This is a genomic window from Janthinobacterium kumbetense (assembly GCF_023703445.1).
GTDB lineage: Bacteria > Pseudomonadota > Gammaproteobacteria > Burkholderiales > Burkholderiaceae_D > Janthinobacterium > Janthinobacterium kumbetense.
The window spans coordinates 1-56,708 of sequence record NZ_JAMQGR010000017.1; the positions used below are offsets into that span (position 1 = coordinate 1).

At 63.2% G+C, this 56,708-nt stretch carries 50 protein-coding genes (1 of these 50 running past the window's edge); 19 read left to right on the forward strand and 31 right to left on the reverse strand.

All coding sequences use genetic code 11. From position 1 onward, the window contains the following. Positions 1-172: 172 nt before the first annotated feature. The 3 genes from serS to NCG91_RS26280 form a co-directional block, all read right to left on the reverse strand. On the reverse strand, positions 173-1,462 hold the full coding sequence (gene serS / locus NCG91_RS26270) for a serine--tRNA ligase (protein ID WP_251351832.1): 1,290 nt from the start codon (positions 1,460-1,462) through the stop codon (positions 173-175). Between the two features lie 146 nt (positions 1,463-1,608). Continuing rightward, positions 1,609-1,806: a hypothetical protein gene (locus NCG91_RS26275; RefSeq protein WP_099664811.1), complete on the reverse strand. Its 198-nt coding sequence runs from the start codon at positions 1,804-1,806 to the stop codon at positions 1,609-1,611. Between the two features lie 276 nt (positions 1,807-2,082). Next, entirely contained in the window at positions 2,083-3,504 is a 1,422-nt protein-coding gene (locus tag NCG91_RS26280; RefSeq protein ID WP_251351833.1) for an aminotransferase-like domain-containing protein, read from the reverse strand. A 180-nt stretch (positions 3,505-3,684) separates the two neighbouring features. Between NCG91_RS26280 and NCG91_RS26285 the strand changes: the two genes are divergently transcribed. Next, on the forward strand, positions 3,685-3,975 hold the full coding sequence (locus NCG91_RS26285) for a DUF2917 domain-containing protein (protein ID WP_251351834.1): 291 nt from the start codon (positions 3,685-3,687) through the stop codon (positions 3,973-3,975). Then, positions 3,972-4,712 (forward strand): NAD-dependent epimerase/dehydratase family protein, encoded by a 741-nt coding sequence (locus tag NCG91_RS26290; protein WP_251351835.1) that lies wholly within the window; start codon positions 3,972-3,974, stop codon positions 4,710-4,712. Before NCG91_RS26285 ends, NCG91_RS26290 begins: the two co-directional genes overlap by 4 nt. A gap of 3 nt (positions 4,713-4,715) precedes the next feature. On the opposite strand, the gene NCG91_RS26295 is transcribed toward NCG91_RS26290, so the two are convergent. From NCG91_RS26295 to NCG91_RS26305, 3 genes are all read right to left on the reverse strand, one after another. Then, the gene (locus NCG91_RS26295; RefSeq protein WP_251351836.1) at positions 4,716-6,035 is read right to left on the reverse strand and encodes a replication-associated recombination protein A; all 1,320 of its coding nucleotides are present in this window, start codon (positions 6,033-6,035) and stop codon (positions 4,716-4,718) included. A gap of 73 nt (positions 6,036-6,108) precedes the next feature. Next, positions 6,109-6,765, reverse strand: coding sequence for an outer membrane lipoprotein chaperone LolA (gene lolA, locus NCG91_RS26300; protein ID WP_133992709.1), 657 nt, complete (start codon positions 6,763-6,765; stop codon positions 6,109-6,111). A gap of 3 nt (positions 6,766-6,768) precedes the next feature. Continuing rightward, the gene (locus NCG91_RS26305; RefSeq protein ID WP_251351837.1) at positions 6,769-9,129 is read right to left on the reverse strand and encodes a DNA translocase FtsK; all 2,361 of its coding nucleotides are present in this window, start codon (positions 9,127-9,129) and stop codon (positions 6,769-6,771) included. 215 nt (positions 9,130-9,344) lie between these two features. Here NCG91_RS26305 and trxB point away from each other — a divergent pair, with 215 nt between their 5' ends. The 3 genes from trxB (at position 9,345) to NCG91_RS26320 (ending at position 11,733) form a co-directional block, all read left to right on the forward strand. Next, positions 9,345-10,298 (forward strand): thioredoxin-disulfide reductase, encoded by a 954-nt coding sequence (gene trxB / locus NCG91_RS26310; RefSeq protein WP_034786153.1) that lies wholly within the window; start codon positions 9,345-9,347, stop codon positions 10,296-10,298. A gap of 7 nt (positions 10,299-10,305) precedes the next feature. Further along, positions 10,306-10,980, forward strand: coding sequence for a Smr/MutS family protein (locus NCG91_RS26315; RefSeq protein ID WP_099664817.1), 675 nt, complete (start codon positions 10,306-10,308; stop codon positions 10,978-10,980). Positions 10,981-11,103: 123 nt separating this feature from the next. Then, positions 11,104-11,733 (forward strand): trimeric intracellular cation channel family protein, encoded by a 630-nt coding sequence (locus tag NCG91_RS26320; RefSeq protein ID WP_034786156.1) that lies wholly within the window; start codon positions 11,104-11,106, stop codon positions 11,731-11,733. Positions 11,734-11,948: 215 nt separating this feature from the next. On the opposite strand, the gene NCG91_RS26325 is transcribed toward NCG91_RS26320, so the two are convergent. Next, positions 11,949-12,287, reverse strand: a complete 339-nt coding sequence (locus NCG91_RS26325; RefSeq protein ID WP_034758685.1) for a P-II family nitrogen regulator — start codon at positions 12,285-12,287, stop codon at positions 11,949-11,951. Positions 12,288-12,328: 41 nt separating this feature from the next. Further along, complete coding sequence (locus NCG91_RS26330; protein ID WP_251351838.1) at positions 12,329-13,945, reverse strand: NAD+ synthase; 1,617 nt, start codon at positions 13,943-13,945, stop codon at positions 12,329-12,331. 90 nt (positions 13,946-14,035) lie between these two features. Between NCG91_RS26330 and NCG91_RS26335 the strand changes: the two genes are divergently transcribed. Continuing rightward, positions 14,036-15,169, forward strand: coding sequence for a GNAT family N-acetyltransferase (locus tag NCG91_RS26335; RefSeq protein WP_251351866.1), 1,134 nt, complete (start codon positions 14,036-14,038; stop codon positions 15,167-15,169). A 52-nt stretch (positions 15,170-15,221) separates the two neighbouring features. Here the strand turns inward: NCG91_RS26335 and ppa are convergent, their stop codons facing one another. Next, entirely contained in the window at positions 15,222-15,764 is a 543-nt protein-coding gene (gene ppa / locus NCG91_RS26340; RefSeq protein ID WP_034786159.1) for an inorganic diphosphatase, read from the reverse strand. 624 nt (positions 15,765-16,388) lie between these two features. Between ppa and NCG91_RS26345 the strand changes: the two genes are divergently transcribed. Then, on the forward strand, positions 16,389-18,818 hold the full coding sequence (locus NCG91_RS26345; RefSeq protein ID WP_251351839.1) for a membrane-bound PQQ-dependent dehydrogenase, glucose/quinate/shikimate family: 2,430 nt from the start codon (positions 16,389-16,391) through the stop codon (positions 18,816-18,818). 108 nt (positions 18,819-18,926) lie between these two features. On the opposite strand, the gene NCG91_RS26350 is transcribed toward NCG91_RS26345, so the two are convergent. Genes NCG91_RS26350 through hemC form a run of 4 tightly spaced genes read right to left on the reverse strand, consistent with a single transcriptional unit; the run spans position 18,927 to position 23,052 of the window. After that, the gene (locus tag NCG91_RS26350; protein ID WP_071653290.1) at positions 18,927-20,123 is read right to left on the reverse strand and encodes a heme biosynthesis protein HemY; all 1,197 of its coding nucleotides are present in this window, start codon (positions 20,121-20,123) and stop codon (positions 18,927-18,929) included. Positions 20,124-20,127: 4 nt separating this feature from the next. Next, positions 20,128-21,276, reverse strand: a complete 1,149-nt coding sequence (locus NCG91_RS26355) for a uroporphyrinogen-III C-methyltransferase (protein ID WP_077401782.1) — start codon at positions 21,274-21,276, stop codon at positions 20,128-20,130. Further along, positions 21,273-22,055, reverse strand: a complete 783-nt coding sequence (locus NCG91_RS26360; RefSeq protein WP_251351840.1) for a uroporphyrinogen-III synthase — start codon at positions 22,053-22,055, stop codon at positions 21,273-21,275. The genes NCG91_RS26355 and NCG91_RS26360 overlap by 4 nt, the downstream gene beginning before the upstream one ends. Continuing rightward, positions 22,048-23,052: a hydroxymethylbilane synthase gene (gene hemC, locus NCG91_RS26365; protein WP_285817243.1), complete on the reverse strand. Its 1,005-nt coding sequence runs from the start codon at positions 23,050-23,052 to the stop codon at positions 22,048-22,050. Before hemC ends, NCG91_RS26360 begins: the two co-directional genes overlap by 8 nt. A 243-nt stretch (positions 23,053-23,295) precedes the next feature. Between hemC and ppc the strand changes: the two genes are divergently transcribed. After that, complete coding sequence (gene ppc / locus NCG91_RS26370; RefSeq protein WP_251351841.1) at positions 23,296-26,136, forward strand: phosphoenolpyruvate carboxylase; 2,841 nt, start codon at positions 23,296-23,298, stop codon at positions 26,134-26,136. A gap of 176 nt (positions 26,137-26,312) precedes the next feature. After that, entirely contained in the window at positions 26,313-28,070 is a 1,758-nt protein-coding gene (locus tag NCG91_RS26375; RefSeq protein ID WP_251351842.1) for a PAS domain-containing sensor histidine kinase, read from the forward strand. Between the two features lie 59 nt (positions 28,071-28,129). Here the strand turns inward: NCG91_RS26375 and rpoD are convergent, their stop codons facing one another. Beyond that, complete coding sequence (gene rpoD, locus NCG91_RS26380; RefSeq protein WP_251351843.1) at positions 28,130-30,676, reverse strand: RNA polymerase sigma factor RpoD; 2,547 nt, start codon at positions 30,674-30,676, stop codon at positions 28,130-28,132. 566 nt (positions 30,677-31,242) lie between these two features. On the opposite strand from rpoD, the gene NCG91_RS26385 reads away from it, so the two are divergent. Genes NCG91_RS26385 through NCG91_RS26395 form a run of 3 tightly spaced genes read left to right on the forward strand, consistent with a single transcriptional unit; the run spans position 31,243 to position 32,856 of the window. Then, positions 31,243-31,752 carry a ProQ/FINO family protein gene (locus NCG91_RS26385; protein WP_034758713.1) on the forward strand — a complete coding sequence of 170 codons (510 nt, stop codon included), beginning with the start codon at positions 31,243-31,245 and terminating at the stop codon, positions 31,750-31,752. 9 nt (positions 31,753-31,761) lie between these two features. Next, positions 31,762-32,409 carry a 3'-5' exonuclease gene (locus NCG91_RS26390; RefSeq protein ID WP_077401767.1) on the forward strand — a complete coding sequence of 216 codons (648 nt, stop codon included), beginning with the start codon at positions 31,762-31,764 and terminating at the stop codon, positions 32,407-32,409. 21 nt (positions 32,410-32,430) lie between these two features. After that, entirely contained in the window at positions 32,431-32,856 is a 426-nt protein-coding gene (locus tag NCG91_RS26395) for an SMI1/KNR4 family protein (protein WP_099664824.1), read from the forward strand. 21 nt (positions 32,857-32,877) lie between these two features. Here NCG91_RS26395 and NCG91_RS26400 read toward each other — a convergent pair whose 3' ends face one another. Next, positions 32,878-33,225, reverse strand: a complete 348-nt coding sequence (locus NCG91_RS26400) for a DUF4870 domain-containing protein (RefSeq protein ID WP_034786172.1) — start codon at positions 33,223-33,225, stop codon at positions 32,878-32,880. Between the two features lie 96 nt (positions 33,226-33,321). Continuing rightward, positions 33,322-34,734 carry an aminotransferase-like domain-containing protein gene (locus NCG91_RS26405; protein ID WP_251351844.1) on the reverse strand — a complete coding sequence of 471 codons (1,413 nt, stop codon included), beginning with the start codon at positions 34,732-34,734 and terminating at the stop codon, positions 33,322-33,324. A gap of 153 nt (positions 34,735-34,887) precedes the next feature. Between NCG91_RS26405 and NCG91_RS26410 the strand changes: the two genes are divergently transcribed. Both NCG91_RS26410 and NCG91_RS26415 read left to right on the forward strand, forming a co-directional pair. Beyond that, entirely contained in the window at positions 34,888-35,610 is a 723-nt protein-coding gene (locus NCG91_RS26410) for a c-type cytochrome (RefSeq protein WP_251351845.1), read from the forward strand. Then, positions 35,607-36,881, forward strand: a complete 1,275-nt coding sequence (locus NCG91_RS26415; RefSeq protein ID WP_251351846.1) for a cytochrome c — start codon at positions 35,607-35,609, stop codon at positions 36,879-36,881. Before NCG91_RS26410 ends, NCG91_RS26415 begins: the two co-directional genes overlap by 4 nt. 121 nt (positions 36,882-37,002) lie before the next feature. On the opposite strand, the gene NCG91_RS26420 is transcribed toward NCG91_RS26415, so the two are convergent. Next, the gene (locus NCG91_RS26420) at positions 37,003-37,638 is read right to left on the reverse strand and encodes a class I SAM-dependent rRNA methyltransferase (RefSeq protein ID WP_152253319.1); all 636 of its coding nucleotides are present in this window, start codon (positions 37,636-37,638) and stop codon (positions 37,003-37,005) included. A gap of 188 nt (positions 37,639-37,826) precedes the next feature. On the opposite strand from NCG91_RS26420, the gene NCG91_RS26425 reads away from it, so the two are divergent. Beyond that, a complete protein-coding gene (locus NCG91_RS26425) occupies positions 37,827-38,612 on the forward strand; it encodes a head GIN domain-containing protein (protein WP_251351847.1) in 786 nt (261 codons plus the stop codon). Between the two features lie 60 nt (positions 38,613-38,672). On the opposite strand, the gene NCG91_RS26430 is transcribed toward NCG91_RS26425, so the two are convergent. Next, the gene (locus NCG91_RS26430) at positions 38,673-39,215 is read right to left on the reverse strand and encodes a YaeQ family protein (protein ID WP_070291303.1); all 543 of its coding nucleotides are present in this window, start codon (positions 39,213-39,215) and stop codon (positions 38,673-38,675) included. Between the two features lie 39 nt (positions 39,216-39,254). Next, positions 39,255-40,136 carry a formyltetrahydrofolate deformylase gene (gene purU / locus NCG91_RS26435; RefSeq protein WP_077401742.1) on the reverse strand — a complete coding sequence of 294 codons (882 nt, stop codon included), beginning with the start codon at positions 40,134-40,136 and terminating at the stop codon, positions 39,255-39,257. 345 nt (positions 40,137-40,481) lie between these two features. Between purU and NCG91_RS26440 the strand changes: the two genes are divergently transcribed. From NCG91_RS26440 to NCG91_RS26450, 3 genes are all read left to right on the forward strand, one after another. Continuing rightward, positions 40,482-40,994 (forward strand): phasin family protein, encoded by a 513-nt coding sequence (locus NCG91_RS26440; protein WP_251351848.1) that lies wholly within the window; start codon positions 40,482-40,484, stop codon positions 40,992-40,994. Positions 40,995-41,041: 47 nt separating this feature from the next. Further along, a complete protein-coding gene (locus NCG91_RS26445) occupies positions 41,042-41,458 on the forward strand; it encodes a KGG domain-containing protein (RefSeq protein WP_099664831.1) in 417 nt (138 codons plus the stop codon). 168 nt (positions 41,459-41,626) lie between these two features. Next, positions 41,627-42,139 (forward strand): YgjP-like metallopeptidase domain-containing protein, encoded by a 513-nt coding sequence (locus NCG91_RS26450; protein WP_034758768.1) that lies wholly within the window; start codon positions 41,627-41,629, stop codon positions 42,137-42,139. 126 nt (positions 42,140-42,265) lie between these two features. On the opposite strand, the gene NCG91_RS26455 is transcribed toward NCG91_RS26450, so the two are convergent. The 12 genes from NCG91_RS26455 to NCG91_RS26510 form a co-directional block, all read right to left on the reverse strand. Beyond that, entirely contained in the window at positions 42,266-42,859 is a 594-nt protein-coding gene (locus NCG91_RS26455) for a PEP-CTERM sorting domain-containing protein (protein WP_099664832.1), read from the reverse strand. Positions 42,860-43,171: 312 nt separating this feature from the next. Then, entirely contained in the window at positions 43,172-43,717 is a 546-nt protein-coding gene (locus NCG91_RS26460; protein WP_180278808.1) for an LOG family protein, read from the reverse strand. Positions 43,718-43,728: 11 nt separating this feature from the next. Further along, entirely contained in the window at positions 43,729-44,502 is a 774-nt protein-coding gene (locus tag NCG91_RS26465; protein ID WP_099664834.1) for a tetratricopeptide repeat protein, read from the reverse strand. A gap of 41 nt (positions 44,503-44,543) precedes the next feature. Next, a complete protein-coding gene (locus tag NCG91_RS26470; RefSeq protein ID WP_034758777.1) occupies positions 44,544-45,215 on the reverse strand; it encodes a TetR/AcrR family transcriptional regulator in 672 nt (223 codons plus the stop codon). 137 nt (positions 45,216-45,352) lie between these two features. Then, the gene (locus tag NCG91_RS26475) at positions 45,353-45,970 is read right to left on the reverse strand and encodes a phasin family protein (protein ID WP_251351849.1); all 618 of its coding nucleotides are present in this window, start codon (positions 45,968-45,970) and stop codon (positions 45,353-45,355) included. Positions 45,971-46,104: 134 nt separating this feature from the next. Next, the gene (locus NCG91_RS26480) at positions 46,105-49,743 is read right to left on the reverse strand and encodes an EAL domain-containing protein (protein ID WP_251351850.1); all 3,639 of its coding nucleotides are present in this window, start codon (positions 49,741-49,743) and stop codon (positions 46,105-46,107) included. Positions 49,744-50,045: 302 nt separating this feature from the next. Beyond that, positions 50,046-51,002 (reverse strand): esterase/lipase family protein, encoded by a 957-nt coding sequence (locus NCG91_RS26485; RefSeq protein WP_251351851.1) that lies wholly within the window; start codon positions 51,000-51,002, stop codon positions 50,046-50,048. After that, on the reverse strand, positions 50,999-52,633 hold the full coding sequence (locus NCG91_RS26490; protein ID WP_251351852.1) for a GMC family oxidoreductase: 1,635 nt from the start codon (positions 52,631-52,633) through the stop codon (positions 50,999-51,001). The genes NCG91_RS26485 and NCG91_RS26490 overlap by 4 nt, the downstream gene beginning before the upstream one ends. 7 nt (positions 52,634-52,640) lie before the next feature. Beyond that, entirely contained in the window at positions 52,641-53,162 is a 522-nt protein-coding gene (locus NCG91_RS26495) for a hypothetical protein (RefSeq protein WP_251351853.1), read from the reverse strand. 76 nt (positions 53,163-53,238) lie between these two features. Beyond that, complete coding sequence (locus NCG91_RS26500; RefSeq protein WP_251351854.1) at positions 53,239-54,444, reverse strand: MFS transporter; 1,206 nt, start codon at positions 54,442-54,444, stop codon at positions 53,239-53,241. Between the two features lie 90 nt (positions 54,445-54,534). Then, positions 54,535-55,437, reverse strand: a complete 903-nt coding sequence (locus NCG91_RS26505; protein WP_251351855.1) for a LysR substrate-binding domain-containing protein — start codon at positions 55,435-55,437, stop codon at positions 54,535-54,537. Beyond that, positions 55,434-56,198 (reverse strand): RNA methyltransferase, encoded by a 765-nt coding sequence (locus tag NCG91_RS26510; protein WP_070278661.1) that lies wholly within the window; start codon positions 56,196-56,198, stop codon positions 55,434-55,436. Before NCG91_RS26510 ends, NCG91_RS26505 begins: the two co-directional genes overlap by 4 nt. A 195-nt stretch (positions 56,199-56,393) precedes the next feature. On the opposite strand from NCG91_RS26510, the gene NCG91_RS26515 reads away from it, so the two are divergent. Further along, on the forward strand, positions 56,394-56,708 hold the start of the coding sequence (locus NCG91_RS26515) for an inositol monophosphatase family protein (protein WP_034758799.1). 468 nt of this gene lie beyond the right edge of the window; the window shows 315 of its 783 coding nt (coding positions 1-315); the start codon lies at positions 56,394-56,396; its stop codon lies beyond the right edge, outside the window.

Here is a 56,708-nt window from a genome sequence, read left to right on the forward strand (position 1 = left end):
CGGTACGATTTAACGTACGCTTGATTTCGAGTCAAGTACATTCGACCACTCTGCCACCTCTCCATTTGCTGCGGTCTCTCCCGCATTGCTGCGAGAAGGCAAGATTATAGCAGCCGCTTGAAAAAATGGAAGGACTATTTTTCGCCTTCCATTCACCGGCTGCCCGAACCTTTTAAGCCTTCAGATGCGTCAGGCCACCCATGTATGGGCGCAGCACGGCCGGGATCTCGACGCTGCCGTCCGCTTGCTGGTAGTTTTCCAGCACGGCCACCAGGGTGCGGCCCACCGCCAGGCCGGAGCCGTTCAGGGTGTGCGCCAGTTCCGGCTTGCCGGCCGCGTTGCGGAAACGCGCCTGCATGCGGCGGGCCTGGAAGGCTTCGCAATTCGACAGGGACGAAATCTCGCGGTAGGTGTTTTGCGCCGGCAGCCATACTTCCAGGTCGAAGGTCTTGGTGGCGCCGAAACCCATGTCGCCCGTGCACAGCGACATCACGCGGTATGGCAGGCCCAGGCGTTGCAAGATGGCTTCCGCATGGCCGACCATTTCTTCCAGCACCTGGTACGACGTGTCCGGATGCACTACTTGCACCATTTCCACCTTGTCGAACTGGTGCTGGCGAATCATGCCGCGCGTGTCGCGGCCGTAGCTGCCCGCTTCCGAGCGGAAGCATGGCGTGTGGGCCGTCATTTTCAGGGGCAGTTGATCGAGCGCCAGGATTTCATCGCGCGCGATGTTGGTCAGCGACACTTCCGACGTGGGGATCAGGTAGAAGGTCTCGCCCTCGCCTTCCGCGCCGCCTTTTTTCACCGAGAACAGATCGGCTTCGAATTTCGGCAACTGGCCCGTGCCGCGCAAGGAATCGGCGTTGACCATGTACGGCGTATAGCATTCCGTGTAGCCGTGCTCGTCCACGTGGGTGTTGAGCATGAATTGCGCCAGTGCGCGGTGCAGGCGGGCGATGCCGCCCTTCATGACGGAGAAGCGCGAACCGGTCAGCTTGGTAGCCACTTCGAAGTCGAGGCCCAGCGGGCCGCCCACGTCGACGTGATCCTTGACCTCGAAATCGAAGGTGCGTGGCGTGCCGACCTTGCGCACTTCCACGTTGCCCGACTCGTCCGTGCCCAGGGGCGACGATTCATGCGGCAAGTTCGGCACGGCCATGATGAAATCGCTCAGCTTGGCTTGCACCAGGGTCAGGGCCGCTTCATCGGCTTTCAGCTCATCGCCCAGGCCAGCCACTTGCGCCATCACGGCCGAGGTGTCTTCCCCCTTGCCTTTCAACATGCCGATTTGCTTGGACAGCGCATTGCGCTTGCCCTGCAGCTCTTCGGTGCGCGTCTGGATCGCCTTGCGTTCGGCTTCGAGGGCGGTAAAGCCTGCCACGTCGAGCTGGAATTTGCGCGTCGCCAGGCGTTCTGCGACGGTGGCGATGTCTTTACGGAGAAGTTGGATATCTATCATGGGTGGATGGCGGTGCCGATGTATCGAAAGCACTCATTGTACCAAGACCCAGTTCACTTCGATGAGTTTTGCGCAAGGTCAACCATCGTCATGGCGGCCTGGCCGGGCACTCGCGCCCGCTTTACATTTTCTGCTTGGCTTATTGCTTAAATGAACGCGGCTTTTTCGGCAGCGGTCAGGCGGCGGGCGCTGACGGTAACGACAGGCATGTCTGCGGCCTGGGCGATCACGCTGCTGCTGGCGCTCACTTCCAGGGTATTCGCGCCGGCGGTGGCGAAGCTGGCGCCGATGGCGATGATGGCGGCGGCGACAAAGGTGATTTCCATGTTTTTCAGTGCGTTCATGATGTGACTCCTGGTTGGTTTGTTTCGTTGACTGCTGCTGGTATGGTGGTACTTTAGCCAACAGCCGCAAACAACGCCACCGGCTTGCGACCAGCGGCGAAAAACAGGGAGCGAACGGTGAAAATGGGGGACTGAAGGGAAAACAAGGGAATGAACAATGCCTGACAAAACCGTAGCGAGCGGCAGTGATTTGTGGCTAAGAAGCGTAACCGTGCTAGAGCACGGTGAGCATCGCAGGCCGCAAAGCGCGCCGCGCAGTAGGTTTTGACAGGCGTTCTACAAGGCGTCCTTGACCAGACGCCCTAAGCGACCGATAGCCTGCTCAATGCGCGGCGTCCACGCATTGCCGCAATTGAGGCGCAGATAATTGCCGAACTTGCCCGAGGCCGAGAACAGCTGGCCCGGCATATACGCTACGCCGTCCGCGATCGCCTGGCCATGCAGGGCCAGCGCATCGACTTGCGGCGGCATCTGCACCCACAGCACGAAACCGCCCTGCGGCTCGGACAGCATGCAGTCCGCCGGAAAGCTGGCCGCCACGGCGTCGGACATGCGGGCGATGCGCTGCACCAGGGTGCGCCGCATCTTGCGCAGCTGCTGATCGTAGCTGCTGCCTTCCAGAAAGTCTGCCAGCACGGCCTGGAAGAAATGGCTGGTGGCGCCGCTCGACACGGTTTTCAGCAGCGCCACTTCCTGCGCGAAACGCCCGGCCAGCACGTAGCCCACGCGCGACGCGGGGGTGATCGCCTTGGAAAACGAGGAACACAACAGCACATTGCCGCTCGTGTCGTAAGCCTTCACGGGCCACGGACGCTGCGGTGCAAAGCACAGGTCGCCATACACGTCGTCTTCCACCAGCGGAATATTGAATTCCGACAGCAATCCCGCCAGCCGCTTCTTGTTTGCTTCCGGCATGACGCAACCGAGCGGGTTGTTCGCGTTCGGCACGAACAGGCACGCTTGCACGAGGCCGGCGCGCAAGGCCAGTTCCAGCGCGTCGAGCGACGGCCCCGTCTTCGGGTCCGTGGGAATTTCCAGCGCCTTCATGCCCAGGCTTTCGATCATTTGCAGCAGCACGAAATACGTGGCCGACTCGATGGCGATGGTGTCGCCCGGCTTGGCGACGGCGCGCAGGCACAGGCTGATCGCTTCCGTGCAGGAATTCGTCACGACAATCTCGTGCGGGTCGAGCTTGCCCCAGTCCAGCGCGCGGCGCGCCACCTGGCGCAGGAAATTGCCTTCGCTGATGTCGTAGCAGCTGACTTTACTCAGCAGGACAGGATCGCGCCGCGCCACCGCGCTGATGGTGCGCTGCATGCGCTTGATCGGCAAGATTTCGTCGGGCGGCCAGGCCGTGCCCAGCTGCACGATATTCGCCGTTTCGTTATCCTTCAGCACGCGCATCAACAGATTGTTGATGCCGACAAAGGCCGGCTCCTTCAGGTGCTGGGCGTCGGCGCTGCAGGGCCGGCGCGGCGCCCGGTGGCGCACGAAATAGCCGGACTGGGGCCGCGCATCGACTTGCCCCCGGTCTTCCATCAGGCGCAAGGCTTGCATCACGGTACTGATGGAAATGCGCTTTTGCTGCGCCAGGTGGCGTATCGACGGCAGGCGGTCGCCGGGCGCGAACACGCGCGAGTCGATCAGCGCACCCAGCTCGTTGGCCAGGTGCTCGTACAGATTCAAATGCGCGCTCATGTTCATCCCTTCAGTATGCGGCCGCCGCGCGGGGCCGGCACAGATACAGTTGCCCGCTTTTTTGATAAGCACAGTCTACGGCGAAGTGTACTGTATTCATCACAATTTCGTTTTCCTGCATCTGTCATGGTTCACGGCAAGGGCATAAGCTGTTCCTGTCAGCACAACAGGAGCGACGCCATGCATACCGACCACGAATTACGCAGCGAACGTCCCTTGCGCCTGGAAAAAGCGCACGCCAAGGTCATCGAATGCCTGTCCGGCACGGCGTGGATCACGGCCTACGCCCAGTTCGAGGATTGCGTGCTGCGCAGCGGCGAACGCTACACGATACCGAATGACGGCCTGGTGCTGGTCGAAGCCGTGGGTAGCGGACACATCCGCGTCCACTGCACAAGCGCACCGCGCCCCACCCTGCTGCGCTGGCTGAACCTGGCACTGCCTCACACCTTGAATATTAGGAATACATGACTCAAGCACCACCACTGCGCGTCCTCGTCACGGGCGCCGCCGGCGTGATCGGCACCGTTTTCTGGAAGAGCCGGCACGGGGAATTTTCCCTGCGCCTGGCCGACCTGCACACAGGCAAGCTGGCCGAAGCGCCCTGCCCGTTCATTCAGCTCGACGTGAGCGACTACGCCGCCTGCCTGGCCGCCTGCGCCAACATCGACGTGGTGCTGCACCTGGCCGGCGTGCCGCACGCCAGCGCCGATTTCGATGCGCAACTGCTGCAACCGAACGTCATCGGCACGCACAACATCTTCCGCGCGGCACAGGCGCAAGGCGTGAAAAGAGTCGTGTTCGCCAGCAGCGCGCAAGCCGTGGAAGGCTATCCACTCGACGTACAGGTGCATGAGCACATGCCGGCGCGCCCGGCGAACATGTATGGCGCCAGCAAGGCCTTCGGCGAAGGCGTGGCCTCCGCATTCGCCCACCAGCATGGCATGACGGCGATCGCCGTGCGCATCGCCAACGTGGCGCAGTTTGAGAAAGGTCAACAACACAGCGCGCGCGACATCGCCGCCTTCATCAGCGAGCGCGACGTGGTGCAATTGCTGGCCCGCTGCATCGCCGCCGACGTGCCGCCCGGCTACCACGTCGTGCATGGCGTGTCGGACAACCGTTATAAGCGGCTGTCGATCGCAGCGACGCGCCAGCTGGTGGGCTACGCGCCGCAGGATGACGGCTTTACTTTGCTGGGCCTGTAAGCCTCAGCCCTTGCCGGCTGGTTTTCCCGCTTTTCTGTCCAGCTCGCGCAGCCACGCCAGCTTGTCGGCAATCTTGCTTTCCAGGCCGCGGGGCACGGGTTGGTACCAGCCCGGCTCCGCCATGCCATCCGGAAAATACGTTTCACCGGCCGCATACGCATCGGGCTCATCGTGCGCATAACGGTAGGCGTGACCGTAGCCCAGCTCCTTCATCAGCTTCGTCGGCGCATTGCGCAAGTGCACGGGCACTTCCTTCGATTTATCTTTCTTGACGAAGGCCATGGCCGTGTTGAACGCGTTATAGCCGGCATTGCTTTTCGCGGCAATCGCCAGGTAGATGACGGCCTGGCCCAGCGCCAGCTCGCCTTCAGGCGAACCGAGCCGTTCATATGTTTCCGCCGCATCATTGACCATGGTCAAGGCGCGGGGGTCGGCCAGGCCGATGTCTTCCCAGGCCATGCGCACGATGCGCCGCGACAAATAACGGGGGTCGGCGCCGCCGTCGATCATGCGGCAAAACCAGTACAGGGCCGCGTCCGGGTTGGAACCGCGCACGGACTTGTGCAGGGCGGAAATCTGGTCATAGAAATTATCGCCGCCCTTGTCGAAGCGGCGCGAATTCAAGGTCAGCGCATTGTCGACGAAGGCCGCGTCGATTTTGGTCGTGCCCGTCGAGCTGGCGGCCGTCTCGGCCTGCTCCAGCAAATTCAGGAAGCGCCGCGCATCGCCGTCCGCGTAGCCGATCAGGGTGTCGGCCGCCGCCTCGTCGAAGCTCAAGTGCGTCAGCGCCGTACTTTGCGCCTTGGCCAGCAACTGCTTCATCTCGTCTTCGTTGAGCGATTTCAACACATATACTTGCGCGCGCGACAGCAGCGCCGAATTGACTTCGAAGCTGGGGTTTTCCGTCGTCGCGCCGATGAACGTCACCAGGCCCGATTCGACGAAGGGCAGCAAGGCGTCTTGTTGCGATTTATTAAACCTGTGGATTTCATCGACGAACAATAAGGTGTGCTTGCCGAACTGGTCCAGGCTGTGGCGGGCCTGGTCCATGGCTGCGCGGATATCTTTCACGCCAGCAAACACGGCCGACAAGGCGATGAATTCGCTGTCGAAAGCATTCGCCATCAGGCGCGCCAGGGTGGTCTTGCCCACGCCGGGCGGCCCCCATAAAATCATCGAATGGGCCTTGCCCGCTTCAAACGCGAGGCGCAGCGGCTTGCCCGCGCCCAGCAGGTGCGTCTGGCCGATGACTTCGTTCAGGGTGGCTGGCCGCAAGGCTTCGGCCAGCGGCTGGCGCGGTGCGGTGGAAAAGAGATCCGCCATAATGAGTTACCTAATAAGAATGCAAAAGCCCCGCATTGCTGCGAGGCCGGCTCATACGCAAGGCGCAACAGTCTTAATTATTAATGACGTCGGCGCCCTTGGGCATGACAAATTTAAAGTGATTGGCCGAAAGCGCCGGATTCTTCTGGAAGTTCTTGAACGCCAGCACCGAGGTCTGGCCGAACGAATCGCGCAATTCCATCGCTTCCGGCACGCCGTTGCGCAGGCCGATGGTGATTTCATCGAAGGTCGTATCCTTGGCCTTCGGCGTCGCTTTCAGCCATTCCAGGCCATCGCGCGTGCCCGCTTCGGCCAGGGTGAAATTCTTTTCCAGGTCGTTGCTGCCGAACAAGATGGCCGCCGGCGAGGAACCGAGCGCGTCGCCCAGTTTCTTCACCGTCACCTGGCTCAAGTCCTTGTCGTAGATATACAACTTGTCGCCATCGGCTTGCAGCAACTGCTCGTACGGCTTCAGGTACGTCCAGATGAACTTGCCAGGGCGGGCGAACTCGAACGTGCCGCTGGCGGGCGTCGACACTTTCGCCTTGCCGCTGGCGTCCGCCTTCTTGACTTGGCGCTGCACGAACTCGCCCTTGGCCGACTTGGTGCCGGCCGCAAAGCTCTTGAATTGCTCGAGCGCGCTGGCCGAGGCGCTGGCCGCGAACAGCAGGCTGCAGGCAACGCTGGCCGCGCCGATCATCATTTTTGTTGCGAAAGTATTGCTTTTCATTCTTTACCCTTGTTCGGCACTTGCCGCCGGCACCAGGATTTCCCGGTTGCCATTGGATTGCATGGTTGATACCACCCCGCTCTGCTCCATCTGCTCGAGCAGACGGGCGGCGCGGTTGTAGCCGATGCGCAAATGGCGCTGCACCAGCGAAATCGAGGCGCGGCGGTTTTTCAGCACCACCGCCACCGCCTGGTCGTACAGGGCATCGGCCTCGCCGCCGCCCTCGCCCGGCGCGCCGCCTTCGGCGCCGTCGCCTTCCAGGGTGCCGCCTTCGAGGATGCCCTCGATGTAATTAGGTTCGCCCTGCAGCTTCAAATGGCTGACAACGCGGTGGACTTCTTCATCGGACACGAACGCGCCGTGCACGCGCATCGGCAAGCCGGTGCCGGGCGGCATGTACAGCATGTCACCCATGCCCAGCAGGGTTTCCGCGCCCATCTGATCCAGAATGGTGCGCGAGTCGATCTTCGACGACACCTGGAAGGCGATACGCGTCGGGATGTTGGCTTTAATCAAACCCGTGATTACATCTACAGATGGGCGCTGCGTGGCCAGAATCAAGTGCAAACCGGCGGCACGGGCCTTTTGCGCGATGCGCGCGATCAATTCCTCGACTTTTTTACCCACCACCATCATCAGATCAGCCAGCTCGTCGATGATGATGACGATGGTCGGCAGTTTTTCCAGCGGCTCAGGCGAATCCGGCGTCAGGCTGAACGGATTCGGGATGTGTTCCTCGCGCTTTTTCGCGTCGGCAATCTTCGCGTTGTAACCGGCCAGGTTACGCACGCCCATCTTGCTCATCAGCTTGTAGCGGCGTTCCATCTCGTTCACGGCCCAGTTCAGCGCATGGCCGGCCTGGCGCATGTCCGTCACGACGGGCGCCAGCAAGTGCGGGATGCCTTCATAGACGGACATTTCCAGCATCTTCGGATCGATCAAAATCAGGCGCACGTCGAGCGGGTCGGATTTGTACAGCAGCGACAGGATCGTCGCATTGATACCCACGGATTTACCGGAACCGGTGGTACCGGCCACCAGCAAGTGCGGCATTTTCGCCAGGTCGGCCACGACGGGCTTGCCGGCGATATCCTTGCCCAGTGCAATCGTCAGGCTGGACACGCCATCGTTGTAGACCTTGGAGCCGAGGATTTCCGTCAGGCGCACGATCTGGCGCTTGGTATTCGGCAGTTCCAAGGCCATGTAGTTCTTGCCGGGAATGGTTTCCACGACGCGAATCGACGTCAGCGACAGCGAACGGGCCAGGTCGCGCGCCAGGCCCACGATCTGGCTGCCCTTGACGCCCGTGGCCGGTTCGATTTCATAGCGCGTCACCACAGGGCCGGGGTAAGCGGCCACTACCTTCGCATCCACGCCAAAGTCGGACAATTTCTTTTCGATCAGGCGGCTCGTGAATTCCAGGGTTTCCACGGAAACCGTTTCCACCACGGGCGGTGCCTCGTCGAGCAGCGACAAGGGCGGCAGCTTGCCGTCGCCGGGTGTTTCAAACAGATGGGCCTGGCGTTCCTTTTCCACGCGCTCCGATTTCACGACAGTGACCACTTGCGGCTCGATTTTGACGGGCGGCGCGGCCACGTGCTTTTCCACATGCTTGGCCCGTTCGATGACCACCACTTCGTCGCGGCGCACGGCGGCCACTTCGCCCTGGCGGCGGTCTTCACGATCCTGGTAGCGCAGCACGAACCAGTTGAAAACGTCTTCGATGGCGCCGCCGATGCGTTCGGCCACTTGCAGCCAGGACACATGGAAGAACAGGCTGAAACCCAGGCCGAACAGCAGCAACAGCAATAAAGTGGCGCCCGTGAAACCGAAGGCCTCCTTGCTTGCGTGCCCCACCAGCTGGCCCAGCACGCCGCCCGGATCGCGCGGCAGCTGCACGTGCAGGCTTTTCGCCATGCGCAGGTATTCGAGGCCCATGCTGCCGATCAGCATGATGGAGAAGCCGACGATGCGGATCAGCATCTCGACATGGTGCTCGCGCTCCACCTCTTCCTCTTCCAGCAGGAAGCGCTTACTCAGGCGGCGATAGCCATGCCACACCGTGCGCAGCAGCCACACGCACCACCACCAGGCGGAAAAACCGAAGATATACAGCAACAGGTCGGAAAAGGTCGCACCGAGCTTGCCGCCCAGGTTGGCGACCTTGTCGACGTTGGTGGCGTGCGACCAGCCCGGGTCGAGCTTGTTGAAGCTGGCCAGGATCAGCACGAAATACAAGGCAAACGCGGCCAGCGCGAACCAGCGCGCCTCGGACAACAGCCGCACCAGCCGGTTGGGCAGGGGCCGGCGTTCGACCGGTTTTCGGGTGTAGCTATTTTGATTGGCCTGGGCTGGTTTAGTCATTCTGGGAAGCGCTGCAAGGTGAAAAATGTTTCTGAAAGGGAATTTCCCATAATAAGGAAGTATTCTAAGCCATATATGCCCCGGACGGCCCCACGATTCGTCGCTACAGGCGGCTTGGTCTATAATCGTGGATTGCTTGCGCAAGCGCAATACGTCCTTGTTCTTCGCGCGTATGCCCCCAATTCGGATAGACCCCACTCATAGAGAAGCCTCCCATGACCACTACCAAACACGCCCGCGTTTTGATCCTCGGCTCCGGCCCAGCCGGCTACAGCGCCGCCGTCTACGCCGCCCGCGCCAACCTGAACCCGATGCTGGTCACCGGCGTGGAACAAGGTGGTCAGCTGATGACCACCACCGACGTGGAAAACTGGCCAGGCGACCCGATGGGCGTGCAAGGTCCGGACCTGATGCAGCGCCTGCTGCAGCACGCCGAGCGTTTCAATACGGAAATCGTGTTTGACCACATCCACACCACTTTCCTGAATGAAAAGCCGATCCGCCTGAAGGGCGACAGCCACGAATACACGTGCGACACCCTGATCATCGCCACGGGTGCATCCGCGCAATACCTGGGCTTGCCGTCGGAAGCGGAATTCATGGGCAAGGGCGTGTCCGCCTGCGCCACCTGCGATGGTTTCTTCTACCGCAACCAGGAAGTGGCCGTCGTCGGCGGCGGCAATACGGCCGTCGAGGAAGCGCTGTACCTGTCGAACATCGCCAATAAAGTCACCTTGATCCACCGCCGCGACAAGTTCCGCGCGGAAGCGATTTTGATCGACCGCCTGAACGCCAAGGTTGCCGAAGGCAAGATTGTGTTGAAATATAACCACACCCTGGACGAAGTAACGGGCAATGAAGGCGGCGTGACGGGCTTGAACATCAAGTCGACCATCGACGGCAAGGTCGAAGCATTGAGCGTGCACGGCGTGTTCATCGCCATCGGCCACAAGCCGAACACGGGCATCTTCGAAGGCCAGCTGGAAATGCACAACGGCTACATCAAGACCAAGACGGGCCTGGAAGGCATGGCCACCGCCACCAGCGCGCCGGGCGTGTTTGCCGCCGGCGACGTGCAAGACCATATCTACCGCCAGGCCATCACCAGCGCCGGCACGGGTTGCATGGCAGCACTGGACGCCCAGCGCTACCTGGAAGGCCAGGAGTAAGCGTCGCATGGCGTCGATGAAAGACTTTGCCGACCTGAAAGCGGTCAGCAAGCAGCTCAAGGAGCAGGCGGATGCGCGCGCGCAAGCTGCGGCGGAGCGCGTCCAGCAAGCCAAGGTACAAGCCGTGGAGAGCAATCTGTTCAAGGCCAGCATCGGCGGCGTCAAGCGGCTGCCCGAATCGGACCGCTACGTGCCCAGCCTGCCCAAGGCGGGCGCCATGGCAGCCCAGCAGCCGGCCCGCAAGCTGTCGCCGGAAGAGGACGATGCGGCCGTGCTGCGCGAATCGCTGTCGGACTTGTTCGAAGTCGACCATTACCTGGAAAACGATCCCGCCCTGAACTACGCCCGCCCCGGCGTGGGACCGGACGTCGTGAAAAAGATGCGCAAGGGCCACTGGCCCGTGCAGGACGAGCTGGACTTGCACGGCTTGCGCCGCGACGAGGCGCGCGACGGCATCGGCGCCTTCCTGAACCAGGCCACACGGCGCAAGCTGCGCTGCGTGCGCGTGATCCACGGCAAGGGTTTCGGCTCGAAAGGCCAGGAACCGGTCTTGAAATCGATGGTGCACAGCTGGCTCGTGCAAAAGGATGAAGTCATCGCGTTTTGCCAGGCGCGCCGCTCCGAAGGGGGCGATGGCGCGCTGGTGGTATTGCTTTCTTCCGCACTGCAGCCGATCCGCTAGGCTTGACAGCAAGCAATTACAATTCAGTCACCAGTTCCGCACTGCACACGGCCCCGTTTGTCACCATTCGGGGCCGTGTCATGTTAACCTGTGACAATTATTTCCTGCTCAAGCGCTCCACCCATGATGCCACCCCAATTGCCGCCTGGCTCGCTGATCAAGATCATTGAGGTCATTGCCATCCTGGTGGGCGCGTTTTCCGGCTTCATCGAAGCGCGCCGCAAGCGCATGGACCTGGTCGGCGTGTTCGTCGTGGCCTTCATCACGGCATTCGGCGGCGGCACCCTGCGCGACATCCTGCTCGACAAGCGGCCCCTGTTCTGGGTTTCGCACCAGGAATACGCAATTTTGATCTTCGTGCTGGCCCTGACGGCCGCACCCCTGATCCAGCATTTGCGGCAAATCGTCTCGGAACGCCTGATCGTCATCGCCGACGCCATCGGCCTGGGCATGTTCGCCATCGCGGGCGTGGCCGAAGCCATGCGCGCCGGCATGCCGATCTTTATTGCCTCGATGATGGGGGTGATTACGGGGATTTTCGGCGGCGTGATGCGCGACATCGTCTGTAACGAAGTGCCGATGGTGTTTCGCGACGGCAAACCGTATGCGATCTGCGCGTTTTTCGGCTGCTGGGCTTATTTATTGCAGATGCACTTCGGCGCCGAGCACGACTTCGCGCTGTGGACCAGCGCCAGCGGCATCACGATTCTGCGCCTGATATGCTGGAAATTCGACATGCGCTTGGGGCGCTGAACGGTGCTGATGCGTAATCCATAATATTATTGGCAACTCATGTCGGATTACGCGCTGGCGCTAATCCGACCTACGGTCTGCTGAAGAACATCTACATAGCGCCTGCCAGAAGCGTAGCGAGCGGCAGCGATTTGTGGCTAAGAAGCGCAACCGTGCTGAAGCACGGTGAGCATCGCAGGCCGCAAAGCACGACGCGCAGTAGCTTATGGCTGGTGCTAGACGGCGTCTGGACCCGTTTCGCCCGTACGGATGCGGATGACCTGCTCCACGTCGCGCACGAAGATCTTGCCATCGCCGATCTTGCCCGTGCGGGCCGCCTTGATGATGGCGTCGACCACCAGTTCCGACACGCTGTCGTCCACCACCACTTCGACTTTGACTTTCGGCAAGAAGTCGACCACATACTCGGCGCCACGGTACAGCTCGGTATGGCCTTTCTGGCGGCCAAAGCCCTTCACTTCCGTCACGGTCAAGCCCGTCACGTTCACATCGGCCAGGGCCTCGCGTACTTCGTCGAGCTTGAATGGTTTGATGATGGCGGTAATCTGTTTCATGGCTACTCCTTAAAATTGTTGGATTGTGGACAGATGGCTGCTTATTCGTAAAACTTCGACGTAATGGGGTAACGCCAGTCGCGGCCGAAGCCACGGTGCGTGACGCGGATGCCCACCGGCGACTGGCGCCGCTTGTATTCATTGATCTTGATCAGGCGCGTGATTTTCGCCACGTCGGCCGGCGGGTAGCCAGCCTCGATAATGTCGGCGATCGGCCGATTTTCTTCCATGTACAACTGCATGATGCCGTCGAGTATTTCATACGGCGGCAAGGAATCCTGGTCCAGCTGGTCGGCGCGCAGCTCGGCCGACGGTCCGCGCGTCAGGATGCGCTCGGGTATCACGTCCGACACGCTGTTGCGGTACGCGCACAGGCGGTAGACGAGGGTCTTGGCGATATCCTTGATCACGGCAAAGCCGCCCGCCATGTCGCCGTACAGGGTGCAATAGCCGACGGCCATCTCGCTCTTGTTGCCTGTCGTCAAGACGATGCTGCCATGCTTGTTCGACAGGGCCATCAGCAAGGTGCCGCGGATGCGCGCCTGGATATTCTCTTCCGTCGCGTCTTCCGCCAGTCCCGCGAACTCCTCGGCCAGGGTGGCGCGGAAGGCGTCGAAAGTTTGCTTGATCGGAATTTCATCGTAGCGCACATCGAGGCGTTTTACCATGTCGCGCGAGTCGATCCACGAGATATCGGCCGTAAATTGCGACGGCATCATCACGGCGCGCACCTTGTCGGCGCCCAGCGCATCGACGGCGATGGCCAGGGTCAGCGCGGAATCGACGCCGCCCGACATGCCGATCAGCACGCCAGGGAAGCCGTTCTTGCCTATATAGTCGCGCACGCCCAGCACCAGCGCCTGGTACACCTGCGCCTCGGTCGTCAATGGCGCGGCCAGCGGCTGCGGCACGGGGGTGGCGCCGTCGAAGTCGACGACCTGCAAGTCTTCATCGAAGTGGCGCAGCTGGGCGCAGATCGTGCCGGCCGCATCCATGACGAACGAGTCGCCGTCGAAAATCAGCTCATCCTGGCCACCGACCAGGTTGGCGTACACGAGGGCCATGCCTTGTGCGCTGACGTTCTTGCGCATGGTGTCATAGCGCAGATGCTGCTTGTTCATGTGGTAGGGCGAGCCGTTCGGCACCAGCAGCACTTGCGCGCCAGCCGCGCGGGCGCGCATGGGCGCGTGCTCGAACCACGTGTCTTCGCAGATATTGATGCCGAAACGCACGCCCTTCACTCCAAACACGAAAGCCTGGTCGGACGACGTAAAGTAACGTTTTTCATCGAACACGGTCGTATTCGGCAAGTCGTGCTTGCGGTAGGTGCCCAACACTTCGCCGTTCAGCAACACGGAGGCGGCATTGTGGCGCACGCCCTTCTCGTCCTGCAGGGGCAAGCCCACCACCACGTGCAAATCCTTGAACTGGGCCAGGTCGGCAGCCAGTCCCGCAAACGCTTCCTGCGTTTTTGCGTAGAATGCATTGCGCAGCAACAGGTCCTCGGGTGGATAGCCGACCAGCGACAGTTCCGGCGTGAGCACGATATCGGCGCCCGCCTCGAACGCGCGGCGGGAAAGGTCGAAGATCTTGGCACGGTTGCCGGCCAGATCGCCGACCGTACTATTCATTTGAGCAATTGCGACTTTGACTGTCATGATGATGATGGATATTTCGTTCTATTAAACAAGACAGGGGCGCGCAGGCCGATGGCGGCGCCCCGAGAGTGATGAATGCACACTACAACAATGAATTATCGCACGGCTATCGTCACTACCCTGGCTGAAATTGGCGAAGCGGCCTGGTCTGAACTGCTGGCAAGCCAGGCGGACGCCACTCCCTTCCTTTCCTACGCCTTTTTGCACGCGCTGCACGAGTCCGGCTGCGCCAGCTCGGACACGGGCTGGCAACCGAATTACCTGGCGCTGTGGCAAGGCGAGACCCTGGCCGCCGCCCTGCCCCTGTACCTGAAGATGCACTCGTATGGCGAATACGTGTTCGACTGGGCCTGGGCCGATGCATATCAGCAACATGGTCTCGAATATTACCCGAAACTGCTGTCCGCGATACCGTTTACGCCCGTCAGCGGCACGCGCTTGCTGGCCCGCGATGGCCAGGCGCGCGCGGCCCTGCTGGCCTTCCTGCAGGCGCAGCAGCAAGCCAGCGAGGTATCGTCCTGCCACATCCTGTTCCCGCCGGAAAGCGAAGCGCGCCAGCTGGAGGAAGCCGGCTACCTGATGCGTAGTGGCGTGCAGTTTCACTGGCTCAATCCGGGCTACACGGATTTCGAGCAATTCCTCGCCACCCTGGAACACAAGAAACGCAAGAATATCCGCGCCGAGCGGCGCAAGGTGCGCGAAGCGGGCGTCGTCATGCGCCAGGTGCGCGGGGTGGAGGCGACAGATGCCGACTGGAAACTGTTCCACCGCTGCTACAGCAATACCTATGCGGAACACCGCTCCTCGCCTTACCTGAGCCTGGACTTCTTCCGGCGCATAGCCTTCAGCATGCCGCAGAACATACTCCTGGTGATCGCCGAGCGCGAAGGCCGGGCCATTGCCGCCTCGCTGGTGATCCACACGGGCGACACCCTGTATGGCCGCTACTGGGGCGCGCTCGAGCACGTGCCCTGCCTGCATTTCGAGACGGCGTATTACCAGCCGCTGGAGTTTTGCATCGCCAACGGCATCGCCACCTTCGAAGGGGGCGCCCAGGGCGAGCACAAGATGGCGCGCGGCTTCCTGCCGCAAAAGACCTGGTCCGCCCACTGGCTGGCGCACCCGGCCTTTGCGGACGCCGTGCAGCGCTTCCTCAAGCGCGAACGGGGCGGCATCGATGCCTACCTCGATGAATTGAACGAGCACAGCCCGTTTCGCGCATAAAAAAACGCTCCCGGCCATCGCAGGCGGGGAGCGCTTTTCTTACCGGGTGTTCTTAGGCTTTGGCGGCGTCGGTCTTGAAGGCGGCAACGCCGTTCAGGATTTCTTCCTTGGCCACTTCAGGACCATACCAGCCGTCGATCTTGACCCATTTGCCTTTTTCCAGATCCTTGTAGTGCTCAAAGAAATGCTGGATCTGGCGCAAGCGCAGTTCGTTCAGGTCTTCCGGCTTTTGCCAGTGGCTGTAGATCGACAGGACCTTGTCGACTGGCACGGCCAGCACTTTCGCGTCTTCGCCCGACTCGTCGGTCATTTTCAGCACGCCGATAGGACGGCAGCGCACGACCACGCCCGGGATCAGCGGGAACGGGGTGATGACCAGCACGTCGACCGGGTCGCCGTCCGGCGACAGGGTGTTCGGCACGTAGCCGTAGTTGCACGGGTAATGCATGGCGGTACCCATGAAGCGATCGACGAAAATCGCGCCGCTTTCCTTGTCGACTTCGTACTTGATCGGATCGGCATTCATCGGGATTTCGATGACGACGTTGAAATCGTTCGGCAGATCGCGGCCGGAAGAGACGTTATTCAAACTCATGGGGTTCCTCATTAGCGGATTGTGTTTTAACCGCGCAATTATAGCGAAGTACAGGCAGCTTGTGCGATGCAGCAGCGGCCCGCCGGCGTTTTGCGCGTCCAGCCAGCAACAGTGGCGTGCATGGCCCGCCGGCGCGCGCAGCCGGCCATCGAGAGAATAAACAAACCATCGGCAATAATAAGTACAAACACCTAAGCAATACTACCGACGCCTTGAATTAATGCCGATGGAATATCTGCGTATTTTCATTTGAATATCGCCACACGCCAGGCATGGTTATTATAATCCGCATTGCATTTTTTACAGCCACTTATAACAACAGTTTTATTCTCATTCATTCCGCGGCGCCCCTGCATTATTGCGCAACACCCCGCCCTCTACCCTCCAGGCGGCCTGCCAGCCCCGCAACACCGTTATCCAGCATAATATTTGTTCTTATTTGAAGTGTTTATTTTATTCAAATAAGAGCCCCGCCAAAAAATGGCGCTACCGGAAGACAATCATCAATTCTGATAAACTGTCACATTCTGGTGATTCCAAACTTTGTATATTCTGCAATCGACGCCTTCCCTGAATTCAATATGGCGCATCACGCGCCACCGATAAATCCTTGCAAAAAGGAATATGATGATTCCCTCTTTCCGGCCCGGTCCTTTATTAAAGGTCACCGGCGTTATTTTCATTCTGTTTGGCCTCGCCCTGCTGGGCGGCGGCATCTGGCTGGCCACGCTCGGCGGCTCCTGGTACTACTTGCTGGCCGGTATAGGCATGCTGATCGCCGGCGCGCTGGTATTCCAGGGCAAGCGCAGCGCGCAACCGTGCATGGCGCTGCTGCTGCTCGCCACCCTCATCTGGTCCCTCATTGAAGTGAAATTCGACTGGTGGCAATTGCTGCCGCGCCTGGACATCTGGTTTGCCGCCGCCGTCTGGCTGCTGCTGCCCTTCGTCAGCCGCCGCCTGGCCCCACCCGCCGACGCAGCGAAACAGCCGCAAGCGGGCAAGACGGCCCTCTCCGCCGCCGTGGCCCTGACCGTCATCGCCGGCGTCATCGCCCTGTTCCAGGATTACCATGACCTGCATGGCGACGTGCCGGCCGAAAACATGGCCGCCACGGCCTCCGGCGATTTCGCGCCCGGCGTCGAGCACAACGACTGGTCCGCGTATGGCCGCTCCGGCTATGGCGACCGCTATGCCCCGGCCGCACAGATTACGCCCGCGAATATTTCCGGCCTGAAAGAAGCCTGGACCTACCACACGGGCGACTTCAAGGGTCCCAACGACCCGGGCGAGATCGCCAACGAAGTCACGCCGCTGAAGGTCAATGACATGCTGTACCTGTGCACGCCGCACAATATCGTCATCGCCCTGAACCCGGACACGGGCAAGGAAATCTGGCGCCACGATCCAAAGATCAACCGCGACGCGGCCAGCTACCAGCACATGATCTGCCGTGGCGTCGCCTACTGGGACGTGAACGCGGGCCGGGCGAAGAACAATCCGGCTCCCGAAGCTGCCGGCATGGAATGCCCGCGCCGCATCCTGGCGCCGACCATGGACGGCACCATGATCGCCGTCAACGCCGATACGGGCGAGTCGTGCAAGAGCTTTGGCAACAACGGCGTCGTCAACCTGTATAAAAACATGGCCATGATCAAGCGCGGTTTCCTGATGCCAACGTCGCCGCCGGCTGTCTCGCAGAAAATGGCCGTGATCGCCGCCAGCGTGACGGACAACCATTCGACGGAAGAACCATCGGGCGTGATCCGCGGCTACGATCCCGTCACCGGCAAGCTGATGTGGAACTGGGACCCGGCCACGCCGGAAGATACGGCGCCTTTCCCTGAAGGCAAGAACTACACCAACAACTCGCCCAACTCGTGGGGCGTGGCCAGCATCGATGAAAAGCTGGGCATGGTTTACATTCCGATGGGCAATGAAACCCCCGATACCTGGGGCGGCAACCGCAACAAGAATGGCGAGAAATTCAACAGCGCCATCGTCGCGCTGGACCTGGCGACGGGGAAAGTACGCTGGGTCTACCAGACCGTGCACCACGATATCTGGGACATGGACATCGGCGGCCAGCCGAGCCTGGTCGACATCGACACGCCGAAAGGTAAAGTGCCCTCTGTTGTTGCCACGACGAAACGCGGCGACATCTACGTGATCGACCGCCGCGACGGCAGCCTGGTCGTGCCGGCGCCGGAAAAACCAGTGCCAACGAGCAATCCTGCCGCCGGCGACACCCTGTCGCCCACGCAGCCGTTCTCGGCCCTGACCTTCTTGCCAGAGCGCAATATCAGCGAAGCGGACATGTGGGGCACCACGCCGTTCGACCAGCTCGCTTGCCGCATCATCTTCAAGGAACGCCGCTATGAAGGCCCGTTCACGCCGCAAACGGCCGGCAAGGGCGCCGTCATCTCGCCGGGCCCGCTGGGCATCTTCGAATGGGGCGGCGCGGCCATCGACCCCGTGCGCCAGTTGTTGATCGTCAACCCTGACTACATGGGCTTCCTGGAAAAACTCGTGCCGCGCGCGGAAACGACGGCCAAGGGCGGCACGGGCGGCGAAATGGGCTTGCAACCGCAGACGGGCGTGCCGTTCGCCGTGGAAATCAAGGCCTTCCTGTCGCCGCTGGGCTTCCCATGCCAGGCACCGCCATGGGGCTATGTGGCCGCCGTCGACCTGCGTACCATGAAGAAAGTGTGGATGCACAAGAACGGCACCACGCGCGACAGCGGTCCCGTGCCGATTCCCTTGCCGCTGGGCGTGCCCAGCCTGGGCGGCATGGTCACCACGGGCGGCGGCGTGACCTTCCTCAGCAGCACGCTCGACTACTACATCCGCGGCTACGACGTCAGCAACGGCAAAGTGATCTGGAAAGCCCGCCTGCCAGCCGGCGGCCAGGCTACGCCGATGAGCTATGTGTCGAACAAGTCGGGACGCCAGTTCGTCGTCGTCATGGCCGGCGGCCACGGTTCGCTGGGCACGAAGATGAGCGACACCCTGGTCGCGTATGCCTTGCCGGAAGGCACTGCGGTAACGAAGAAGTAAGTTAGTCAGGTAGCAGCGCACTCCGCCATGGGGTGCGCACAAAGAAAAAGCCGTTCAGTCTGCACTGAACGGCTTTTTTACGTCTGGACAATTGGCTTACAAAACGGCTTACAGGATAGTAGCCAGTGCACACTGCCGGTAATGCGCGGCAGCCTGTTCCGTCTGCTGCAGGGCGTCGTGCATCTGCGCCAGCTTCAGGTGGGCGTCGCGCACCATCTGCGGCTCGTTGGCATCCGACAAGGCCTGCTCCAGGTGACGCTGGGCCTTGCCCCACAGTTTTTGCTTCAGGCACAAGGTACCCAGGGTCAGCGCCAGTTCCGCATCCAGCGGACGCTGCTTCATCCATTGCTCGCAATGCTCGATCTGCAGCAGCAGGGCCGGCGTGCCGCTTGGCGCCGCCGCTTCGCGGTAGGCGCGCACGACGCGCTCGTCCCAGTCGGCGGCCAGCGATTCTTCGCACACGAGGCGCGCTTCATCGTGCAGGCCGCGCGCATTCAGGGCCGTGGCGGCGCGGCAGGCGATATACGGCTTGACCCGGTCGGCGCTTGGCACGGTGGACCACACGCGCATCAGCGACTCGGCGTCATGCGAGGGGTCGGACAGCAGATGGTCGTAGGCCAGTTCGCGCAGGCGCGACGACAGGGCCGGATGCAGGGCGCGGTGCTTGTCGAGCGAACGCACGAGGCGCAGCACTTCCGGCCAGTTCTTCGCCTGCTGCTCGGCTTTCAGCGACCATTGCAGCGCGTGGATGTGGCGCGTGCCGCTGGCATTGAGTTCGCGCACGGCGGCCAGGGCCGCTTCCGGCTGGTGGTCGTCGACCAGCAATTCCGTCACCGTCATCAAGCGGGCCGTCTTCAGGCTGGCATCGCCTTCGACGCGCGACAGCCAGCTGTCGCGGCGTTCGGACTGGCGCATGCGGTGCGCGGCGCGCGCGCCGATCAGCGCGGCCAGGCCAGCGTTCTCTTCCAGCTCGGCGGCGCGCAAGGCAGCCTTCTCGGCATGACCGAAACGGCCTTCGAACAGGGCTTTCAAGGCTTCGCGCAAGCCCTTGTTGCCGTCGCGCTCACGCTTGCGCTGGCGGTAGGCCGCCACTTGCGCCGGCATGCGCACGGTGGCGCGCACGGCGCGCACCAGCAGGTACAGCAGCACGAACAGCACGACCTGCAGCAACAGGAAGAAATTCAGCGACAAATCGATGCGGTATGGCGGATAGAACAACACCACGTTGCCGGGGTTGAAACGGGCCGTCACGGCGATACCGATCGCCGCGGCCATCAGGGCGAGTAACCAGAGAAATAGACGCATGGGCTCAGGACTTCGCTTTGTAGTTGCGCACAGCCGTCAGGCTGTCGGACAAGGTTGGCATTTCGATGGCCAGGTTGCTGCCCTGCACCTGGCGCAGCAGGGCTTGCGCCGTCTGCGTGCTCTTGGCGCGGGTGTCGAAATACTTGGCCAGCGCATCCTGTGCGGCGATCAAATCATTGCGGAAAGCCGTTTCATTGCGCGACAACAAGGCCATGCGGGCATTGAGCAGGCGCAACTTGACGTTTTCACGCAAGAAATACGATTGCGTCGGCGACAGCATCAGCGCTTCCGGCGTATCGACGCGGCGGATGCGTATCAATTGACGCACGTCGGCCCACATGTCGCCGCTCCAGGTATTGAAGCCGTCGCGCACTTTTTGCAGCAGCGGTTCCGGCGCAGGCGGCCCCATCAGCTTGCCGCTCGCATCGCGCACGGGCTTGGCCTTGCCCGGTTTTTCCGGTGCGGCCGGCAAGGCCGGAGTTTCGTCGGACAGCATCGGCAGCGAATCGACCTGGGCGATCACGGCGTCGAGGCGCAGGGCCACGCCCGTCGAATCGACGCTGGGCAGGGCTTTCAATTTTTCCATGTCGCGCCCGATGGCGCGGCGGATGGTGATGAATTGCGGCTTGTCGGAACGCGACAGGCTGCGGTCGGCGTTCTGCAGGGCGATCAGCGCGCCGGGCACGTTGCCGGCCAGTTGCAGCTGCTGGCTGGCCGTCGACAGCACTTGCTCGATTTCCGTCAGCGCCCACTCGTCGCGGTTCTTCGACAAGTCGTTGTACAGTTGTTCCAGCGCAAGCTGCTGGCTTTGCGTTTCGCTCTGGCGGTTTTCCAGCGCGCCCACCTTGATTTGCAGCTCTTTCGTGCCTTCTTGCACGTTGCGCGCCAGCACGCCCGTTTCGGCATTGCTGACATCGCCTTTTTGCAGGCGCTTGGCCACTTCTTCGCGCAGGTTGCGGATCTGCTTGCTGGTCGACCAGCTTTGCGCAGCCAGCAGCACGGCCAGCACGATGACGGCGATGCTCATGGGCTTTTGCAGCTGTTCCAGCAGGGTCGGCGCGCGGCCGGCAGGTTGGTCGGCCGCCTGCGGCGCCGTCTTCACGGCGCTGCCAGGCGTTGCATTCGGTTCGGAGAGTGTAGGCATTTCGTTCATGGTCGTGATTGTAACGCGGCGAGCACTCCTGCGTCGCCTGATCCTGTCAAGGTGACTCGGGCAAAACCCAGGGCCGCCGCCGTTTGTGCAATGCGGGCGTGCGGCACGATCAGATGCTGCTGTTGCATTTTCACAACAGCCGCCTTTTCAGCATCCATTTCGCCCAGCAGCGCCAGCAAGCCGCGCAGCGCTTCCGAGCTGGTGATGATCCAGTCATTATTATGCTGCAACAGGTTTTCCAGGGTCGCCCGCAAGGCGGGCGTCAGCCTTGGCACCTTGCGGCGGTAAGCCGTGACGAACTCGACAGTGGCTCCCGCGGCGCGCAAGCCGTCGGCCAGGTAATCGCGTCCGCCATCGCCGCGCACGATCAGCACGCGCTTGCCGCGCAGGGCCGGCAAGTCCAGCGCCAATAACAAATGTTCGGAGTCGCTGCGCGCCGTGTCCAGCGGACTCGTGATGGTCGCGTTGGCGTCCGTGACGCCGTGCGCGCCCAGGGCCATCCTGCTGCCCTCGCCCACCACGGCCAGCGGCAGGCCGGCAGGCCAGGCGGGCAGATGCGCAAAGACGCAATCGATGGCGTTGGGCGAGACGAACGCCACCAGGTCGTAATCGCTCAGGCGGGCCAGCACGGCTTGCAGCCGCGCGCATTCCTCTGCGCCGTCAAGCGCGTGGATTTCCAGCAGCGGCAGCAGGGTCACGGGCCAGCCCAGCGCCGCGATACGGGCGGCCAGCGGCCCCGCTTGCGCCGCGGGCCGCGTGATCACCACGGTATCAGGCATGCGGCGCCAGGCCTTCATGGTTGTCGGGCGTGACGGCACACGAGGCGAGGATGCCGGCGGCATCTTGCCCGCGCAACAATTCGGCCACTTGCTCGCCCAGCTGTTCCGGCGCGCCGGCAGCACCTTCGAGCTCGGCGCTGGCCATGCGCGCGCCGTCCGGCGTGGCGACCATGGCGCGCAAGCGCATCTGCCCGCCCTCGACGGTGGCGAACGCGGCCAGCGGAATCTGGCAGCTGCCGCCGAAGATCTTCGACACCTTGCGCTCGGCCGTGACGGCTTGCGCCGTGGCCATGTGGTTCAGCGGCGCCAGCAGGCGCACCAGGTCGGCGCCGTCCGCGCGCCCGCTGCGGATCTCGATCGCCATGGCGCCCTGGCCGGCGGCCGGCAAGCTGTCTTCCGGCGCCAGCACGGCGCGGATGCGCGACGCCAGGCCCAGGCGTTTCAAGCCGGCGGCGGCCAGGATGATGGCCGCGTAGTCGCCACGGTCCAGCTTGCCCAAACGCGTATCGAGATTGCCGCGCAGGGGCAGAATCGTCAGGTGCGGGTAGCGCGCGGCGATCAGCGACTGGCGGCGCAGGCTGCTGGTGCCGACGACGGCGCCGTGCGGCAGCTCGGCCAGGCTGGCGTAATCGTTCGACACGAACGCATCGCGCGGGTCTTCGCGCTCGAGGATGGCGGCCAGGGCAAAGCCTTCCGGCAACTCCATCGGCACGTCTTTCAGCGAATGCACGGCCAGGTCGGCGCGGCCTTCTTCCATCGCCACTTCCAGCTCCTTGACGAACAGGCCCTTGCCGCCTACCTTGGACAAGGCGCGGTCCAGAATCTGGTCGCCGCGTGTGGTCATGCCGAGAATTTCGACGCTACACTGCGGATACAGGGCGGCCAGGCGGGCGCGCACGTGTTCAGCTTGCCACATGGCAAGACGGCTCTCGCGCGTGGCGATCACCAGGCGGGCAGGAATATTCAATTCGTTCGGGGTCAATTCGGATGCTTTCAAAACAAGTTCTTTCGCTGTGGCTGTCGTTGTCATTATCGTTGCCATTTCACCCGTCTGATATCAATTTTGTATCGGGTGGCGCCTGGCGTCGCTATAATCGTTATCGCTTAGCCTAGAAGGCCAAGTCAGGCTAGCGTCCATGTTGAAGACCACAAATTTTATCATGCGCCCCCTCCCCTCTGCGGCCAAACGCCCGGTGCGATCCACATTCCCTTGCTTTTACACTTACTTTGGTTCTTTATTATGCTCAATGACGCAGTAGCACCAGAAATAGTTCCAGCGACCGGCTCCGACAAGGATGCGCCGCTGAAAGAAGACATCCGCCTGCTGGGCCGCCTGCTGGGCGACGTGCTGCGCGAACAGGAAGGCGACGCCGTCTTCAATGTGGTGGAAACCATACGCCAGACGTCCGTGCGCTTCCGCCGCGAAGCGGACGCGGGTGCCGCGCTGGAACTCGACGCCATGCTCAAGGAACTGAGCCGCGAGCAGACGATTTCCGTCGTGCGCGCCTTTTCCTACTTTTCGCACCTGGCCAACATTGCGGAAGATCAACACCACATCCGCCGCCGCCGCGCCCACCTGCTGGCCGGCTCGCCGGCGCAAAAGGGCAGCGTCAGCTTCGCGCTGAGAAAACTGCGCCTGGCCGGCGTGCCGCGCAAGACGGTCGACACCTTCTTCCAGGACGCCCTGATCGCCCCCGTGCTGACGGCCCACCCGACGGAAGTGCAGCGCAAGAGCATCCTCGACGCCGAGCACGACATTGCCCGCCTGCTGGCCGAGCGCGACTTGCCGCAGACGCCGAAAGAGCGGCACGCCAACATGCAGCTGCTGCGCTCGCGCGTGGCCACCCTGTGGCAGACGCGCATGCTGCGCTACTCGAAGCTGACGGTGGCCGACGAGATCGAAAACGCCCTGTCCTACTACCGCATCACCTTCCTGCGCGAACTGCCGGGCCTGTACGACGACATCGAGGACGATATCGCCGCCGAATACCCGAACGGCGACGGCACGATCGAGCCCATCAACGCCGCCTACGTGCAGATGGGCAGCTGGATCGGCGGCGACCGCGACGGCAACCCGAACGTCAACGCGGGCACCATGCAGCACGCGCTGGCGCGCCACGCCACCACCATCCTCGACTTTTACCTCGACGAAGCGCATGCGCTGGGCGCGGAATTGTCCGTCTCGACCCTGATGGTGGGCGTGAGCGCCGAACTGCAGGCGCTGGCCGACCAGTCGCCCGACGCCTCGCCGCACCGCAGCGACGAGCCGTACCGCCGCGCCCTGATCGGCATCTATGCGCGCCTGGCCGCCACGGCCCGCGCCCTGGGCGCCACCAACATCCTGCGCAAGGAAGTGGGCGCAGCGGCCGCCTACCCGGACGCGGCCGCCTTTGTGGCCGACCTGCGCACCATCGTCGCCTCGCTCGAGTCGCACCACGGCGCCGCCCTCGTGCGCCCGCGCCTGGCCACCCTGGCGCGCGCAGCCGACATCTTCGGTTTCCACCTGGCGTCGCTGGACATGCGCCAGACCTCGGACGTGCACGAGCGCGTGCTGGCCGACCTGTTCGCGAAAAGCGGCGTGGCCGCCGATTACACGGCCCTGTCCGAGGAAGATAAGCAGGCGCTGCTGCTGAACGAACTAGCCCAGCCGCGCCTGCTGTACTCGCCCTACATCGCCTACGCGGCGGAAACGGATTCCGAACTGGCGATCCTGCGCGCGGCGCGCGACATCCGCCAGCGCTACGGCGCGCGGGCCATCCGCAACTACATCATCTCGCACACGGAAACCGTGTCCGACTTGCTGGAAGTGTTGCTGCTGCAAAAGGAAACGGGCTTGCTGCGCACCGACTGGCAAACTGGCGACAGCATCTGCGAGCTGATGGTCATCCCCCTGTTCGAGACGATCCCCGACCTGCAGCGCGCGGCCGGCATCATGAGCCAGGTCATGGCCTTGCCTTTGGTCAAACAATTGATCGCCAAGCAGGGACAGTTGCAGGAAGTCATGCTCGGTTATTCCGATTCGAACAAGGATGGCGGCTTCCTCACGTCCAACTGGGAACTGTACAAGGCGGAACTGGCGCTGGTGAGTGACTTCCAGAAGGCCGGCGTCAAGCTGCGCCTGTTCCATGGCCGCGGCGGCACGGTGGGCCGTGGCGGCGGACCCAGCTACGAAGCCATCCTGGCCCAGCCGCCGGGCACCGTCAACGGCCAGATCCGCCTGACGGAGCAAGGCGAGATCATCGCCTCGAAGTTTTCCAACGCGGAAATCGGCCGGCGCAACCTGGAATTGCTGGTGGCCGCCACCCTGGAAGCGAGCCTGGCGCCGCAGGAAGCCAATCCGGCCCGCAACGGCCAGCTGGCGCAGTTCGAAGCCGTGATGGCGCAACTGTCGGACCTCGCCTATCACGCCTACCGCCACCTCGTGTATGAAACGCCGGGTTTTACGGAATATTTCTTCTCGGCTACGCCGATCGCGGAAATCGCCGAGCTGAACCTCGGTTCGCGCCCCGCCTCGCGCAAGGCCAACCAGCGCATCGAAGACTTGCGCGCCATTCCCTGGGGCTTTTCCTGGGGCCAGTGCCGCTTGCTGCTGCCGGGCTGGTTCGGCTTCGGCAGCGCCATCGAAACGTGGATCAAGCAAGCCGACGGGGCCGCGAAAGATGACAGGATCGCCACCCTGCGCGCCATGTACGCCGAATGGCCATTCTTCGCTACCCTGCTGTCGAACATGGACATGGTGCTGGCCAAGACGGACCTGGCGATCGCCTCGCGCTATGCGGAACTGGTGGCGGACCAGGGCTTGCGCGAACGCATCTACAAGCGCATCACTGACGAGCACGGCAACACCCTGCGCTGCCTGGAGCTGATCACCGGCAACACGGAACGCCTGGCGGGCAATCCCCTGCTGGCCCGTTCGATCCAGAACCGCTTCGCCTATCTCGACCCGCTGAACCACTTGCAGGTGGAGTTGATCAAACGCAACCGCGCCCTGTCGGCGGAAAGCCGGATCGACGAAAGGGTGCACCGCGGCATCCAGCTGTCGATCAATGGCGTGGCGGCCGGCCTGCGCAACACGGGCTGATCGCACCGCCTTGCCATCGGCAAACAGGGCCGGCACCGCAAGGGCCGGCCCTTTTGCTTGCCCAATGGAAAAATATTCTCAAGAAAACAACAATTGGTATTACACTAGTGTCGGATACCTTCCCCTCTCCGGCGCCAGGCGCACGGCAGCGGCCAACCACGACGCCAGGGACGCGGATGAGCAAATGGTCGATTGAAACCCTGAGTGGCGCTTGCGGCGCCCTCATCCTGATCATGCTGGGCTGGTTCGCCGGCGCGGCCTGGCAAGAACTCGATTTCTGGCAGCATGTCTGGCTGGCCCTGCTGCTGCTGGCCGCCGCCGTCGCCGTCCTCTGGCTGATGCGCAAGCTGCGCAGCCACCTGGCCCTGACGCGCGCACAGCTCGACGATAGCCTGATGCGCTACCAGCACCTGAGCGAAACGGCGCAGGACGGCATGTGGCAAACGGATGCGCACGGCCGCATCCTGCACGTCAACCAGCGCCTGTGCGACATGCTGGGCGTCCCCTCGGAACAACTGCTGGACCACTCGATGGACGAATTCCACGACGAAGCCACCTTGCTGCGCCTGTGTCCGCTGCGCCAGACGGCGACGGATAGTTGCATGGGAGAACTGCATTACCAGCATGGCGACGGCTCGGAACGCTGGGCCATGCTCAGCGGACGCCGCCTGTACGACCAGCGCGGCACCCTGACGGGAGCGCTGGTCATGGCCAGCGACATCACGGAACACAAGCGGGCCGAACACGCGCTGACCGTCGCCCATGCGGAGCTGGAAAGCCGCGTGGCCTTGCGCACGGCCCAGCTGCTCGACGTCAATCTCCAGCTCTCCGCGGAAATCGCCATGCGCGCGCAAACGGAAGCGGCCCTGGCGCGCAGCGAAGAGCGACTGCAGGACATCATTTCCATGATGCCCCTGTCGCTGTTCCTGAAAGACGCCGATTCGCGCATGCTGCTGATGAACCAGGCTTGCGAGCAGCAATGGGGCGTGCTATTCCAGGATATCGCCGAGGGACGCGACGTGCAGCACTTTCCCTCGGACCAGACCCAGGCATTCCACGCGGCGGACCAGGAAGCGTTTGCCAGCCGCCAGGTGGTGATCCGCGAAGAACTCGTGTGGAATGCGCGGCTGCAGGAAAACCGCCTGCTGCAGACGCATAAAAAACCCATCTTCGATGCGCAAGGCCGGCCGCAGATGATCATCGCCATGGGCATTGACATCACGGAAAGCAAGCGCAACGAGGAGAACCTGCAGCGCACCCTGGCCCAGCTGCGCGAACTGACCGACCACCAGCAGACCATCAAGGAAGAGGAAAGGCGCCGCATCGCGCTCGACATTCATGACGACCTGGGCCAGAACCTGATGGTGCTGCGCATCGACGTGTCGCTGCTGCACGCGCGCACGGCCAGGACCCACCCGCGCCTGCACCGCCACGCCCAGCGCGTGCTCGACACCATCGACGCCACCATCCGCTCGGTGCGCACCATCATCAATGACTTGCATCCCAGCACCTTGGAGCTGGGCCTGGGCCCGGCAGCCGAATGGCTGATACGCCAGATGGAAAGCCGCGGTGCCATCCGCTACCAGCTCTCGCTCGACAGCGAGGCGCCCGACCTGGGCCTGGACCAGCGCCAGACGTCGGCCATCTTCCGCGTGCTGCAGGAATCGCTGTCGAACATCGTGCGCCACGCCCAGGCCAGCGAGGTGGAAGTGGCGCTGGCGCAAGATACGGATGCCATCGTGCTGCGCATCAGCGACAACGGCATCGGCATGCAGCCGGACGCCCACGGCAAGAAGGCCGCCTTCGGCCTGAAGAGCATACGCGAACGTGTCCATGCGCTGGGCGGCGAACTGCGCATCGACAGCCAGGAGGGCCAAGGCACGGCGCTGGCCATCCGCCTGCCGATCGCCAAAAGCCAGGCCGTCGAAGCCTAGGACAATTCCAGGGCGAAAAAAAAGAGGCTTGCGCCTCTTTTTTATTGCCTGCTGACTACTTAATTTTGCGTCAAGAAGGTTTTCAGCTTGTCCGAACGCGAAGGCTGGCGCAGCTTGCTCATGGCTTTCGCTTCGATCTGGCGGATGCGCTCGCGCGTCACGTCGAACTGCTTGCCCACTTCTTCCAGCGTGTGGTCGTTCGACATTTCCACGCCATAACGCATGCGCAGCACTTTCGCTTCGCGCGGCGTCAGGGAGTCCAGCACTTCCTTGATCACATTGCGCATCGATGCGTGCAACGCGGCGTCCAGCGGCGCCAGGGTCGTGTTGTCTTCGATGAAGTCACCCAGTTGCGAATCGCCATCTTCGCCCATCGGCGTTTCCATGGAAATCGGCTCTTTCGCGATCTTCATGATCTCGCGCACCTTGTTTTCCGGCATTTCCATCTTGACGGCCAGGGTCGCCAAGTCCGGCTCGCTGCCCGTTTCCTGCATGATCTGGCGCGAGATGCGGTTCATCTTGTTGATCGTTTCGATCATGTGCACCGGCACGCGGATGGTGCGGGCCATGTCGGCGATCGAACGCGTGATGGCCTGGCGGATCCACCAGGTGGCGTAGGTCGAGAACTTGTAGCCGCGGCGGTATTCGAATTTATCGACAGCCTTCAGCAGACCGATGTTGCCTTCCTGGATCAGGTCGAGGAATTGCAAGCCGCGGTTGATGTATTTCTTGGCGATCGAAATAACCAGACGCAAGTTGGCGACCGTCATTTCGCGTTTCGCGTGACGCGCGCGCTTTTCGCCGGCAGCCATCTGCTTGTTGATCTTGCGCAAGTCTGCCAGCGGCAGGGCCACGCGGGCTTGCAGGTCGATCATCTTCTTTTGCAGTTCCTTGACGGCAGGCACGTTGCGGCTGAGGATGGCGCTGTACGGATACTTGCAGTCGACTTCGCGGTCGACCCATTCCAGATCGCATTCATTGCCCGGGAACACCTTGATGAAGTGGGCACGCGGCATGCCGCATTTGTTCACGCACAGTTCCAGCACGGCGCGCTCGATGTGGCGCACTTCTTCCATCTGGCCGCGCAGGGTGTCGCACAGCTTTTCCACGACCTTGGCCGTGAAGCGGATGCCCAGCAATTCCTGCGAAATGGCTTCCTGCGCCTTGACGTAGGCTTTCGAGTTGTAACCCTCGGGCGCCTTGCGCATCTTGTCGTACTGCGTCGAAATGACGTTGAATTTCTCCAACGCATTCTTTTTCAGCTGGGCCAATTGTTCGCTGGAGAAACCGGCCGCGCCGCCATTGGCGTCGCCGTCTTCTTCCTCGGCTTCTTCTTCCTCTTCCTCGTCGTCACCGCTGGCGGCGGCGGGCGCGGCGGCAGCGGCAGGCGCCGGGGCATTGCTTTCGTTCAAATCGACGAAGCCGTCGACCACTTCATCGACCTTGATTTCGTCGCGCGCGATTTTTTGCGACAGCGCAACGATTTCGCCGATGGTGGTCGGGCAGGCGGAAATCGCCTGGATCATGTCCTTCAAGCCGCCTTCGATGCGCTTGGCGATCTCGATCTCGCCTTCGCGCGTCAGCAGCGCCACGGCGCCCATCTCACGCATGTACATGCGCACGGGGTCGGTGGTGCGGCCGAAGTCGGAGTCGACCGTCGACAGGGCGGTCGCGGCAGCCGCTTCCACTTCATCGTCGCTGGTGACGGTGGCGACGTTGTCAGTCAACAACAGGCTTTCCGCGTCAGGGGCGCGCTCGTAGACGGCGATGCCCATGTCGTTGAAGGTGGCGATGATGCCTTCGATGGCTTCCGGATCGATGATGTTTTCCGGCAATTGGTCATTGATCTCGGCATAGGTGAGGAAACCGCGTTCCTTGCCCATGTTGATCAAGCCCGTGATCTGCTTGCGGCGGCGTTCCAGGTCCGCTGCCGATGCTTCCGGATCGCCCAGCGCATCGGCCAGGCCGCCCTTGGCCTTGCGGTCGCGCGCTTTCGACACGGCCTTCAGTTCGGCGCGCTCGACGGCGTTCAGTGCTGCCACTTCATCGTTTTCCGGCGTGAATTCGCTCGGTTTGCGGCCACGGCGGCCCGGCACCTTGACGGTCGGCAAGAAGTAATTCGAGGTATCGATAGCGGCCAGCGCGTCGGCGTCCGTGGTCTTGCTGACCACTTGCGCGCCGGTGATGATGGTCACGGGCGCCGCTTCAGGCTTGGCGCGCACGACTTTCGAACGGGCTGCCGTCACCACCTTGTTCGTGGCGGCGCTTTCGCTGACCTTGCGCGGCGCAGGCGCCGCCTTGGCGCTAGGCGCCACTTTGACGCTCGACGTCTTGACAGGCGCCGCTTCCACGGCGTCGGCGGCGTCGGCCACGGGCGCGGCAACCGCCGCTTCCGCTACCGTTTCGGCCGGCGGCACGGCAGCCAGGCGCGAGCGGCTTTTCTTCACCACGGTGACGACGGTCGGCGCCGTCGTGACGGTGGCTTCCGGATTCGCTTGCGCATTATCGATGAAGTAAGATAAAGTCGTTTTGGGTACGGCAAGCGGCGCCGCGGCTGGGCGTGGCGCCTTGGCGGACAACGTTAAAGTTTTTGGCGTATTCTTCATGAGATATCTCTTAATGCGAGACCAGATGGTGTCGGCGCGAAGTGAATGATTCCACCTAAGCCTGCGAAACCGGACTCGATGGAGCGTATTGTTGCGGCTGCCGTCAAGGGCAGCGGCGCCTGTCTATCGTGACGTTCATAGCCCGCGCATCCGGCATGAGGAGCGCGGGGCCGAAGCCGGGTCAGATAAATAAGCGATGTACATTGCGGAATGAAAAAAAGCCCGTACCAGAACGGGCTTGAATCTATTGTTGTTCAGTGAAGACACAGCGGAGAGCAAGATTATGCACGAAGGCCCGTTATCTGAATAATTGATAAGTGGAATAACCGATATCAAAAATATCAATAATGGTGGCCCTGCGCCGCACTGCTCCTATCCCCTGCACACCTGAGCCAGACCTTCAAAAACAGGGTCCAGTCATCAGCGCAAGCCGACATTATACACATTTCCCGTATTTCGCGCTGTGCCGGCTGTAGTGCGAACCCGCTTATCGCAGGTCAAGTTGCCAAAAAAGACAATGCACTTGCCTGTGGCGCGTGCTATGCTCCCCTTTTATAGCCCAACCAATGATGTCGATGACCAGCTCCACGCCAGACCAGCAAGCCACCACTCCTGACACGCCAGTCGATGCAGCCCCAGCGGCGGCACCGGCCGCAGCGACCACGCCGGCGCCTGCCGGCCTGACCGCGCGCGCGCTGCTGAAACAGTTCCAGGAGCAATTCCCGCCATTCCGCGATTGCCTGCCCTTGTCGATCGGTATCGACAAGCAGATCCTCGCGCGCCTGCCGGACCTGGACCGCAAGCTGATGCGCACGGCGCTGGGCATCCACACGGGTTCGCTGCGTTACCTGCGCGTGATGGAAAAAGCCAAGGTACGCTACGACCTCGACGGCACCGCCGGCGCGGAAGTGACGCAAACCCACCGCGACCACGCCACGCAAGTATTGCAGCAACGCTTCAAGAAGGAAGCCGAGCGCAAGAAAGCCGAGCGCGATGCCGCGGCCGCCGAAGAAGCGAACCGTTTGCGCCTGGAAAAACTGAATCAGCTGACCGCGAAATTCTCGCGCAAAGGCTGATCCGGTTTCATGGACACAGCTGCCGCACCGCCACTGCCCCCCTATCAAGGCATTGCACTCGACCACGTCAAGCTGGTACGCACCAGCGATGATGCGCAGGCGGCCATGGCCGCCCTGCTGGCAGCGGACGCCATCGGCTTCGATACGGAATCGAAGCCGACCTTTGTGAAGGGCGAATCCTCCACGGGACCGCACCTGATCCAGCTGGCCACCGACGACATCGCCTACCTGTTCCAGGTGGGCAGCACGCCGGCGCCGGCCCTGGCCGAACTCAAGGCCATCCTCGAATCGACCACCACCCTGAAGGTGGGCTTCGGCCTGTCCGATGACGTCAAGCGCCTGCGCAACAAGCTGGGCATCGCCCCGGCCCAGGTGCTCGACCTGTCCGTCGCCCTGCGCGGCGGCCAGCGCAACGACCTGGGCGCGAAGACGGCCGTGGCCAAGTTCTTCGGCCTGCACCTGCAGAAATCGAAAAAGATTTCCACCACCAACTGGGCCACGTCGCGCCTGACGGAAAAGCAGATCCTGTATGCGGCCGACGATGCGCAAGTGGCCCTGCGCGTGTACCGCCGCTGGATCGCCGACGGCGGCAAGGTCGCGCCGCAAAAAGCCCCGCGCGCCAGCACGCCGCCAGCCCCGCCGCCTATCGCCGCCTGAGCCGGCGCGCCTTTCTGCAGCATGAGCAAGAGCAAGTCCATCGGCACCACGCTTGACGCGATCGCCGCCGCCGAACAGGCGCTGGGGCGGCAGCTGCCCGCATCCCATGTGCAATGGTTATTGGAGAACAATGGCCGCGCGCTGGGCGCCTTGAGCGTGTTTCCCGTCTACGACGCGGCCAATGCGCGCAAGACGTGGGAATCGATAGCACGCCATTACCGCGAAGGCTGGCAGGAATGGCTGGAGAATGCGGGGACAGGCGACGAGGCCGGCAGCCTGCTGCCCTTCGCCCAGTTCGGCACGGGCGATTACTACTGTTTTGATTATGCGCAAACGGGGCCATCGGGCGAGCCCGTGGTCGTGCTGTGGTCGCACGAAACTGGCGCCACCACCGCGGTGGCGCCCGGCTTTGCCGCATTCCTCGCGCTGCCCGGCCGTCCGGGCTGACACCCGGCGGCCGGCGCAGCCTTATTTGACGAGGCGCAAGGTCAAGGGATAGCGGTAAGTGACGCCATTGCTGGCCTTGACGGCCGCGACGATCGAGCACACCAGGTTGGCCAGCGCCACGATCCAGAACAGGAACAGGCCGATCAGCACGAACGACAGGATGAAGCAGGCGAAATACCAGATGATCAGGGTGATCTGGAAATTCAGCGCTTCGCGGGCGTTCTCGGCCGAGAATTTATCCGCATCATCTTTCTTGATCAAATAAATGATCAGCGGCGCCACCCAGCTGGTGAACAGGCCGCCAACGTGGGACAGAATGGCGATCGTCGTATCTTGTGTACGACCCACTTCCGGCTGCGTGTTATCCATTATGATTCCCATCATTAGTTATAGATACATCAATATAACAGTAATATTTCTTTTTGGAATGGAACACTTGCTGCAGCAAGGGACTTTTTTTCGCCGCTATGCCGCCGCCAGCGCCAGCCGCCCCAGGGTGGCGATGGCTTCTTCCAGTTGCGCGCTCCACGGGTGGCCGTAATTGAGGCGGATGCAGTGGCGAAACGCGCGCGTGGCGGAAAAAATGGGGCCGGGCGCGATGCTGATGCCGGCCGCCAGCGCGCTGCGGTGCAAGGCCAGCGCATCGATACCGGCAGGCATCTCCACCCAGACGAAATAACCGCCCTGCGGCCGCGTGACCCTTGTGCCGGGCGGAAAATGCACGGCGATGGCTTGCAGCATGGTATTTTGCTGCGCCGCCAGGGTCAGGCGCAGCTGGCGCAAATGCCGGTCGTAGCCGCCTGCCGCCAGGTAATCGGCCAGCGCCATCTGCAGCGGGATGGGCGCCGACAGGCTCGTCGTCAGCTTCAGGCGCTCGACCTGGCGCGCATAGCGGCCCGCCACGGCCCAGCCCAGGCGAAAGCCGGGCGCCAGGGTCTTGGAAAACGAACTGCAATGCATCACCAGACCCGCGCTGTCATGGCTTTTCGTCAACCCGGGGCGCTGCTTGCCGAAATACAACTCGCCATACACGTCATCCTCGATCAGCGGCACGCCATGGCGCGCCAGCAGTTCGACCAGCGCGCGCTTCTTTTCCGGCGACATCAGGCTGCCCAGGGGATTCTGGAAATTCGTCATCAGCCAGCACGCCTTGGGCTGGTGGCGCAGCAGCAATTCCTCGAGCGCCGCCAGGTCGACGCCGTCGCGCGGGCTGGTGGCGATCTCGACTGCCTTGAGTTCCAGCCGCTCCAGCGCCTGCAAACACGCATAGAAGCTGGGCGACTCGATCAGCACCGTGTCGCCGGGCCGCGTGACGGCTTGCAGGCACAGGTTCAGCGCTTCCAGCGCGCCATTCGTGATGACGATGTCATCGCTGGAAACGAGCACCCCGTCGAGCTGGTAGCGCAGGGCGATCTGGCGGCGCAGTTCGGCATTGCCCAGCGATAAATCCGTGACCGTGCTCCACGGGTCGAGGCGGCGCATGCTGGCCGACACGGCCCGCGCCAGCCGTTCCATCGGAAACAGATGCGGGCTGGGAAACGCCGAGCCGAAAGGCACGATATCGCGCGCGCCGACGGCGCCCAGCACTTCGAACACGAGGTCGCTGACATCGACCGTGGTGCTGGCGTCGAGCGGGCGGGAACTGTCCGGCTCGGGGGCCAGCGCGGCGCGCTGCGGCGCCACGTAGTAGCCGGAGCGGGGCCGCGAGACGATCATGCCGCGCGCTTCGAGCAAATAATAGGCCTGGAACACCGTCGACGGGCTCACGCCCCTGCGCGCATGCTGCTGGCGCACGGAAGGCAACTTATCACCAGGCAACAACAGCTGCGTGCTGATCATGGCGGCGACTTCTTCCGCCAATTCCTCATATCGTTTCAACCCTGCTCCTCAAACTGATCCGTAGTTTTATTGCACAACTGATCCTGTCACAGTGACAGCACCCGTTATATGCTAGGGTAACAACATCCGGGCAGCAACACCGGCACGCCATCATCGACCGACGAGACAGGTTACTTTTCCATGCAACTCTCCATGCTACTGCATTCCCCCCTCGTGCTGTTGCTGTCCATTGCCTTGCCCGCCACGGCGCTGGCCGCGCCCGCCAGCATTTCCGCCAGCCACGACAGCCTGGAACAGCGCATCAAGGCGTGCACGGCCTGTCATGCGCAAAAGGAACGCCACGACGCCTTCTTTCCCCGCATCGCGGGCAAGCCGGCCGGCTACCTGTACAACCAGCTGCTGAACTTTCGCGAGGGACGGCGCCAGTATCCGATGATGAACTATATGGTGGAACACTTGCCTGACGATTACCTGCGCGAAATTGCCGACTTTTTTGCGGCACAGCACCCTGCCCCGCCGCCGGCCCAGCCCAGCAGCGCCGGCACGACGGCCCTGGCGCGGGGCAAGCAGCTGGTGCTGCATGGCGATGCCGGCAAGAAAATTCCCGCCTGTATCGCCTGCCACGGCCAGCAACTGGCCGGCGTGGCGCCCGCCATCCCCGGCTTGCTGGGTTTGCCGCGCGACTATATCAACGCCCAGCTGGGCGCGTGGAAGAACGGCATCCGCCGCGCCCATGCGCCCGACTGCATGGCGCAAGTGGCGCAGCGCCTGTCGGACGCCGATGTGGGCGCCGTCTCGGCCTGGCTGGGCACGCAAGTGGCCAGCGCCGACGCGCGTCCCGCGGAAAACATCGCCCTGCCCTTGCCGCTGCATTGCGGCGGCGTGCCCGGTTCCGGCGCGCAGGTGGCGCCATGAAAAAATGGATGCTCGCGGCCGCCATCGTCGCCATCGGCGCAGCCGGCGCCAAATTCCTGCTGTGGCCGGCGGACGACATGGGACCGCCGGCCGCCGCCAGCACCCTGAGCCAGGAACAGCTGGTCGCGCGCGGCGCCTACCTGGCCAAGGCGGGCGACTGCATGGCTTGCCACACGACGCGCGGCGGCGTGCCCTACGCGGGCGGCCGGGCCTTGCAGACGCCGTTCGGCAAGGTGCTTTCACCCAACATCACGGCCGACAGGGAAACGGGCATCGGCAGCTGGACGGCCGACGATTTCTGGCGCGCCATCCACAACGGCAAGTCGAAGGATGGCCGGCTGCTGTATCCGGCCTTTCCCTACACCAGCTACACCAAGGTGCGGCGCGAGGATAGCGACGCCCTGTACGCCTACTTCCAGAGCGTGCCGCCGCACCGGCAAGCCAACCAGCCGCACGCGCTGCGCTTCCCCTATAACCAGCAGATCGCGCTGGCCGCCTGGCGCGCCCTGTACTTCAAGCCGGGCGTGTACCAGCCGCTGACGGGGAAAAGCATGGAATGGAACCGCGGCGCCTACCTGGTGCAGGGCCTGGGCCACTGCAGCGCCTGCCATAGCAGCCGCACGACCCTGGGCGGCAGCGACGACGGCCTGTCGGGCGGCCTGATCCCCGTGCTGGGCTGGTATGCGCCGTCGCTGACGTCGGATGCGGAAGCGGGCCTGGGCGACTGGGACACGGCGCATATCGTGGAATTGCTGCAAACGGGCGTGTCGCCGCGCGCCACCGTCTTCGGCCCCATGGCGGAAGTCGTGCGGCAAAGCTTGCAGCACATGAGCAATGCCGACGTGCAAGCGATGGCCGTCTACCTGAAAAGCCTGCCCGGCCCCGCGCAGCCCGTGCAACGGGCGCCGCGCGACACGTCGGAGCAAGCCCGGCAGCAACTGGCGCTGGGCGCGAAGCTGTATGAGGCGCAATGCGCGAGCTGCCACCAGGCCGACGGCAAGGGCGTGCCGCCCGGCTACCCGCCGCTGGCCGGCAACCGCGCGCTGACGACGGCGTCGGCCGTCAACGCCATCCGGCTCGTGCTCAACGGCGGCTTCGCGCCCGGAACAAAAGGCAACCCGCGCCCCTACGGCATGCCGCCGTTCGGCCCCGTCATGGATGATGCGGAAGTGGCGGCCGTGGTCACGTACCTGCGTGCGTCGTGGGGCAATGACGCACCGGCCGTGTCGGCCCTGGAAGTCAATAAGTACCGCAGCGTGCCGCTGGAGTAGCGCGCCTGAAAAACGTCCATGGCGGCGTTGCATCTCCTTGCCCTGAACGTTTTGCAGGCGCGCCGCATGCGAAAATAAAAAAACCGGCCAGCGCCGGTTTTTTCACGTCAAGCAGCCGTTCTCAGCGGAACTTGCTCTTGTGCCCCGTCTTCAGGTCCAGCGCATAACGCACGCCGTTGTCCGTCAGCATGACTTCATCGGGCGGCTCTTCGCCGGCCAGGGCGCCGTCGATCAGGGGCAAGCCTTCGCCCTTGCGCATCAGGTCGTCGCAGCGCTCGTACACGTTGGCGCACCCCGTGGACGCCATCAGCGATTGCACGATGGCCACTTTCCACGCATCGACACCGCCCGCGTTGAATTCGCAGATCAGGTAGCCTTGCACGCCGCCGAACAGTTGCACCACCAGGCCGGGCAAGCCCTCGTCTTCGCCCTTGATCAGGGTCAACAGCTGGTTTTCGCCCGCCTTCTTGATGGCAGATAATTTTTTCTCGATGGCGGCCTTGACGCGGCGCTTGATCAGCGCGTGGTCGACCGGTTCGTCTTCCTTGAAGCTCCAGATGCGCGCGCGGATCTGCGACTTCGAATTGTAGGCGGCGCGGGCGATGAATTGCTTCGATGAGCTTTGCACGATGGCCGTCGAGCCGGGCTTCATTTTTTCCTGCGGCTTGCCTTCGACTTTTTCAATCGCGGACGCGTAAATCCACGATTGGCCCAGCAAGCTCTTTTCCTTGCCCTGTTTGATGGTGATGATCAGCATGTAATTCCAGTAGTGTGACCGGCGCGTACCGGTCGTCGTATATCCAATACCGGCATGATACCTCATGCCATCCTGTCGCATCCTCCTGCATTCCATGCCGCTGCTGGCGCAGTCTGTCGCAGCGCGCTACGCAGGCGCGGCCGGCTGGCATACCATGCAAGTATACCAATTCCAAACAGGGAGCAAGAATGACACCGACACTTTTCCACCCACGCCGTGCCCGCGCCGCCACCGTCCTGCTGCTGGCCGCCTGCGCGCTGGCCCTCCCGGCCGCGCCGGCGCTGGCCTCGCCGCTCGACTGGATTTCCGGCAACAGCATCCAGGGCAGCGGCAAGCTGCAAAAGCAGACGCGCGAAGTGGGCAGTTTCCATGCCGTGGCGCTGAACGTGCCGGGCACGGTCGAATTGCGTATCGGCAACACGGACAGCATCAGCATCGAGGCCGACGACAATATCCTGCCGCTGATCGAGACGGCGGTGGAAAACGGCACCTTGCGCATCCGCCCCGCCAAGCGCAACGCCAACTTCCGCCAGAGCAGCCTGAATATCGTCATCCAGGCGCGCCAGGTGGAACGCATCAGCGTGGGCGGCTCGGGCAACATCACGGCCACGGGCTTGCGCGCCGAGAATCTGCGCTTCGACGTGGGCGGTTCCGGCTCCATCCACGCGCGCGACCTCGACAGTCGCCAGGTCTCCATCGCCATCGGCGGCAGCGGCAACTTCAAGGCCAGCGGCAAGACGGAGCAACTGACGGCCTCGATCGGCGGCTCGGGCAATATCCAGGCGGGCAAGCTGGCCGCGCGCGACGTGCAGGTGAGCATCGGCGGCTCGGGCGAGGCGCAGGTGTGGGCCAAGGATGACTTGACCATCAGTATCGGCGGCTCGGGCGAAGTGAGCTACTACGGCGACCCGCGCATCAGCCGCAGCATGCAGCGTTCGAGCAGCATCAAGCGGCTGGGCGCGGCGCCGAATTAAGCCCCCGCAATGACAAAAGCCCGGAGCGATCCGGGCTTTTTGCGTTTCAGACAGGCTACATCAGCGGGCCGGCTTCACCGGTTCGCGGTCGATCAGGACCGTGTTGACGCTGTCCGTCAGCCAGATCTGGCCATCCTGGATCGTGCATTGCAGCTGCATCGTGCGCTGCGCCAGCTTGCTCATGTCTTGCGCCGCTTCCGATGGCAAGTTGATCACGGTCAAGTTCTTCGCCCGTTCCAGCTTGTTCGCGATCTGCTTCCACCAGATGTGGCTGGTTGCGCCATAGCTGTAGACGATGACCTGTTCCGAACGGCCGCACGCCTTCAGGATACGCTTTTCGTCCGGCTGGCCCACTTCGATCCACAGCTGGATGGCGCCCGTCAAGTCTTTCTGCCACAGATCGGGCTCTTCCGTGTCGAACAAGCCCTTGGTAAACGTCAGCGCCTCGTCGGCGTGGATGGCGAACGCCAGCAGGCGCACCATCATGCGCTCGTCCGTTTCGGACGGGTGGCGCGCCAGGGTCAGCGCGTGATCCTGGTAGTAATTGCGGTCCATGTCGGCGATCTGCAGATCGGCTTTGAAAATTGTTGCTTTGAGGGCCATCGTGTTTCTGTCTCGGTAAAGTGAATAGTGAAGTCGGTATCAGCGGAAAACCACGGTCTTGTCGCCATTTTTCAGGATGCGGTGCTCGACGAACCATTTCACGGCGCGCGCCAGCACCACGCACTCGACGTCGCGGCCGATGGCCGTCAGGGTTTCCGCATCCATCGCATGGTCGACGCGCTCGACGTCCTGCTCGATGATCGGGCCTTCATCCAGGTCGCCCGTGACGAAATGGGCCGTCGCGCCGATCAGCTTGACGCCGCGGTGATGCGCCTGCGCATACGGCTTGGCGCCCTTGAAGCTGGGCAGGAAGGAATGGTGGATATTGATGGCGCGGCCGTCGAGCGCCTGGCACAGGCCAGGCGACAGGATCTGCATGTAGCGCGCCAGTACCACCAGGTCGATCTTGTGCGTATCCATCAAGTCGATGATCTTCGCTTCCTGCGCCAGCTTGGCCGCTTCCGGCGCGCCGGTGGCCAGCGGCAGGTGGTGGAACGGAATATTGTAGCTGGCCGCCAGCTGGTAGAACTCCATGTGGTTCGACACGATGGCGGGAATTTCCACGTTCAGCAAGCCGCTCTTGTAGCGGAACAGCAAATCGTTCAGGCAATGGCCGATCTTCGACACCATCAGCATGACGCGCGGCTTGACGCGCGCATCGTGCAGCTGGCCGTGGAAGGGGCCGTTCAACTGCATGGCTTGCGACAGGTCGGCGAAGTCGCTGCGCAACTGGGCGTCGCTGACGGCGCCGTCTTCCAGCGCGAAATGCACGCGCATGAAGAACAGCTGGGATTCCTGGTCGCCGAACTGGGCGGAATCGAGGATGTTGCAGCCGCGTTCGGCCAGGAAGCCGGACACGCGGTGCACGATGCCGCGCTGGTCCAGGCAGGACAGGGTCAGGATGTATTCGGGATGCGTCATGGTCGCGGAATAAAGCAAAAAAAGTGGGCTATGCTCGGCTCAGCCACGCGCGCCGGCCATCGGCTGCGCTGCCGCGAGCCGGCTATTGTCGCACGGCCAGGCCGGTCAACCCGCATTTTCCACACAAGCAGCATGGCTGCCGGCGGCGACAAGCCGATTCACGTTTATTTGATCTAACACAAAGTCATCGCATTTTTCCGTCTTCCAGGCGCCATTCCCCCGCCAAACGGGCAGCTGGCGTGGAACCTGGCACGCCATCCGGCGTCTATCCCTTTGCTTGTTTCACCATACGCCGCATCCGGTGCACCGGGTGTTTCCTGGATCCGTTTTTCATTGAGGTAGAACATGTTCACAAACAGTATTTCCCCCAGTTTCAGCCCTGCCCTGAAGTCCCACCTGGAGGCCCAGTGCAATTTCGCCACGGAACTATCGCGCAAGCTGGTCGATACGGCGCAGCAACTGAGCGAGCTGCATCTGCGGCTGGCGCAAGACTTGCTGCAGGAATGGAGCAGCGCCAGCCAGCAACTGCTGTGCGCGCGCGACACGGGCGAGTTCATGTCGCTGGCCGCAGCCCAGTTGCAGCCGAGCAGCAACAAGCTGCAGCAGTACCAGCAGCAGCTCGGCAACCTCGTCGCCAACGCCAATGTCGAAATGAACCGCACGGCAGAGAACCACCTGCCCGAAGCGAGGCGCACGGCCGTGGCCTTCGCTGACGAAGTGGTGCGCAAGACGGCCGAGGAAACGGAAAAAGCCACGCAGCGCCAGCGTGAAATGATCGAAAGGATGCACGCCACGGCCCCCAGCAATGGCGCCGGCCGCAGCCGCGATACCGGCAGGCAATCCGATCAGGCGCATTGAGCACTTGAATTGACCACTTGACCCCACTCGACAGCAAGGAGAGCGACATGGCTAGCAATCAAGGTAATGAACAGGGCAAAGGCGCTGGCAGCAGCCAGAAAGCCGGCGAATCGGGCAGCGGCAAAGGCCCGAGCAAGCGCGGTTTCGCCGCCATGAACGAGGAACAGCAACGCGAAATCGCCAGCAAGGGCGGCCAGGCAGCCCATCAAAAGGGCACGGCGCATGAATTCGACTCGGAAGAAGCGCGCCGGGCCGGACAGAAAGGCGGCGAAGCCGTCAGCCGCAACCGCGAACACATGGCGGAAATCGGCCGCAAGGGTGGCGAAAGCCGGCAATCGGCCCAGCGCGCCAATGAAAGCCGCAGCGGCACGGCCACGCGCAGCGGCGGCACCGAGCAGGGCCGCACTGGCCGGCAAGGCGGCAAGGACGAGGACGACAAGGGCGGAGCAGGCGGAGCGGGCTGAGCGGGGCAGGCCGGGCTGCCCCTGCGGCGCGCGGCCTGATGCAGGTAGGCAGGGGCGGCCCTGGCAGCCCTGGCAGCCCCGTGCAAGGGCTGGCGCAGCGCGGGGGGCGGCGGTATGGTACATTCTCGCCTTACCGACACCTCCGCGCCACGCCCCGCCCTTCCCCGCATGCAGCCATCCCTGAAATACCTGAGCGCCTATTCCGAACAAACGCAAGCGCAAGTGCAGCAACTGATCGCGCAAGACAAGCTGGGCGACGTCCTGTTGAAACGCTATCCGAACGCGCACGATGTACGCAACGACAAGGCTTTATACCAGTATGTGCAGGACTTGAAGAATGAATTCCTGCGCAATGCCGAGCCCATCAACAAAGTGGCGTTCGACAGCAAGATCCATGTGATCCAGCACGCGCTGGGCTTGCATACCTCGATCTCGCGCGTGCAAGGTGGCAAGCTCAAGGCCAAGCATGAAATCCGCGTGGCCACCATGTTCAAGGAAGTGCCGCTGGAATTCCTGCGCATGATCGCCGTGCACGAACTGGCGCACGTGAAGGAAAAGCAGCATGACAAGGCGTTCTACAAGCTGTGCACGTATATGGAACCGCAATACCACCAGTACGAATTCGACGTGCGCCTGTACCTGACCCAGCTCGACCTGTCCGGCCAGCGCCTGTGGTCATGACATCCACATAACAATGCCGCCCCGGGCATCCATTGGGCGGCATTGTTGGTGTGGGTCAGAGTAGCCGCCCGGCAAGACGGGCGGCTCATGACGCATGTGCCGGCGGGACCGGCAGCGTGCTCAGGCTCAGGCGGCGTTCTTGCGGCGGCGCAGGAAGGCCAGCAAGCCCAGTCCGCCCAGCATCATGCCGTAGGTGGCCGGTTCCGGCACGGCGCTCACGCTGGCGGCGATATTGTCGACCTGGAAGGTGTGCAAGGCGCCCTCCTGCCACGTTGCCGACAGCAGGTTGTTGAAACCCGTGAACGTGTAATCGCTGAAGTTATGGCTGCCATCGAGGCTGAAGGTCTGGGTCACCGTGCCGCCGCCCACCTGATGGCCGAAGAACGTCACGTCGTAAGGGCCAGGCAAGCTCACGAAGTCAGCCAGACGGATCGAGCTCAGCGAGAAAGCGGCGCCATCGGTACGGCTCAAGGTTGTCGTCGTCAGCACGGTGGCGCCAAGACCGGCCGAGCCGGCATAGGCAAAGTTGCTTTGATGGGCAGAACTGAGCAAGCCCAAGAAGCTGCTGTCGAAATTGTAGCCGCCTTCGGAATAGGAGTCGAAGACGGAGCCGAGAATGCCGGGTTGCTCCAGCGCATCGAAGCCGATGACGGTGGTTTGTGCATGGGCGCCGCCGGCGGCGAGAATGGCGGCGACGGCAGTCGCGCGCAAGAGAGTCATTGGTTTCACAATAATATCCTTTCAAGATGATGAAGTAGCGAGGTTGTGGCAACTTGCAATATCTAGGCGTCGTAGCGGGAAACGGGAGGCGCCTCGCTGGGTGTCCGACATGCCTGTCTTTTGAACAATTGCAGTAGAACACATTCATGCATAAAAAGCATCTTCATTTTCAAAAAAACATGCCTGCGTGGAAACATTCTAGCTATATTTATATTAATTAATTAATTGATCTTGATCAATTTTCCCGCACAGAAATAAAAAAGCCATGCATTTCACAATGCATGGCTCTGGATGAGACTTCACAAAGAAGATTTACGGCGCACTATCCTTCAACCGCTGCACCAGGGCCGCAGGATCGGCATCGGCGTTCAGGAACGCCGCGTGCTGCGGGCGGATGAAGCCCTGTTCCTTGCCGTTTTGCACGAAAGCGATCAAGCCGTCATAAAAACGGTCGACATTGAGCAAGCCGATGGGCTTGGCGTGCAAGCCCAGCTGGGCCCAGGTGAGCATCTCGAACAGCTCTTCCAGGGTGCCATAGCCGCCGGGCATGGCAATGAAGGCGTCGGACAGGCTGGCCATCATCGCCTTGCGCTCGTGCATGTCCTTCACGATGAACTGCCGCGTCAAGCCTGTGTGCCCCACTTCGCGCTCGACCAGCTGGGTGGGAATCACGCCCGTCACCTCGCCGCCCAGGCGCAGCACTTCATCGGCGATCACGCCCATCAGTCCCACCTTGCCGCCGCCATACACGAGCGAGATATTTTCCGCCACCAGCACGCGCGCCAGTTCGCGCGCCGCCACGGCATAGTCCGGCGAGACGCCCGCGTTGGCGCCGCAATACACACATAAAGCCTTGATCACAGTATTCCCTACCCTTTCAATTCATCGATCGCCGCCTCGACCTCGAGGCGCTCCTTGGCGTCCAGTGCCACGCACTCGGCCGCCTTTTCATACAGGGCCAGCGCTTCCGCCAGCTTTTTCTTTCCGTCGAGCATATTCAAGGCGCGCGCATATTCGCTGTGCGCCAGCGCCGAATACGGCGTCAGGGCCAGCGCCGTCTTGAAGTGCTGGTAGCCATCTTCCTTGTTGGCGCCGTAGGTCAGGCCGCCTATCATGGCGCCGACCTTGTCGATAATTTCCGTATGATAAATCCCAAACGCGATATGCGCTTCCGCATGCATGGGCGCCACCGTCATCGTGCGGTCCAGGCTATTGCGCACGCGCGCGCCCATGCCCTGCGCCAGGGCCTTGACGACGGACGTGCCCAGCGCGTAGCGGCCCAGGCTGTAGGCGTGCCAGTAGTAGCCGGCCGGATTGTCCGGCTGCTCGCTCTGCTGGCGCTCGCAGCGCTCCGCCACTTCCTCGTACATGTCGAGTTTCCGGCTGTCGTCCACTTCCAGGTGCGTGGCATAGATGCAGGTCGCCTTGTGCGCCACCGCATAGCCGGGCACGCCGACAGCCAGGCCCAGTTTCACGGCCCGCTCGAAGTCGCCCGCATGGAAGGCCAGCCACGCCTGCACCAGCGCCGGGTGCGTGGGAAAGGGTTCCACATCGCCCGCATGCAGGCGCGCCCAGGCCGCTTCCAGGGTTTGCGGGGTGTAGACATATGCTTCGTCCGGATAAGGAAATTGTTTCCAAGCCATATATCTCTCCTGTAAATGACGACGTGGCGCCAGCAGTCGCGTCAGTCGTTCTTGAGTTTTGTCACATACTCTTCCGACAGTTTGCGAAACAGCAAATGCGTTTCATTGCGTAAATACGGCCCGATCAGGGACAGCACCTGGTAACAGCCGCGCGCCAGCGCGTCGGACATCGATTGCTGCTCGCTGTACTTGCGCGGGTTGCGCACATATTCGTACGACAGCCAGTAGGTGGCGACGACCACCATATTCGTCGCCATCGCGGCCACTTCCATGTCCGACGCTTCCAGCGACTGTTCGCTGCGCAAGTCTTCGCACAGCTGCGTGGCCACCTTGATCTTGTGCGCCAGGATCAGCTTGAAGTGCAATTCCAGCTTGCGGTTGCGCGACAGCAAATCGTTGAGGTCGCGATAGAAGAAGCGGTAGCGCCAGATCAGTTCGAACATCAGGTGCAAATACAGCCAGACATCCTCGATATTCGAGCGGCGCCCGTCGGGTACGGTCAGGATGCGTTCGATTTCCGCCTCGAACTGGACGAAGATGGAATTGACGATGTCGTCCTTGTTACGGAAGTGGTAATACAGGTTGCCGGGCGAAATGTTCATCTCTTCCGCAATCACGGTCGTCGTGATATTCGGCTCACCAAACTCATTGAACAGGCGCAGCGACAACTCCAGGATGCGTTCGCGGGTACGGCGTGGTGCTTTTTGTAGCATGGCGGGCAATCTCTCTGTGTTCTGCCTCAAGCATACCACCTAAGATAGCTGTAATGAAACACTCCGCCCCCGGGCGCCAACGAAAAGCCGGGCAAGAAAAAGCCTGCTCGCGCAGGCTGGAGGGATGCGGCACCGGCTCAGGCGGCCGGCGCTTTTTTCTTCGCCGCCGGTCTCGCTGCCGGCTTGCTTGCCGGCTTGCTCACCGCTTTGCTCGCCGGCTTGGCCGCCGCGCGCGGCGCGCTCCGGGCTGCCGGCTTGGCCGGGGCCTTGGCGACGACCGCTTTCGGCGCGGTTTTCGGTGCCATTTTCGGCGCCGCCTTCACGGCGGGCTTGGCCGCGGCCTTCGGCTTGGGCGCCGGCGCGGCCTGGGCCGACAGCGCCGCCACCTGCCGGCTCAAGGCCTCGATCTGCGCGTGCAGTGCGGAAATATCCTGTTGCGTGGGCACGCCGATGGTGGCCAGGGCGCGCGCGACACGCTCTTCAAACACCTGCTCCAGCTTGTCCCAGGAGCCGCTGGCCTGCTTGCCCACGCCATCGGCCAGCTTGCTGACACTGTCGCTCACGCCGGAAACCTTGTCTTCGGCGCGCTTCTGGAATTCCGTGCCTTCCTTCACCAGCCGGGAAAACACGCGTCCCCCCTCTTCCTGCGCCTTGGCGAAGGCGCCCAGGCCCGCTTGCCAGATCTGCTGCGCCGACGAGCGCACGGCGTTCGCCAATTCCTTGTCTTCCGCCAATTCCTTCAATTTCTTCACCATCGCCAGCTCCCGTCATATGAAAGGCCATGCCACTTCATGGATACTTTTATTCTAGAGAGCAAAACTAGAGACGGGAGTCTAATCCGATAGAAAGCTGCCTCTGAAGGTGCGCCAGCGCACGCAGCGGCCAGCGCCTAGGCCGCCGCCTTCACCTGGCCATGCAGCAGCTTGTGCAGGCGGAAACCTTCGCGGATATTCTCGCGCAGCACGGCGCCTTTCCACGGTTTCGTGTAGAAGCGGTCGACGGCGCCGCGGTTGATGGCCGCCATGATGGGCGTCAGGTCGGCAAAGGCCGACAGCATGATGCGGAAAGTGTCGGGACACAGGTGCTTGACCCGTTCCATGAATTCGGTGCCGCTCATGAGCGGCATGCACTGGTCGCACAGGATCACCTGCACCTTGTGGCGCGCCAGGATGTCGAAGCCTTCGGCGGCCGTCTGCGCCGTGAGGATGCGGTAGCCGTCCTGCGCCAGGAAGTCGCTGAGCACGTCGAGCATGAAGACATCATCGTCGACGATCAGCAAAGTTTGCTGCTCTTCGCCGGCGGCATCCTCAGGCGCCTGCAGCAACTTGCCGCCCATCAACATCTGCTCGAATTCCTCGTGCGGCACGGGGCGACTGAAATAATACCCCTGCATCTCGTCGCAGCCGTGGCGCCGCAAATAGGCCAGCTGCGCGTCGTTTTCCACGCCTTCGGCGATCACTTCCAGCTTCATGCTGTGCGCCATGCTGATGATGGCCAGCACGATGGCCGCGTCGTCCGGATTGCTGGTGACTTCGCGCACGAAGGCGATGTCGATCTTCAGCTTGTCGATGGGGAAGCGCTTCAGGTAGGCCAGGCTGGAATAGCCGGTGCCGAAATCGTCGATGGAAATCTGGATGCCCAGCGCCTTCAGGTTGCGCAGCACGGCGATGGTTTCCTCGGCGTTCGACATCAGCGAGCTTTCCGTCAGTTCCAGCTCCAGCAGCTCGGGCGCGATCTCGTATTTGCGGATGGCCTTGAGCACCTCCTCTTCCAGGCCGCCGACGAAAAACTGGATGCCCGAGACGTTCACCGACAGGTGCACGGGCCCGATGCTGCTGGCGCCCCACTCGCTGATCTTCTTGCACGCTTCGTCGAGCACCCAGTTACCGACGCGCACGATGAGTCCCGTTTCTTCCAGCAGGGGGATGAACAGGGCCGGCGAAACCATGCCGTGACCGGGGCGGCGCCAGCGTATCAGCGCTTCGGCGCCGCTGATGCGCCCCGAGATGATATTCACCTTGGGCTGGAAGAACAGCACGAATTCCTCGTTGTCGATGGCGCGCCGCAGGGCGTTTTCCATGTCCAGCCGCGCCATCGACTGCGCATTCATTTCCGCCGTGAAGAAGCGGAAGGCGTCGCGGCCCGCCTCCTTGGCGCGGTACATGGCCGTGTCGGCATATTGAATCAGCGTGTCCGCATCGACGCCATCGTCGGGGTACACGGAAATGCCGATGCTGACCGTCACCGTCACTTCATGGCCCTGCAAATCGAAGGGCTTGCGCATCGCCTCGCGCACCTTGTGGACCACGCCCACGGCGTGCTGGGCGCCGTCGGGCAGCACCAGGATGGTGGCAAATTCGTCGCCGCCAAAGCGGCCGATGGTATCGCGCACGCGCAGGCAATCGACGAGGCGGCTGGAAAACTGGCGCAACAGGTCGTCGCCGATGGTGTGGCCCAGGGTGTCGTTGATATTCTTGAAGCGGTCGATATCCATGAACAGCACGGCCACGGCCCACTGGTGTTCGGCCGCCTGGGCCAGGGAATGGGTCAGCGAGACGTAGAACTGGCTGCGGTTCGGCAAGCCCGTCAAGGTGTCGAAATGGGCCAGCTTCATCAGGCGCTGCTCGGCATCCTTGCGCTCGGTGATGTCGCGCGCCACGGCCACCAGTATCCAGCTCTGCCCCGAGCGCAGGGTGCGCCGCTGCACTTCCACCGACAGCGGCGAGCCGTCCTTGCGCTGCAACTGCAATTCCGTCATCGGCCCGCCCTGGTCGCCGGCCAGCAGCTTGTTGTACAGCTCTTCCAGCTGGGATTCGCCGTCGTGCGCGCGGCCAGGCCCCACGCGCAGGAAATCCTCGCGCTCGAAACCGAGCATGCGGCAAGCCGTCTGGTTGACGTCGACGAAGCACATGCCGGCGCGGTCGACGAGGAAAATCGCGTCGGCCGTGGCGTCCATCGCCAGGCGGAAGCGGCGCAAGTCTTCATCGAGGCGGATGCGCGCCGCCATGTCCAGGGTCAGCTGCTCGTGATGGCGCTTGATCTCGTCGTACAGCAGCAGGTTGTCGTAGGCGACGGCGATCTGCGCCGCCACCGTGGCGGCGACCCGCTCGTCGACTTCGGAAAACTCAGTCGCCCCCAGCTTGTCGACCAGGTACAGCCAGCCGTGGCTGCGTTCACGCGAGGCGATGGCCACGCCCAGGAAGGAGTGCACGGGCGGGTGCGTGTCGGGCAGGCCCAGCGCGCCGGGGTCGCCCTTCAAGCCATTGACCCGGTAGGGCTGGCGCTGCTCCAGCAAGCGGTTCAGGATGCCCGTGCGCGGCGCGCTGGCGATGCGCTCGAGGTTTTTCTCGGCGCCGCACGAAGAAAAATAGCTGAGCTTTTCGGCGCCCTCTTCCAGCACGCCGATGCAGGCGTACTTCGAGACGCAGATATTCTGCGCCACCTTGCAGCCCGCCTCGATCAGGGCGCGCGGATCGCGTTCGGCGCCCAGCTCGATGCCCAGCTCGATCAAGGCCGTCAGGCGCAGGCTGACCGCCTGCAGGCTCGACAGGGAACGCGACAGGCGCTCCGTCATGACGCCCAGGTCTTCGGGGATGGCGGCCTGACCCTCGCGCTGGCTGGCCAGCTGCGAAATCTGCTGGCTGCTCGATTCGAGTTCATCGAGGTAGCCGCTGACCTGGTGCTCGATGCCGGCCAGCTTGCCTGCGGCGGGAAGCGCCGCGCCGCCGCCGGCGCCCGGCGCACCCGGCACCTGTGCCGCCGCCGGCATCAGCCCCAGCGCCTCGTTGACGGTGCGCACGATGACCTCGGGGTCGGACGGCTTGGGCAGCACCCAGCGCACGCCGCAGGCCTGCGCCAGCAGGATCGCTTCCTGCTCCCGGTAGGTGGCCGTATAGAAGATGATGGGCACGTCGGTCAGCGCGGGGTCGGCATGCACGCGCGTGACGAATTCGTAGCCGTCCATGTTCGGCATAAGGATGTCGGAAATGATCAGGTCGGGCCGCTCGGTGCGCAGGATTTCCAGCGCGTCGGCGCCATTCGCCGCTTCCAGCAGGCGGTGGCCGCCGTAACCCAGCAGCGCGGTCAGGAACTCGCGGTTCAGCACATGATCATCGACGATCAGGATGGTGGCTATGTCGTTTTTAACTGGCGTCGACGGCGCCCCGGGTAAAAAAGACTCCAGCTCCGCAACGAAAAGGTCGGGCTCGATCGGCTTGCCGATGTAGCCATTGAAACCCGCCTCGAGCAGGCGTTCGCGGTCGCCCACCATGGCCAGCGCCGTCACGGCCAGGGCCGGGATCGCGCGCAGCCGCGGGTCTTTCTTCAGCTCCGCCACCACGCCGTAGCCGTCGAGCTTGGGCAAATGCACGTCGCAAATGATCAAGTCCGGCAATTCGCTGCGCGCCATGCGCACGCCCTCTTCGCCGTCATAGGCTGCCAGCGGCGTGTACCCGAAGGCGCGCAGCAAATACACCATCAATTCCATATTGGTGGCGTTATCTTCAATAATCAGGATACGTGCGGACAATTAGCGCCCCCAATAAAAACTGCATGGACTCATTTTCCGCCTGCGTTCAACTTTCCGCATGCGCGGCTAACATAACAATCCTATAACATCTTGCCATACATCCAGAAAAATATCTGTGCGCAGGGTACCAGCAGAGCTACGCAAGCGGCCTCGGGAACAAATTTCCGCCAGCGGTCTTCTGACGTTAGCTTAATACAGTACGCCAGTGGAAAACAGCATTTTCTGCCCGTGACGCTGTTAAACACGGGCAACAGCAGAGTCAAAAGAGACAGTCTTGCCATGCAGATAAAACACAACAGGATTCAGGCAAAACGGGGGGAAGATGGGGGCTGGGCGACTTCGGTCTTGATAGTGATTTCCGCCAACAGCTGACGCAGCACGCGCGCATCGCTGGCCAGCGCCACGTGGCCGATGCCGCCGAAGGCAAGATTGCGCGCGCCGGGCAAATGCGCGGAAGATTGCGGCGCGACAATATTATCGTGGTGCGAGTAAATCGAGGTGATCAGGGCGCGCGTCTCCGGCGTCTCGCTTGCGGCCAGCTGCGCCAGCCAGCCGCTGGGCGCGCCATGGATACGGCTCATCTGGCGCGCATTGGCGCCCGCCGCCACATTGGCCAGCACCGTGCCGTGGTGCGGCGTGCCGATGGTGACGATGCGCGCCACGCGGGCCGCGCCGTAATGGCGTAGCCAGGCGCGCGCCACCAGGCCGCCCATGCTGTGGGCGACGATGATGGCGCGGTCGCTGCCCGTGCGGGCGCACAGCGCCGCGATGGCTTGCTCGACCTGCGGCACGAATTCCTCGATATCGGCGCCTATCGGTTCCAGGTCGACGCCGTCGTGCGCGATGCCGGCCCGCGCCAGCTGCCGGCTCAGCTGCGCCCAGTAGCCGCGGTTGCACACATAGCCGTGGATCAGCAGCACCGGCAAGCCCTGGCCAGCGACGGTGTCGGCCGCATGCAGGCGCGGACGCAGCATGCCCCACGACGACGTCCACAGCGTGGCGCGCAACTCGCCCAGGAACAGCCGCGCGGCGCCCCGCACGCCCAACTGATGCTCCGGCGGCACTGGACTGCCAAGATGCCGGCTTTCCCGGAAATTGCGCGCCACGACCAGCGCGCGCACGGCCAGCAGCATGGCGCCCGCCAGCAGCAGGGCCAGCACCGGCGACGCGACGCCCCAGGCATGCATGGCCAGGTACGCCACCGCCAGCACGGCCAGCACTTGCAGCAGCATCAGCCACCTGAGGATGCGCGCGATCATGCCGTGCCTGCGACGGGAACGGGCGCCGGCTTGCCCGTCAGCTCCCGCGCCAGGCCGCTGGCCAGGCGCGCGGCCAGCGCATACAGCGTCAGTTGCGGATTGGCGCCTATCGAGGTGGGGAACACCGAGCCGTCGTGCACGGACAGGTTGCGCACGCCGTGGTAGCGGCCGTCGGCGCCCGTCACGCCCAGGCGCGCATCGTCCGACATGGCGCAGCCGCCCATCACGTGGGCCGATACCACGCGCGCCAGCAGCGCCTTCATCGGCAAATCGCCGATGGCCTGTTTCGCCTGCGTCCAGCTGGCGTAGTGGCTGGCCAGCTCGTGCACGGGATACACGCTCCGCGCGCCGGCCGCGAACTGGATTTCCGCCATCGACAGCAGCGCGCGCCGCACGCCGTCCCAGATGAAGGGCGTGAGCGGATAGTCGAGCACGGGCGCGCCGAAGCTGTCGATCGATACGCTGCCGCCCGCCGCTTCATGGTGAAAGCCGTCGCGCAGCAGCGCCAGCAAGGCGTGCGCATGGGGGAAGTCGCGCATGGTGCGCGCATGCTCGTCGCCGAAGCCGCCCATGGTGGTGGCCATCAGCAGCGGATGCAGGGGCGGCGCTTCGAGCTTGTAGCCGATGGGGCCATCGATGGGCGCCGTGTGCAGGAAATGGTCGGAATAAATCGTCTGCGGTGCGCCCGCATAGGCGTCGACGCGCTGCTTGAACAAGCCCGCCGAAATCACCGTCGGATGCAGGAAGGTGCGCCGCCCCAGCAAGCCGTGCGGATCGGGCGCCTGCGAGCGCAGCAGCAGCGCGGGCGAATTGATGGCGCCGCCGGCCAGCACGAAGTGCCTGGCGCGCAAGGTGAGGCGCACGCCCGTGGGCGCCTGACCGGCAGCATCGAGCGCCGTCACCTGCAGGCTGTCGATGCGCTCGCCCTTGAAGCTGAAGCGTTCCGCGCGCGCATGCACGAGCAGGCCCGCGCCCAGCGCCAGCGCCGAGGGGATCGTCGTCACCAGCATCGATTGCTTGGCGTTGGTGGGGCAACCCATGCCGCAGTAGCCGAGGTTCCAGCAGCCGTTCACATTGCGCCGGATGGCGGCCGTGGGGATGCCCAGCGCCGTGGCGCCACGCCGCAATAAGTCGTTGTTTTCATTCGGCGGCGCGGCCCAGTCGCTCACGTGCAGGCGTTTTTCCATCATGGCGAACCACGGCGCCATGGCGTCCACGGAATAGCCGGACAAGCCAAAATGCTTGCGCCAGTAATCGAGGGTGCCGGGCGGCGTGCGGAAGCTCGACGTCCAGTTGACGGTGGTCGAACCGCCCACGGTGCGCCCCTGCAAAATGTTGATGGCCTTGTCGCGCGTCTTGCGCGCGGCCGATTCCTGGTACAGCGCGGGATAGGCGTCCGCTTCGCGCATCTTGAAGTCGCGCGAAGACTTCAAGCCGCCCTCTTCGACGATCAAGACTTTCAGGCCGGCCAGCGCGAGAATTTCCGCCGTCACGCCGCCGCCGGCGCCGCTGCCGATGACGACGACATCCGCCTCCAGGGTGCGGTCGGCATTCAGGGTGCTGGCGTCGGTGACGTTCCAGCCGCCGGCCACGCCGATGGCGATGGGATCGGGTATGGGAGATGTGCTCATGGATGCCTTATGCGCTCAGTTCGGGCAGCGGTCCCGGATAGCCGATGGCGGCCCAGTGGGCGGCATCGGCATACCAGGCGCCGAGGATCAGGTCGTGCAGGGCCAGGTAGGCCGTCTGCAGGGTGGCCAGGCGGTGCGTGCGCCACGATTGCAGGAAGGCGGCCACCTGGGCGGGGTCGGCTTCGCGCCAGCCATCTTTGACGCCGGCGACGAAGCGCCGCGCGGGCGCCAGCGCCAGCAAACCGAACAAATCCTGCACTTCCTGCTGCGCCGCCAGGGGCAAGCCGCGGATGGCCGTGTCCACGCCGGCGATGGCGCCATCGAGCGCCGCGGCCCGCGCGGGGGTTTCCCGCGGCAGCGCGCTGCCCAGCATGGCCGGCACGATGGCCGCCAGCGCCGCGCGCGCCGCGCCATCGAGGACGAAGCGGCCTGGTGGCGCCGGCCCGCGCACCAGGCGATAGGCCGCCCCTCCGGCGGCCAGCGCGCAGGCGCCGAGCACGCCCAGTTTCAGAAACGATCTGCGTTGCATACCCCTATCCCCTTGTTTTATACCGCCTTTTGCAGGCCAGTGTACGCCAAAGGCAGTGGGCGTTTGAACGCAAAAACTAGAGCGGAGAGTCTAGTTTTTGCGCCTGAACCCACAGCAGCAGCATGGCCAGCAGCGCCGCCAGCGCGCCGCCGATGGCAATGCTGGGCAAGCCGAAGGCGACGATCAGCGCACCTCCCAGCGCGCCGCCAAAGGCCGTGCCCGCATTGAAGGCGGCGATATTCAGGCCCGCCGCCACGGCGTCGCTGCCCGGGCAATGCCGTTGCGCCAGGCGCAGCAAACCCATGGTCGACAGGGTGACGAGGGCAAAGAACAGCAAGCCCAAAGTGCCGCACAGGGCCAGCATGGCCAGGGGCTGGGCGCGCAGCAGATAAAACCCCAGCAGATTGAGCGCCAGCGCGGCCAGGGCCAGCACGGTGGAGCGCAGCGCGTGGGGGCGGTCGGCGCACCAGCCGCCCAGCAGGTTGCCGCCGATGGCGCACACGCCAAAGCACAGCATGGCGGCGCCCAGCCAGCCCGCATCGAGCCCGCCCAGCTGCAGCAGGAAAGGTGAGACATACGTGAAAAAGCTGAAGGTAGCCACGCTGACCAGCGCCGCCACGCCGGCCGCCAGCAGCAGGGGCGGCTGCAGGATGGCGCGCAGGCTGGCCAGGGCCGATGCGGCGGCAAACCGCTGGCGCGCGGCCGGCATGGCCAAGCGCAGGCCGGCGCCGCCGCACAGGGCCAGCACGCCGATGGCCGCGAAAACCCAGCGCCATGACGAGACGGCGCCCAGCCACGTCCCCAGCGGCACGCCGCCAGCCAGCGCCAGGGTCAGACCCAGCCAGACGATGGACAGCGCCCGTCCCGCGCGGGACGGGTCGACCAGGCTGGTGGCCGCATGCGAGGCCACCGCCATGAACACGCCATGCGCGAGGCCGACGGCAAAGCGCACCCCCAGCAGCGCGCCCAGCGCCGGCGCGGCCGCCATGGCCACGCTGCCGGCCGCCAGCACGAGCATGGTGGCCACCAGCACCTGGCGCACGGGCCGGCGCGCCAGCAGGGCCGTCAGGATGGGCGCGCCGATGGCCGCCCCCAGCGCATACGCGGCGATGGCGCCGCCGGCCGCCGCCACGCTGGCGTGCAAGTCGCGCGCCATGGGGGTCAACAGGCCGGCGGCGATGAATTCGCACAAGCCGAAGGCAAAGCTGCACAGGGAGAGCAGGTAAATGGAGAGTGGCAGCGTGGCGGACGGCAGCACTGTGCGCGAGGACATGGTGGACATGGCAGTTCCTGACAATCAAAACGCCATGCTGGCCCCTGGACCATCATCTGTAAAATATCTTATTTATCTTGAAACGAGACTTTGAAAGTCTCAATAGGCGGAAAAGTGCCTCAGCTGCGCCAGCAGCCGCTCGCGCACGGGGGATGTGCGCCGCGGGTCCCACGCCATGTACAGGTCGAGCTGGCGCAGCGGCGCGGGCGCGCTGCTTGCCAGCGGCAGCATGACGACGCCCGCCGGCATGGACGCCGCCAGGCTGGCCGGCAGCAGGGCCGCACCAAAACCGGCCGCCACCAGTCCCAGCACCGTCTGCAAACGGCGCGCCTGCTGCGCCACCTGCGGCACGAAGCCCGCATGCAGGCACAGGCTGGCCAGCTGGTCGTGGAAACCCTGGCCCAGCTCGCGCGGCGAGGCGACGAAATCGTCACCGGCCAAATCCGCCAGGTCCACCCGCGCCTGGCCCGCGCAGCGGTGGTTCAACGGCAGCGCAACGACGATGTCTTCGCAGGACAGGCGCTCGAGGCGCATGCCCGGCGTGCTGCGCCCCGGCGCGCGCAACAGGGCGACATCGACCTCGCCCCGCTCCAGCCACTCGACCTGCTGCTGCGTCGACGCTTCGCGCAAGGTGAATTGCACGGCGGGCGAGGCGGCGCGGAAGGCGCGCAAGGCCGTCAGTACGTGGGCATACGGGGTGATGTGGATAAAGCTCAGGCGCAAGTGGCCCTCGATGCCCTGCGCCACGCGGCGCGTGGCGGCCACGCCCTCTTCCAGGCTGGCCAGCACCTGGCGGGCCGTGGCCAGGAAAGCCGTGCCGGCCGGCGTCAGGCTGACCTTGCGGTTGGTGCGCTCGAATACGGGATAGCCGAGCGCTTCTTCCAGCCGCAATATCGCCTGCGACAACGGCGGCTGCGCCATGTGCAGCCGTTCGGCCGCGCGGCGGAAATTGAGTTCCTCGGCGACGGCGATGAACTGGCGCAGCAGCCGGGTTTCTATCATGGGCCTTTTTTCGCCACCGCCAGGATATGCCGGGCGATGCCGCGCAGGATATTGACTTCTTCCGTTTCCAGCCCCGTGCGCGAAAACAGGCGTTTCAACCTTGGCATGAGTTTTTTCGGGTTGTCGGCGTCGAGGAAATCGATGGCCACCAGCGCCTGTTCCAGGTGCGCATACATGCCGTCGACCTGCGCCAGGCTGGCCGCGTCGCCATGAAAACCGACGGGACTGGCGATTTGTCCGTCGCCGAGGGCCGCCACGCGGCATTCGTAGGCGACGACCTGCGCCGCCTGCGACAGGTTCAGCGAGGAATACTCGGGATTGGCGGGGATGTTGATCAGCACATTGCACTGCTCGACGATCTCGTTGGGCAAGCCGAAGCGCTCGTTGCCGAAGATGACGGCCGCGTGCAAGTCGTCGCTGGCCGCCAGCTGCGCGGCGATGGCGCGCGGCGCCGTGACGGGCGGCGAAAATTCGCGCAGCCGGGCCGAGACGGCCGCCGCGTAATTGCAGCCTTCGAGCGCCTCGGCGATGGAGCCGACGATGCGCGCGCCGGACAGGATATCCTGCGCGCCGCTGGCGAAAGCCACCGCTTCCGCGTCCGTCAAGGCGTCGGGAAAGCGGGGGTTGACCAGCACCAAATCGGAAAAACCCATCGTTTTCATGGCCCGCGCGACGGCGCCAATGTTGCCGGATCGACTAGTTTCGACAAGAATAAATCGCAGGCGTTTGAAAAGAGACGTGTTGATTTCGGGCAGATTCATTTAAAATAGCGCTATTGCGCGGTATCGATACAGGAAATTTCGGGAAACGGAGTCACAAAACGCTGACTCCAGGCCGGGATTTTAACCACTTCGGCACCGCTCCGCTCTTTAATTCATTCTTGCACTCTATCGTACCGGCGCCGAAAGGCGACGCTGGGCGGTCGCGTGCTTTTAACGGAAGCTCACATGCACCCAATGCTCAACACGGCGATCAAAGCCGCCCGCCGCGGCGCCGCCGTCATCAATCGCGCCTCTTTTGACCTCGACCGCGTCGTCGTCACGGAAAAACAACATAACGATTTCGTCACCGACGTCGACCAGGCGGCCGAACAAGCCATCATCGAGGTGCTGTCCAAAGCCTACCCGGACCACGCGTTCCTGGCTGAGGAATCGGGAGCTTCCGCCAACTCGCACGACGAGAATGAATATCAGTGGATCATCGATCCGCTGGACGGCACCACCAACTTCATCCACGGTTTCCCGCAATACTGCATCTCGATCGCCCTCGCG

What these genes read in the sequence shown, in the direction of transcription:
- serS (WP_251351832.1), bottom strand. Translation starts at nt 1,462, where the DNA reads ATGATAGATATCCAACTTCTCCGTAAAGACATCGCCACCGTCGCAGAA.
- NCG91_RS26275 (WP_099664811.1), bottom strand. Translation starts at nt 1,806, where the DNA reads ATGAACGCACTGAAAAACATGGAAATCACCTTTGTCGCCGCCGCCATC.
- NCG91_RS26280 (WP_251351833.1), bottom strand. Translation starts at nt 3,504, where the DNA reads ATGAGCGCGCATTTGAATCTGTACGAGCACCTGGCCAACGAGCTGGGT.
- NCG91_RS26285 (WP_251351834.1), top strand. Translation starts at nt 3,685, where the DNA reads ATGCATACCGACCACGAATTACGCAGCGAACGTCCCTTGCGCCTGGAA.
- NCG91_RS26290 (WP_251351835.1), top strand. Translation starts at nt 3,972, where the DNA reads ATGACTCAAGCACCACCACTGCGCGTCCTCGTCACGGGCGCCGCCGGC.
- NCG91_RS26295 (WP_251351836.1), bottom strand. Translation starts at nt 6,035, where the DNA reads ATGGCGGATCTCTTTTCCACCGCACCGCGCCAGCCGCTGGCCGAAGCC.
- lolA (WP_133992709.1), bottom strand. Translation starts at nt 6,765, where the DNA reads ATGAAAAGCAATACTTTCGCAACAAAAATGATGATCGGCGCGGCCAGC.
- NCG91_RS26305 (WP_251351837.1), bottom strand. Translation starts at nt 9,129, where the DNA reads ATGACTAAACCAGCCCAGGCCAATCAAAATAGCTACACCCGAAAACCG.
- trxB (WP_034786153.1), top strand. Translation starts at nt 9,345, where the DNA reads ATGACCACTACCAAACACGCCCGCGTTTTGATCCTCGGCTCCGGCCCA.
- NCG91_RS26315 (WP_099664817.1), top strand. Translation starts at nt 10,306, where the DNA reads ATGGCGTCGATGAAAGACTTTGCCGACCTGAAAGCGGTCAGCAAGCAG.
- NCG91_RS26320 (WP_034786156.1), top strand. Translation starts at nt 11,104, where the DNA reads ATGATGCCACCCCAATTGCCGCCTGGCTCGCTGATCAAGATCATTGAG.
- NCG91_RS26325 (WP_034758685.1), bottom strand. Translation starts at nt 12,287, where the DNA reads ATGAAACAGATTACCGCCATCATCAAACCATTCAAGCTCGACGAAGTA.
- NCG91_RS26330 (WP_251351838.1), bottom strand. Translation starts at nt 13,945, where the DNA reads ATGACAGTCAAAGTCGCAATTGCTCAAATGAATAGTACGGTCGGCGAT.
- NCG91_RS26335 (WP_251351866.1), top strand. Translation starts at nt 14,036, where the DNA reads ATGAATTATCGCACGGCTATCGTCACTACCCTGGCTGAAATTGGCGAA.
- ppa (WP_034786159.1), bottom strand. Translation starts at nt 15,764, where the DNA reads ATGAGTTTGAATAACGTCTCTTCCGGCCGCGATCTGCCGAACGATTTC.
- NCG91_RS26345 (WP_251351839.1), top strand. Translation starts at nt 16,389, where the DNA reads ATGATGATTCCCTCTTTCCGGCCCGGTCCTTTATTAAAGGTCACCGGC.
- NCG91_RS26350 (WP_071653290.1), bottom strand. Translation starts at nt 20,123, where the DNA reads ATGCGTCTATTTCTCTGGTTACTCGCCCTGATGGCCGCGGCGATCGGT.
- NCG91_RS26355 (WP_077401782.1), bottom strand. Translation starts at nt 21,276, where the DNA reads ATGAACGAAATGCCTACACTCTCCGAACCGAATGCAACGCCTGGCAGC.
- NCG91_RS26360 (WP_251351840.1), bottom strand. Translation starts at nt 22,055, where the DNA reads ATGCCTGATACCGTGGTGATCACGCGGCCCGCGGCGCAAGCGGGGCCG.
- ppc (WP_251351841.1), top strand. Translation starts at nt 23,296, where the DNA reads ATGCTCAATGACGCAGTAGCACCAGAAATAGTTCCAGCGACCGGCTCC.
- NCG91_RS26375 (WP_251351842.1), top strand. Translation starts at nt 26,313, where the DNA reads ATGAGCAAATGGTCGATTGAAACCCTGAGTGGCGCTTGCGGCGCCCTC.
- rpoD (WP_251351843.1), bottom strand. Translation starts at nt 30,676, where the DNA reads ATGAAGAATACGCCAAAAACTTTAACGTTGTCCGCCAAGGCGCCACGC.
- NCG91_RS26385 (WP_034758713.1), top strand. Translation starts at nt 31,243, where the DNA reads ATGATGTCGATGACCAGCTCCACGCCAGACCAGCAAGCCACCACTCCT.
- NCG91_RS26390 (WP_077401767.1), top strand. Translation starts at nt 31,762, where the DNA reads ATGGACACAGCTGCCGCACCGCCACTGCCCCCCTATCAAGGCATTGCA.
- NCG91_RS26395 (WP_099664824.1), top strand. Translation starts at nt 32,431, where the DNA reads ATGAGCAAGAGCAAGTCCATCGGCACCACGCTTGACGCGATCGCCGCC.
- NCG91_RS26400 (WP_034786172.1), bottom strand. Translation starts at nt 33,225, where the DNA reads ATGGATAACACGCAGCCGGAAGTGGGTCGTACACAAGATACGACGATC.
- NCG91_RS26410 (WP_251351845.1), top strand. Translation starts at nt 34,888, where the DNA reads ATGCTACTGCATTCCCCCCTCGTGCTGTTGCTGTCCATTGCCTTGCCC.
- NCG91_RS26415 (WP_251351846.1), top strand. Translation starts at nt 35,607, where the DNA reads ATGAAAAAATGGATGCTCGCGGCCGCCATCGTCGCCATCGGCGCAGCC.
- NCG91_RS26420 (WP_152253319.1), bottom strand. Translation starts at nt 37,638, where the DNA reads ATGCTGATCATCACCATCAAACAGGGCAAGGAAAAGAGCTTGCTGGGC.
- NCG91_RS26425 (WP_251351847.1), top strand. Translation starts at nt 37,827, where the DNA reads ATGACACCGACACTTTTCCACCCACGCCGTGCCCGCGCCGCCACCGTC.
- NCG91_RS26430 (WP_070291303.1), bottom strand. Translation starts at nt 39,215, where the DNA reads ATGGCCCTCAAAGCAACAATTTTCAAAGCCGATCTGCAGATCGCCGAC.
- purU (WP_077401742.1), bottom strand. Translation starts at nt 40,136, where the DNA reads ATGACGCATCCCGAATACATCCTGACCCTGTCCTGCCTGGACCAGCGC.
- NCG91_RS26440 (WP_251351848.1), top strand. Translation starts at nt 40,482, where the DNA reads ATGTTCACAAACAGTATTTCCCCCAGTTTCAGCCCTGCCCTGAAGTCC.
- NCG91_RS26445 (WP_099664831.1), top strand. Translation starts at nt 41,042, where the DNA reads ATGGCTAGCAATCAAGGTAATGAACAGGGCAAAGGCGCTGGCAGCAGC.
- NCG91_RS26450 (WP_034758768.1), top strand. Translation starts at nt 41,627, where the DNA reads ATGCAGCCATCCCTGAAATACCTGAGCGCCTATTCCGAACAAACGCAA.
- NCG91_RS26455 (WP_099664832.1), bottom strand. Translation starts at nt 42,859, where the DNA reads ATGACTCTCTTGCGCGCGACTGCCGTCGCCGCCATTCTCGCCGCCGGC.
- NCG91_RS26465 (WP_099664834.1), bottom strand. Translation starts at nt 44,502, where the DNA reads ATGGCTTGGAAACAATTTCCTTATCCGGACGAAGCATATGTCTACACC.
- NCG91_RS26470 (WP_034758777.1), bottom strand. Translation starts at nt 45,215, where the DNA reads ATGCTACAAAAAGCACCACGCCGTACCCGCGAACGCATCCTGGAGTTG.
- NCG91_RS26475 (WP_251351849.1), bottom strand. Translation starts at nt 45,970, where the DNA reads ATGGTGAAGAAATTGAAGGAATTGGCGGAAGACAAGGAATTGGCGAAC.
- NCG91_RS26485 (WP_251351851.1), bottom strand. Translation starts at nt 51,002, where the DNA reads ATGATCGCGCGCATCCTCAGGTGGCTGATGCTGCTGCAAGTGCTGGCC.
- NCG91_RS26490 (WP_251351852.1), bottom strand. Translation starts at nt 52,633, where the DNA reads ATGAGCACATCTCCCATACCCGATCCCATCGCCATCGGCGTGGCCGGC.
- NCG91_RS26495 (WP_251351853.1), bottom strand. Translation starts at nt 53,162, where the DNA reads ATGCAACGCAGATCGTTTCTGAAACTGGGCGTGCTCGGCGCCTGCGCG.
- NCG91_RS26500 (WP_251351854.1), bottom strand. Translation starts at nt 54,444, where the DNA reads ATGTCCACCATGTCCTCGCGCACAGTGCTGCCGTCCGCCACGCTGCCA.
- NCG91_RS26505 (WP_251351855.1), bottom strand. Translation starts at nt 55,437, where the DNA reads ATGATAGAAACCCGGCTGCTGCGCCAGTTCATCGCCGTCGCCGAGGAA.
- NCG91_RS26510 (WP_070278661.1), bottom strand. Translation starts at nt 56,198, where the DNA reads ATGAATCTGCCCGAAATCAACACGTCTCTTTTCAAACGCCTGCGATTT.